The organism is Pseudomonas sp. M20 (assembly GCF_045037865.1).
In the GTDB taxonomy this organism is placed as follows: Bacteria; Pseudomonadota; Gammaproteobacteria; order Pseudomonadales; family Pseudomonadaceae; genus Aquipseudomonas.
In genome coordinates this window covers 6,173,378-6,230,006 of record NZ_CP173611.1, presented here as the reverse complement: position 1 = coordinate 6,230,006, position 56,629 = coordinate 6,173,378, and the positions used below count along the sequence as shown (strand labels likewise).

Annotated in this window: 54 protein-coding genes and 1 riboswitch (2 of these 55 cut by a window edge); of the genes, 23 read left to right on the top strand and 31 right to left on the bottom strand. The window is 59.6% G+C overall.

Annotated elements, in window-relative coordinates; all coding sequences use genetic code 11:
• The 5 genes from ACI514_RS27725 to yccS all read left to right on the top strand — a co-directional run.
• Positions 1-332 carry the final stretch of a TldD/PmbA family protein gene (locus ACI514_RS27725; RefSeq protein ID WP_405122736.1) on the top strand. Its footprint begins 1,006 nt before the window's first position, so only the last 332 of its 1,338 coding nucleotides appear in the window; its start codon lies off the left edge, out of view; the stop codon is at positions 330-332.
• 153 nt (positions 333-485) lie between these two features.
• On the top strand, positions 486-1,913 hold the full coding sequence (gene mdtD / locus ACI514_RS27720) for a multidrug transporter subunit MdtD (protein ID WP_405122735.1): 1,428 nt from the start codon (positions 486-488) through the stop codon (positions 1,911-1,913).
• Between the two features lie 80 nt (positions 1,914-1,993).
• Positions 1,994-3,379 carry an ATP-dependent RNA helicase DbpA gene (dbpA, locus tag ACI514_RS27715; protein WP_008085781.1) on the top strand — a complete coding sequence of 462 codons (1,386 nt, stop codon included), beginning with the start codon at positions 1,994-1,996 and terminating at the stop codon, positions 3,377-3,379.
• A gap of 131 nt (positions 3,380-3,510) precedes the next feature.
• Positions 3,511-4,689: an NAD(P)/FAD-dependent oxidoreductase gene (locus ACI514_RS27710; RefSeq protein ID WP_160059722.1), complete on the top strand. Its 1,179-nt coding sequence runs from the start codon at positions 3,511-3,513 to the stop codon at positions 4,687-4,689.
• Between the two features lie 230 nt (positions 4,690-4,919).
• On the top strand, positions 4,920-7,112 hold the full coding sequence (gene yccS / locus ACI514_RS27705) for a YccS family putative transporter (protein ID WP_405122734.1): 2,193 nt from the start codon (positions 4,920-4,922) through the stop codon (positions 7,110-7,112).
• A gap of 90 nt (positions 7,113-7,202) precedes the next feature.
• Here the strand turns inward: yccS and ACI514_RS27700 are convergent, their stop codons facing one another.
• Entirely contained in the window at positions 7,203-7,940 is a 738-nt protein-coding gene (locus tag ACI514_RS27700) for an ABC transporter substrate-binding protein (RefSeq protein ID WP_160059724.1), read from the bottom strand.
• A gap of 255 nt (positions 7,941-8,195) precedes the next feature.
• Between ACI514_RS27700 and ACI514_RS27695 the strand changes: the two genes are divergently transcribed.
• Positions 8,196-8,648 carry a GNAT family N-acetyltransferase gene (locus ACI514_RS27695; protein ID WP_034153611.1) on the top strand — a complete coding sequence of 151 codons (453 nt, stop codon included), beginning with the start codon at positions 8,196-8,198 and terminating at the stop codon, positions 8,646-8,648.
• A gap of 184 nt (positions 8,649-8,832) precedes the next feature.
• On the opposite strand, the gene ACI514_RS27690 is transcribed toward ACI514_RS27695, so the two are convergent.
• Genes ACI514_RS27690 through ACI514_RS27680 form a run of 3 tightly spaced genes read right to left on the bottom strand, consistent with a single transcriptional unit; the run spans position 8,833 to position 11,816 of the window.
• Complete coding sequence (locus tag ACI514_RS27690) at positions 8,833-9,129, bottom strand: helix-turn-helix domain-containing protein (RefSeq protein ID WP_007913779.1); 297 nt, start codon at positions 9,127-9,129, stop codon at positions 8,833-8,835.
• Positions 9,130-9,153: 24 nt separating this feature from the next.
• The gene (locus ACI514_RS27685) at positions 9,154-9,648 is read right to left on the bottom strand and encodes a M48 family metallopeptidase (RefSeq protein WP_405122733.1); all 495 of its coding nucleotides are present in this window, start codon (positions 9,646-9,648) and stop codon (positions 9,154-9,156) included.
• 44 nt (positions 9,649-9,692) lie between these two features.
• Positions 9,693-11,816: a putative bifunctional diguanylate cyclase/phosphodiesterase gene (locus tag ACI514_RS27680; protein WP_405122732.1), complete on the bottom strand. Its 2,124-nt coding sequence runs from the start codon at positions 11,814-11,816 to the stop codon at positions 9,693-9,695.
• Between the two features lie 321 nt (positions 11,817-12,137).
• Here ACI514_RS27680 and ACI514_RS27675 point away from each other — a divergent pair, with 321 nt between their 5' ends.
• The gene (locus tag ACI514_RS27675) at positions 12,138-12,806 is read left to right on the top strand and encodes a polysaccharide lyase family 7 protein (RefSeq protein WP_034153613.1); all 669 of its coding nucleotides are present in this window, start codon (positions 12,138-12,140) and stop codon (positions 12,804-12,806) included.
• A 454-nt stretch (positions 12,807-13,260) separates the two neighbouring features.
• Positions 13,261-13,623, top strand: coding sequence for a DUF6124 family protein (locus tag ACI514_RS27670; RefSeq protein ID WP_034153614.1), 363 nt, complete (start codon positions 13,261-13,263; stop codon positions 13,621-13,623).
• 61 nt (positions 13,624-13,684) lie between these two features.
• Here ACI514_RS27670 and ACI514_RS27665 read toward each other — a convergent pair whose 3' ends face one another.
• The 8 genes from ACI514_RS27665 to tkt all read right to left on the bottom strand — a co-directional run bounded on the left by ACI514_RS27665 (position 13,685) and on the right by tkt (position 21,705).
• A complete protein-coding gene (locus ACI514_RS27665; RefSeq protein ID WP_405122731.1) occupies positions 13,685-14,959 on the bottom strand; it encodes a type II toxin-antitoxin system HipA family toxin in 1,275 nt (424 codons plus the stop codon).
• Positions 14,952-15,242 carry a helix-turn-helix transcriptional regulator gene (locus ACI514_RS27660; RefSeq protein WP_238785176.1) on the bottom strand — a complete coding sequence of 97 codons (291 nt, stop codon included), beginning with the start codon at positions 15,240-15,242 and terminating at the stop codon, positions 14,952-14,954. The genes ACI514_RS27665 and ACI514_RS27660 overlap by 8 nt, the downstream gene beginning before the upstream one ends.
• A gap of 121 nt (positions 15,243-15,363) precedes the next feature.
• On the bottom strand, positions 15,364-16,428 hold the full coding sequence (gene fba, locus ACI514_RS27655) for a class II fructose-bisphosphate aldolase (RefSeq protein WP_008081027.1): 1,065 nt from the start codon (positions 16,426-16,428) through the stop codon (positions 15,364-15,366).
• Between the two features lie 252 nt (positions 16,429-16,680).
• Complete coding sequence (locus tag ACI514_RS27650) at positions 16,681-17,013, bottom strand: MliC family protein (RefSeq protein ID WP_405122730.1); 333 nt, start codon at positions 17,011-17,013, stop codon at positions 16,681-16,683.
• A 57-nt stretch (positions 17,014-17,070) separates the two neighbouring features.
• On the bottom strand, positions 17,071-17,292 hold the full coding sequence (locus tag ACI514_RS27645) for a hypothetical protein (RefSeq protein WP_150749724.1): 222 nt from the start codon (positions 17,290-17,292) through the stop codon (positions 17,071-17,073).
• A gap of 34 nt (positions 17,293-17,326) precedes the next feature.
• On the bottom strand, positions 17,327-18,490 hold the full coding sequence (locus tag ACI514_RS27640) for a phosphoglycerate kinase (protein WP_405122729.1): 1,164 nt from the start codon (positions 18,488-18,490) through the stop codon (positions 17,327-17,329).
• 12 nt (positions 18,491-18,502) lie between these two features.
• Complete coding sequence (gene epd / locus ACI514_RS27635) at positions 18,503-19,555, bottom strand: erythrose-4-phosphate dehydrogenase (protein ID WP_095121452.1); 1,053 nt, start codon at positions 19,553-19,555, stop codon at positions 18,503-18,505.
• 152 nt (positions 19,556-19,707) lie between these two features.
• Complete coding sequence (gene tkt, locus ACI514_RS27630) at positions 19,708-21,705, bottom strand: transketolase (protein WP_160059731.1); 1,998 nt, start codon at positions 21,703-21,705, stop codon at positions 19,708-19,710.
• Positions 21,706-21,963: 258 nt separating this feature from the next.
• Here tkt and ACI514_RS27625 point away from each other — a divergent pair, with 258 nt between their 5' ends.
• From ACI514_RS27625 to ACI514_RS27610, 4 genes are all read left to right on the top strand, one after another.
• A complete protein-coding gene (locus tag ACI514_RS27625; RefSeq protein WP_150648866.1) occupies positions 21,964-22,959 on the top strand; it encodes a metalloregulator ArsR/SmtB family transcription factor in 996 nt (331 codons plus the stop codon).
• An 18-nt stretch (positions 22,960-22,977) separates the two neighbouring features.
• Positions 22,978-24,168, top strand: coding sequence for a methionine adenosyltransferase (gene metK, locus ACI514_RS27620; protein ID WP_016987231.1), 1,191 nt, complete (start codon positions 22,978-22,980; stop codon positions 24,166-24,168).
• A 245-nt stretch (positions 24,169-24,413) separates the two neighbouring features.
• Positions 24,414-26,090 carry an NAD-dependent DNA ligase LigB gene (gene ligB, locus ACI514_RS27615; RefSeq protein WP_405122728.1) on the top strand — a complete coding sequence of 559 codons (1,677 nt, stop codon included), beginning with the start codon at positions 24,414-24,416 and terminating at the stop codon, positions 26,088-26,090.
• Positions 26,091-26,187: 97 nt separating this feature from the next.
• Positions 26,188-26,583 (top strand): DUF1090 domain-containing protein, encoded by a 396-nt coding sequence (locus ACI514_RS27610; RefSeq protein ID WP_160059733.1) that lies wholly within the window; start codon positions 26,188-26,190, stop codon positions 26,581-26,583.
• A gap of 78 nt (positions 26,584-26,661) precedes the next feature.
• Here the strand turns inward: ACI514_RS27610 and ACI514_RS27605 are convergent, their stop codons facing one another.
• Entirely contained in the window at positions 26,662-27,111 is a 450-nt protein-coding gene (locus ACI514_RS27605) for a cytochrome c (protein WP_016987228.1), read from the bottom strand.
• Between the two features lie 128 nt (positions 27,112-27,239).
• Between ACI514_RS27605 and ACI514_RS27600 the strand changes: the two genes are divergently transcribed.
• Complete coding sequence (locus tag ACI514_RS27600) at positions 27,240-28,412, top strand: murein transglycosylase A (RefSeq protein ID WP_405122727.1); 1,173 nt, start codon at positions 27,240-27,242, stop codon at positions 28,410-28,412.
• Between the two features lie 94 nt (positions 28,413-28,506).
• On the opposite strand, the gene ACI514_RS27595 is transcribed toward ACI514_RS27600, so the two are convergent.
• Positions 28,507-28,890, bottom strand: coding sequence for an MAPEG family protein (locus tag ACI514_RS27595; RefSeq protein WP_077574861.1), 384 nt, complete (start codon positions 28,888-28,890; stop codon positions 28,507-28,509).
• Positions 28,891-28,929: 39 nt separating this feature from the next.
• Entirely contained in the window at positions 28,930-29,763 is an 834-nt protein-coding gene (locus tag ACI514_RS27590; RefSeq protein ID WP_160059736.1) for an EamA family transporter, read from the bottom strand.
• Between the two features lie 212 nt (positions 29,764-29,975).
• Here ACI514_RS27590 and ACI514_RS27585 point away from each other — a divergent pair, with 212 nt between their 5' ends.
• A complete protein-coding gene (locus ACI514_RS27585; RefSeq protein ID WP_160059737.1) occupies positions 29,976-31,145 on the top strand; it encodes an MFS transporter in 1,170 nt (389 codons plus the stop codon).
• Between the two features lie 289 nt (positions 31,146-31,434).
• Positions 31,435-32,700 (top strand): cation:proton antiporter, encoded by a 1,266-nt coding sequence (locus tag ACI514_RS27580; RefSeq protein ID WP_405122726.1) that lies wholly within the window; start codon positions 31,435-31,437, stop codon positions 32,698-32,700.
• Here ACI514_RS27580 and ACI514_RS27575 read toward each other — a convergent pair whose 3' ends face one another.
• Both ACI514_RS27575 and ACI514_RS27570 read right to left on the bottom strand, forming a co-directional pair.
• Positions 32,701-33,588 carry a formate/nitrite transporter family protein gene (locus ACI514_RS27575; RefSeq protein ID WP_405122725.1) on the bottom strand — a complete coding sequence of 296 codons (888 nt, stop codon included), beginning with the start codon at positions 33,586-33,588 and terminating at the stop codon, positions 32,701-32,703.
• 174 nt (positions 33,589-33,762) lie between these two features.
• Positions 33,763-34,170 carry an acyl-CoA thioesterase gene (locus ACI514_RS27570; protein WP_016984776.1) on the bottom strand — a complete coding sequence of 136 codons (408 nt, stop codon included), beginning with the start codon at positions 34,168-34,170 and terminating at the stop codon, positions 33,763-33,765.
• Positions 34,171-34,368: 198 nt separating this feature from the next.
• A riboswitch (S-adenosyl-L-homocysteine riboswitch) is annotated at positions 34,369-34,468 on the top strand.
• 23 nt (positions 34,469-34,491) lie between these two features.
• Here ACI514_RS27570 and ahcY point away from each other — a divergent pair.
• From ahcY to ACI514_RS27550, 4 genes are all read left to right on the top strand, one after another.
• On the top strand, positions 34,492-35,901 hold the full coding sequence (gene ahcY / locus ACI514_RS27565) for an adenosylhomocysteinase (RefSeq protein WP_064388105.1): 1,410 nt from the start codon (positions 34,492-34,494) through the stop codon (positions 35,899-35,901).
• 192 nt (positions 35,902-36,093) lie between these two features.
• Positions 36,094-36,939, top strand: coding sequence for a methylenetetrahydrofolate reductase [NAD(P)H] (gene metF / locus ACI514_RS27560; protein WP_160059740.1), 846 nt, complete (start codon positions 36,094-36,096; stop codon positions 36,937-36,939).
• A gap of 170 nt (positions 36,940-37,109) precedes the next feature.
• The gene (locus ACI514_RS27555) at positions 37,110-37,922 is read left to right on the top strand and encodes an ABC transporter substrate-binding protein (RefSeq protein WP_160059741.1); all 813 of its coding nucleotides are present in this window, start codon (positions 37,110-37,112) and stop codon (positions 37,920-37,922) included.
• A gap of 222 nt (positions 37,923-38,144) precedes the next feature.
• Positions 38,145-40,031 carry a DEAD/DEAH box helicase gene (locus ACI514_RS27550; protein ID WP_034153634.1) on the top strand — a complete coding sequence of 629 codons (1,887 nt, stop codon included), beginning with the start codon at positions 38,145-38,147 and terminating at the stop codon, positions 40,029-40,031.
• Positions 40,032-40,288: 257 nt separating this feature from the next.
• Here ACI514_RS27550 and ACI514_RS27545 read toward each other — a convergent pair whose 3' ends face one another.
• Positions 40,289-40,864, bottom strand: coding sequence for a YceI family protein (locus ACI514_RS27545; RefSeq protein ID WP_007913714.1), 576 nt, complete (start codon positions 40,862-40,864; stop codon positions 40,289-40,291).
• Positions 40,865-40,895: 31 nt separating this feature from the next.
• Positions 40,896-41,447 carry a cytochrome b gene (locus ACI514_RS27540; RefSeq protein ID WP_160059742.1) on the bottom strand — a complete coding sequence of 184 codons (552 nt, stop codon included), beginning with the start codon at positions 41,445-41,447 and terminating at the stop codon, positions 40,896-40,898.
• A 321-nt stretch (positions 41,448-41,768) separates the two neighbouring features.
• Between ACI514_RS27540 and ACI514_RS27535 the strand changes: the two genes are divergently transcribed.
• A complete protein-coding gene (locus tag ACI514_RS27535; RefSeq protein WP_160059743.1) occupies positions 41,769-42,266 on the top strand; it encodes a hypothetical protein in 498 nt (165 codons plus the stop codon).
• 369 nt (positions 42,267-42,635) lie between these two features.
• On the opposite strand, the gene ACI514_RS27530 is transcribed toward ACI514_RS27535, so the two are convergent.
• The gene (locus ACI514_RS27530) at positions 42,636-44,405 is read right to left on the bottom strand and encodes a flavin monoamine oxidase family protein (protein WP_405122724.1); all 1,770 of its coding nucleotides are present in this window, start codon (positions 44,403-44,405) and stop codon (positions 42,636-42,638) included.
• Between the two features lie 223 nt (positions 44,406-44,628).
• Here ACI514_RS27530 and ACI514_RS27525 point away from each other — a divergent pair, with 223 nt between their 5' ends.
• Both ACI514_RS27525 and ACI514_RS27520 read left to right on the top strand, forming a co-directional pair.
• Positions 44,629-46,035: an adenosylmethionine--8-amino-7-oxononanoate transaminase gene (locus ACI514_RS27525; RefSeq protein WP_160059745.1), complete on the top strand. Its 1,407-nt coding sequence runs from the start codon at positions 44,629-44,631 to the stop codon at positions 46,033-46,035.
• A gap of 143 nt (positions 46,036-46,178) precedes the next feature.
• Positions 46,179-46,898 carry a 16S rRNA (uracil(1498)-N(3))-methyltransferase gene (locus tag ACI514_RS27520; RefSeq protein WP_007913710.1) on the top strand — a complete coding sequence of 240 codons (720 nt, stop codon included), beginning with the start codon at positions 46,179-46,181 and terminating at the stop codon, positions 46,896-46,898.
• 131 nt (positions 46,899-47,029) lie between these two features.
• On the opposite strand, the gene ACI514_RS27515 is transcribed toward ACI514_RS27520, so the two are convergent.
• Entirely contained in the window at positions 47,030-47,647 is a 618-nt protein-coding gene (locus tag ACI514_RS27515) for a hemolysin III family protein (RefSeq protein WP_047596560.1), read from the bottom strand.
• Positions 47,648-47,809: 162 nt separating this feature from the next.
• On the opposite strand from ACI514_RS27515, the gene ACI514_RS27510 reads away from it, so the two are divergent.
• Positions 47,810-48,730: a LysR substrate-binding domain-containing protein gene (locus ACI514_RS27510; protein ID WP_405122723.1), complete on the top strand. Its 921-nt coding sequence runs from the start codon at positions 47,810-47,812 to the stop codon at positions 48,728-48,730.
• 190 nt (positions 48,731-48,920) lie between these two features.
• Here ACI514_RS27510 and madM read toward each other — a convergent pair whose 3' ends face one another.
• The 10 genes from madM to ACI514_RS27460 form a co-directional block, all read right to left on the bottom strand.
• Entirely contained in the window at positions 48,921-49,685 is a 765-nt protein-coding gene (gene madM, locus ACI514_RS27505) for a malonate transporter subunit MadM (RefSeq protein ID WP_064388097.1), read from the bottom strand.
• 1 nt (position 49,686) lies between these two features.
• Entirely contained in the window at positions 49,687-50,103 is a 417-nt protein-coding gene (gene madL, locus ACI514_RS27500) for a malonate transporter subunit MadL (RefSeq protein WP_038358777.1), read from the bottom strand.
• Positions 50,104-50,168: 65 nt separating this feature from the next.
• Entirely contained in the window at positions 50,169-51,089 is a 921-nt protein-coding gene (gene mdcH / locus ACI514_RS27495; protein WP_160059746.1) for a malonate decarboxylase subunit epsilon, read from the bottom strand.
• Positions 51,086-51,706, bottom strand: coding sequence for a malonate decarboxylase holo-ACP synthase (locus ACI514_RS27490; protein ID WP_405122722.1), 621 nt, complete (start codon positions 51,704-51,706; stop codon positions 51,086-51,088). The genes mdcH and ACI514_RS27490 overlap by 4 nt, the downstream gene beginning before the upstream one ends.
• Positions 51,700-52,485, bottom strand: coding sequence for a biotin-independent malonate decarboxylase subunit gamma (gene mdcE / locus ACI514_RS27485; RefSeq protein ID WP_160059748.1), 786 nt, complete (start codon positions 52,483-52,485; stop codon positions 51,700-51,702). Before mdcE ends, ACI514_RS27490 begins: the two co-directional genes overlap by 7 nt.
• Positions 52,482-53,333 (bottom strand): biotin-independent malonate decarboxylase subunit beta, encoded by an 852-nt coding sequence (locus ACI514_RS27480; RefSeq protein ID WP_405122721.1) that lies wholly within the window; start codon positions 53,331-53,333, stop codon positions 52,482-52,484. Before ACI514_RS27480 ends, mdcE begins: the two co-directional genes overlap by 4 nt.
• Positions 53,326-53,625, bottom strand: coding sequence for a malonate decarboxylase subunit delta (locus tag ACI514_RS27475; protein ID WP_007913697.1), 300 nt, complete (start codon positions 53,623-53,625; stop codon positions 53,326-53,328). The genes ACI514_RS27480 and ACI514_RS27475 overlap by 8 nt, the downstream gene beginning before the upstream one ends.
• Positions 53,625-54,497 (bottom strand): triphosphoribosyl-dephospho-CoA synthase, encoded by an 873-nt coding sequence (locus tag ACI514_RS27470; protein ID WP_160059750.1) that lies wholly within the window; start codon positions 54,495-54,497, stop codon positions 53,625-53,627. Before ACI514_RS27470 ends, ACI514_RS27475 begins: the two co-directional genes overlap by 1 nt.
• Positions 54,497-56,167 carry a malonate decarboxylase subunit alpha gene (mdcA, locus tag ACI514_RS27465; RefSeq protein ID WP_093429846.1) on the bottom strand — a complete coding sequence of 557 codons (1,671 nt, stop codon included), beginning with the start codon at positions 56,165-56,167 and terminating at the stop codon, positions 54,497-54,499. Before mdcA ends, ACI514_RS27470 begins: the two co-directional genes overlap by 1 nt.
• 322 nt (positions 56,168-56,489) lie before the next feature.
• A protein-coding gene (locus ACI514_RS27460) for a DUF6124 family protein (RefSeq protein WP_077574893.1) crosses the window boundary here: on the bottom strand, positions 56,490-56,629 show its 3' end. 226 nt of this gene lie beyond the right edge of the window; the window shows 140 of its 366 coding nt (coding positions 227-366); its start codon lies off the right edge, out of view; its stop codon occupies positions 56,490-56,492.

Here is a 56,629-nt window from a genome sequence, read left to right as displayed (position 1 = left end):
CGGGGGAGCTGTCGCAAGCAGAGATCCTCAAGCAGTTGGGTACCGGGCTGTACATCAGCAACCTGTGGTACCTGAACTACTCGGATCAACCGGCGGCGCGCATGACTGGCATGACCCGCTTCGCGACTTTCTGGGTCGAAAACGGCGAGATCCAGGCACCGGTCAGCACCATGCGTTTCGATGACAGCGCCTACAGCCTGCTCGGTTCGCAGCTCGAAGCGCTGACCGCCGAGCGCGAGTTGCTGCTGTCGGCGAGTACGTACAGCCAGCGCAATACCTCGTCGGCATTGCTGCCGGGGGCGCTGGTCAGCCGTTTGACCCTGACCCTATAAACGCAAGACCTGTGGGAGCGAGCCTGCTCGCGAAAGCGGTAGCTCAGTCGACATCAATGTGTTGAATGAAATGGCCTCTTCGCGAGCAGGCTCGCTCCCACACTGACCGTGCTCGACCTTGGATTTGTATTAACTCCAACGACAAGAGGTTCCATGCCCAACCGCCCGCCTCTCGACGCCATCACCGCCCGCTGGTTGCCGTGGGTCGTCGCTATCGCTTTCTTCATGCAGTCCCTCGACGGGACCATCCTTAACACCGCGCTGCCGGCCATGGCTCGCGATCTGGCCGAAGATCCGTTGCGCATGCAAGGTGTAGTGATCTCCTACATGCTCACCGTGGCGTTGCTGATCCCGGCCTCTGGCTGGATCGCCGATCGCTTCGGCACCAAGAAAATCTTCTTCGGCGCGATCCTGCTGTTCAGCTTCGGCTCACTGCTCTGCGCCTTGTCGAGCAGCCTGAGCATGCTGATAGGCGCCCGTGTCATTCAGGGCCTGGGCGGCGCACTGATGCTGCCGGTCGGGCGTTTGGTCGTCCTGCGCGCCTATCCGCGATCCGAACTGGTGCGGATCATGGGCTTCATCACCATCCCCGGCCTGCTCGGCCCGCTGATCGGCCCGACCATGGGCGGCTGGATGGTCGAATACCTGACGTGGCACTGGATCTTCCTGATCAACCTGCCGGTCGGCGTGATCGGTTGCTACGCGGTGTGGAAGTTCATTCCCGACCTGCGCGGCACCGAGCGCACCCGCTTCGATAGTCTCGGCTTCCTGCTGTTCGGCGCGGCGATGATTCTGATCACCATCGCCATGGAAGGCCTCGGCGAGTTGCACCTGCCGCACCTGCGGGTGATGTTGCTGCTGTTCGGCGGCATGGCCTGTCTGGCCGCGTACTGGTTGCGCGCCGGGCACATCGAAAACCCGCTGTTCGCACCGTCGCTGTTCAAGACCCGGACGTTTGCCGTCGGCATTCTCGGCAACCTCTTCGCGCGTTTGGGCAGCGGTGCTCTGCCGTTTCTGGTGCCGTTGCTGTTGCAAGTGGCGCTCGGTTATTCACCGTCGCAGGCGGGGATGAGCATGCTGCCGCTGGCCGCGGCGGCGATGATCGCCAAGTGGGTCGCACGGCCGCTGATCGAACGGCTCGGTTATCGCATCGTCCTCACCGGCAACACCTTGGCACTGGGGATCATGCTGGCGAGCATGGGCCTGGTCAGCGAGCAGACGCCGTACTGGCTGCTGTTGTGTCTGCTGGCGATTCTCGGCGCGATCAACTCGCTGCAATTCACCGCGATGAACACCGTGACCCTGATCGACCTCGACGATGCGAGCGCCAGTAGCGGCAACAGCTTGCTCTCGGTGGTGGCGCAATTATCGTTGAGCCTGGGGGTGGCGTGCGCCGGTGCGTTGCTCGGCGGGTTTACCGCAGAGATCGGTAACGATGGCGTGGAGACCGTGCTCGGTGCGTTCCAGCTGACCTTCGTCACCGTCGGCATCATGGCGATGCTCGCTGCGACGATCTTCTCGCAACTGTCGAAACAAGACGGTCGGCGTGCCAAACGCCCGGAAGAACACATCGAACATTAACCACTGTTCGTCCAGAACTTTCGAAGAAAGTGGCACGGGGCTGCTACACTGCGCGACATTTTGTTTTGCAGGCCAGTCCCGTGACCACCATCGCCACCGCTTTTAATACTCTGCCGCTGTCCGCCGCCATGCTGGCTAACCTCGAATCCCTCGGTTATGCCCAGATGACGCCGATCCAGGCGCAGAGCTTGCCGGTGATCCTCAAGGGGATGGACCTGATCGCCCAGGCCAAGACCGGCAGCGGCAAGACCGCCGCGTTCGGTATCGGCCTGCTGAACCCGATCAACCCGCGCTACTTCGGTTGCCAGGCACTGGTGATCTGCCCGACCCGTGAGCTGGCCGACCAGGTCGCCAAGGAAATCCGTCGTCTGGCCCGTGCCGAAGACAACATCAAGGTCCTGACCCTGTGCGGCGGCGTGTCGTTCGGCCCGCAGATCGCTTCGCTGGAACACGGCGCGCACATCATCGTCGGCACCCCGGGCCGTATCCAGCAGCACCTGCGCAAGGGTTCACTGGTCCTCGATGGCCTGAACACGCTGATCCTCGACGAAGCCGATCGCATGCTCGACATGGGTTTCTACGACGCCATCGAAGACATCATCGTCAAGACCCCGGAGCGTCGTCAGACCCTGCTGTTCTCCGCGACTTACCCGGTGGGCATCAAGCAACTGGCGTCGAAATTCATGCGTGATCCGCAAACGGTGAAAGCCGAAGCGTTCCACGATGACACGCAGATCGAGCAGCGGTTCTACGAGATCTCCCCGGAAGACCGCATGAGCGTGGTGACCAAAGTCCTGCACCACTTCCGCCCGGCTTCATGCGTGGCGTTCTGCTTCACCAAGCAGCAGGTTCAGGAAACCGTAGATCACCTGACTGCCAAAGGCATTTCCGCTGTCGGCCTGCACGGCGATCTGGAACAGCGTGATCGCGATCAGGTGCTGGCGATGTTCGCCAACCGCAGTACTTCGGTACTGGTTGCCACCGACGTTGCCGCCCGTGGTCTGGACATCGATGCGCTGGACATGGTGATCAACGTAGAACTGGCGCGTGATTCGGAAATCCACATTCACCGTGTTGGCCGTACCGGTCGTGCTGGCGAGAAAGGCATCGCGATCAGCCTGGTTGCTCCGGGCGAAGCGCACCGCGCGCAAGCCATCGAACAACTGCAGAAATCGCCGCTGAACTGGGATCAGGTCGATAACCTCAAGTCCCAGGGTCTCGCCCCGCTGCAACCGCCGATGACTACGCTGTGCATCGGTGCTGGCCGTAAAGACAAGGTTCGTCCGGGTGACATTCTGGGTGCATTGACTGGCGATGCCGGTATTCCAGGTGCACAGGTTGGCAAGATCGCGATTTTCGACTTCCAGGCTTATGTAGCCGTTGACCGCACCGTGGCCATGCAGGCCTTGCAGCGTTTGAACGACGGCAAGATCAAGGGCCGTTCGCTGCGCGTCCGCATCCTCTGACCTGATCGTTCCCACGCTCTGCGTGGGAATGCATCCCGTGACGCTCCGCGTCACATAACAACGGACGCAGAGCGTCCATGGCGGCATTCCCACGCAGAGCGTGGGAACGATCATTGTGTGAGGACACCGTTTTGCGCTCTACCGAAGTCGTGATCATTGGCGCTGGCGCCGCTGGGTTGATGTGTGCACTGACCGCCGCCGGGCGTGGGCGTCAGGTGTTGCTGCTCGACCACGCGAACAAGGCCGGCAAGAAAATCCTGATGTCGGGCGGTGGCCGCTGCAATTTCACCAATATGTACACCGAGCCGAGCAATTTCCTCTCGCAGAACCCACATTTCTGCAAATCCGCTCTGGCGCGCTACACACAGTGGGATTTCATCGGCATGGTCGGCAAACACGCGGTGCCGTACCACGAAAAAAAACTCGGCCAGCTGTTCTGCGATAACAAATCCAGCGACATTCTCGAAATGCTCCTCAACGAGTGCGATCAGGCCGGCGTCGAGCTGCATCTGGACACGTCGATTCAGACCATCGAGAAGGTCGAGAGCGGTTACCTGCTCGACACCACCCTCGGCCAGATTCAGTGCCAGTCGCTGGTAATCGCCACCGGCGGTCTGTCGATCCCGACGCTGGGCGCCACCGGTTTCGGTTATCAGGTCGCCAAGCAGTTCGGCCACGAATTGCTGCCGACCCGCGCCGGGCTGGTACCGTTTACCATCACCGATCAGCTCAAGGAACTCTGCACCGAGCTGTCCGGAACGTCGGTGGATTGTCTGGTCAGCTGCAACGAACAGAGCTTTCGCGAGAACATCCTGTTCACTCACCGTGGCCTCAGTGGCCCGGCGATTTTGCAGATTTCCTCGTTCTGGGAATCCGGCGACACGGTGGAGATCAACCTGCTGCCGGATCATGACGCGGCGAGCTGGCTGCAACAGCAAGTGGCCGAGCGTCCGAACAGTGAATTGAAAACTCTGCTGGGTGAGATTTTCACCAAGAAGATGGCCAATCTGCTGGCGGACAACTGGTTTGTGTCTAAGCCGATGAAGCAGTACACCCACGCCGAACTGGCGGAGATCGCCGAGAAGCTGGGCAGCTGGAAAGTCGTGCCGGCGGGGACTGAAGGTTATCGCACGGCCGAAGTGACCCTCGGCGGCGTCGACACCCGCGAAGTGTCGTCGAAAACCATGGAATCGCTGAAAAGCCCGGGCCTGTACTTTATCGGTGAAGTGCTCGATGTCACCGGCCACCTGGGCGGCTTCAACTTCCAGTGGGCCTGGGCCTCCGGTTACGCTGCCGCGCAGTACGCTTAACTGAAGGCCAAATACAAAACCCTGTAGGAGTGAGCCTGCTCGCGATAGCGGTGAATCAGTCGATGAATGCATTGGCTGACACACCGCTATCGCGAGCAGGCTCACTCCTACAGTTGTTATGTGTGATGCAGTAAGGAACACTTTTTGCTGTCAGATGTGATCGGCGCCATTGCGTCGGCGTCATTACTGGCTCAATTTAGCGGCATCGCCTCGGAAGGCCTTCGCACTTCATGTCCTCGACCTCGTTTCGTCAGTCTTTGCGGCGCCTGTGGGCGCTGGATAAATTCAGCTACAGCGTGCGGGTGTTCATCGCCCTGACCGGCAGCATGGCGCTGTGTTGGTATCAGGATGAAATGGGCCTGCTGATCCCGTTGTTCCTGGGGATTATCGCCAGCGCCCTGGCCGAAACCGACGACAGTTGGCAGGGCCGCCTCAACGCCCTTGCCGTAACGCTGGTGTGTTTCAGCATCGCCGCGCTGTCGGTGGAATTGCTCTTCCCCTACCCCATCGTGTTTGCCATTGCTTTGGCGCTGGCGAGTTTCGGCCTGACCATGCTCGGTGCGCTCGGCGAGCGTTATGGGGCGATTGCCTCGGCGACGTTGATTCTGTCGGTGTACACGATGATCGGCGTTGATCAGCGCGGCGGTGCGGTCACCGATTTCTGGCACGAACCGATGCTGCTGGTCGCCGGTGCGGCGTGGTACGGCTTGCTCTCGGTGGTGTGGCAGGCGCTGTTTTCCAACCAGCCGGTGCAGCAGAGTCTGGCGCGCTTGTTCCGTGAACTGGGCTTTTACCTGAAGCTGAAATCCTCGCTGTTCGAGCCGATCCGGCAGATGGACGTCGAAGCGCGGCGCCTGGAGCTGGCCCAACAAAACGGTCGCGTGGTGGCAGCGCTGAACAGTGCCAAGGAAATCATCCTGCACCGCGTCGGCAACGGCCGTCCCGGTTCGAAAGTCAGCCGCTATCTGAAGCTGTACTTCCTCGCTCAAGACATCCACGAACGCGCCAGCTCCTCGCACTATCCGTACAACGCGCTGGCCGAAGCGTTCTTCCACAGCGACGTGCTGTTCCGCTGCCAACGCCTGTTGCGCCAGCAAGGCAAGGCCTGCCGCGCTCTGGCCGAATCGATCCAGATGCGCCAGCCATTTATTTATGATGCGAGTTTCGCCGAAGCCCTGAGCGACCTCGACGCCTCCCTCGAACATCTGCGCATCCAGAGCAACCCGGCATGGCGCGGATTGCTGCGCTCACTGCGCGCACTGGCGGCCAACCTCGGCACCCTCGACCGTTTGCTCAGCGACGCGAGTAATCCCGACGCCTTGGCCGATGCGACCGACAGCAGCCTGCTCGACCGCTCGCCGCGCAACCTCAAGGACGTCTGGATTCGTTTGCGCACGCAGCTGACGCCGACCTCTTTGCTCTTCCGTCATGCCCTGCGCCTGCCCTTGGCGCTGAGTATCGGCTACGGCATGGTGCATTTGATTCACCCGTCGCAGGGTTACTGGATCATCCTCACCACCCTGTTCGTCTGCCAGCCGAACTACGGCGCGACCCGGCGCAAGCTCGGTCAGCGGATCTTCGGCACCGCCATTGGCCTGACCGTGGCGTGGGCGCTGTTCGATCTGTTCCCGAGCCCGTTGGTGCAGTCGTGCTTTGCCATCGCCGCCGGCGTGGTGTTCTTTACCAACCGCACCACCCGCTACACCTTGGCGACGGCAGCGATAACCATCATGGTGCTGTTCTGCTTCAACCAGGTCGGCGACGGCTACGGGCTGTTCCTGCCACGGTTGTTCGATACGCTGCTGGGCAGCCTGATTGCCGGCCTGACGGTGTTCCTGTTCCTGCCGGACTGGCAGGGCCGACGCCTGAACAAAGTGCTGGCCAACACCCTGACCTGCAACAGCATCTACCTGCGCCAGATCATGCAGCAGTACGCCGCCGGCAAAAGTGACGACCTCGCCTATCGGCTGGCCCGACGCAACGCGCACAACGCCGATGCGGCGCTGTCGACGACGTTGGCGAACATGCTCATGGAGCCAGGGCATTTCCGGAAGGAAGCGGATGTCGGATTCCGCTTTCTGGTGTTGTCGCACACGTTGTTGAGTTATCTGTCGGGGTTGGGCGCGCATCGGGAAACTCAGTTACCCGCTGATGTGCGCGAGCATTTGATCGATGGCGCCGGAGTGAAACTGGCGACGAGCATCGACGAAATTGCCCAGGGGCTAGCCAACAAGCAGCCGGTGGCGATTCAGAGTGATGAAGAAGAAGCGCTGGCCAATGAGCTGGAGCAGATGCCTGATGAGATTGATGAGGGCCAGCGGTTGGTGCAGACGCAACTGGCGTTGATCTGCCGGCAGTTGGGGCCGTTGCGGACGTTGGCGGCGCATCTGATCAAGGACACCAGTGAGGTCAGCGCTGGCTGACAGGACGTCTTCGCGAGCAGGCTCGCTCCCACACTGGATTTATGAACGCGAAGAGGCCATCAGCAACAACACAACTCTGGGATCAGAAACTCACATCCCATGCTGCCTCAACAACTTGTCATAACTCCCATCCGCCTTCATCGCCGCAATCGCCTTATCAAACCCCGCGACAATCTGCTCATGCTGCGGATTCTTCAGGCTCACCAGAATGTGCAGGCTGTTCTCACTCAACGGCTTGGGCAAAAACTCCACTGAATTGCGCACCTTGGCGGATTCCCGTGCCAGGTAATACTTCGCCACATACTCATCTTCCAGCGTCAGCTTGACCCGATCCGCCGCGAGCATGCGCACGGCCATGGCGAAGTTATGCACAGGGACTTTCTGCAACGCCGTGTCGGCATCGAACGGCGCCGAATAGGCGTAGCCGCGCACCACCGCAATCGGATAAGTGTGCAGTTGCTGCAGATTGGAATAATCAAGTGGCGTGTCTTTGCGCTTGAGAAAGCGGATGCGGTTGAGCAGGTATTCACCGGAAAACTGGCCGAGCTTGGTCCGTTCGTCGTTGTACCAAGCGTTGACCAATACATCGTAGCGGCCCTCGCCAACGCCAAGCAGTGCCCGTGCCCAAGGTACCTGCTCGTAACCGCTGGCATAACCGGACCGGGCCAGCGCAGTTGTGACGATGTCGGTGGCCAGTCCGCCGTTGACCAGCGTGTCGTCGGTAAAGGGTGGCCAGATATCAAACACCAGCCGCAGCTTGTCCGCTGCAGCGGTCTGAGCCAGCAAGAGCAGTCCGGTCAAAGCAAAGGCTCGATGCAAACGCGGCATGCTTGAAAATCCTTAGCGGGCGAGTTGCCCAGCATGTTTTCAGTCAAAACCCCAAGGCCCCTTACCGGCAAAACCCAGGCCCTAACATTAGCTCATTGCAGCCAGTGCACAGGGCTCTCCAGCAGATTACACAAAGTCGCCGAGGCTGCGAGAAAGGAATGATGGCATTTTGACCTTTGTCACAGACTCTTACGCCATAAAGACATCTTTGCCGCAGGCGCTTAGTATCGGGCGACACGTTCAAGGAATCGGCAAATGACAATCGAATGGGTCTGCAAACATCACAGTGATCTGGGCAAGGAACAGCTGTACGCGCTGTTGAAGCTGCGCTCGGACGTGTTCGTGGTTGAACAGAAATGCGCTTATCCGGACCTCGACGGTCAGGATCTGGAAGGCGATACCTATCACCTGATGGGTTGGGAAGATGACCAGTTGATGGCGTACCTGCGCCTGCTGGATCCGGAATCCCAGGGCGGAGACGTGGTGATCGGCCGCGTGATTACCGCACCACAGGGACGCGGCAAAGGGCTGGGTCACGAGATGATGGAGCAGGCGCTGAAGCAGGCCGAGAAGCATTGGCCGCAAGTGCCGATCTATCTGTCGGCGCAGGCGCATTTGCAGGGGTATTACGGTCGGTACGGGTTTGTTGTGGCGGGTGAGGAGTATCTGGAGGATGACATTCCGCATATCGGGATGCGTCGTGCCTGAAAAGCCCCTCACCCTAGCCCTCTCCCGGAGGGAGAGGGGACTGACCTTATCGTCTTGCGGCAGACATCGACCTGAAAAACCGAGTCGATTATGGATTCACAGCAACACTTTCAGTTCGGCGTACCTCTCCAATATCCCCCAATCGGCCCCCTCTCCCTCCGGGAGAGGGCTGGGGTGAGGGCATTTAGGGATACTCAAGCACTGCCTTGATCTGCCGCAAATTACGCTCGATCCACCCGCGGTCAATCGCCCCCCACTCGCGAATCCGATAGCGCCCGGCGTGATTGCGCGCGCCCTCTTCCTGCTCGAACTCACAAACGATATCCAGATCCGCCAACGCCGCAATCGTGTCCTGCGCCGTGCGCCGGGGCATGCCGGTCACTTCGGTCAGCGTCGGCACACTCGGCGCCAGACCGCTGTCGATCAGGTACGCCACATACAAGCGGCGGTAGAAACTGCTTTTGGTCTTGCTGACGTCCATCCCCACCTTCCTGGTTGCGTACGGTTAAGCCTGCAGATCCCGCCACGTCAGGTACACGCGCAGATCAAACTCGATCTGGTGATACCCCGGCAGCATGTGCTCACACAATTTATAGAACGCCTTGTTGTGATCCGATTCCTTGAAGTGCGCCAGTTCATGCACGACGATCATTTTCAGAAAGTCCGGCGCGGCCTCCTTGAACAACGAGGCGATACGAATCTCTTTCTTGGCCTTGAGCTTGCCGCCCTGCACCCGTGAAACCGTGGTGTGCAGACCGAGGGCGCGGTGGGTCAGGTCGAGGCGGTTATCAAACAGCACCTTGTCGATGGCCGGCGCGTTGCGCAGGTATTCCTGCTTCAAGTCCAGCGCGTAGCTGTACAAGGCTTTGTCGCTCTGCACATCGTGCCGCCCTGAATAGCGTTGATTCAGGTATTCACCCAGACGCTCTTCGGCGATCAGTTGGCGCACCTGGTCCTGCAATTGCGCGGGATAGGCCTGGAGGTACTTCAACACAGTCATGGACGAGCGACACGGTTCGAAAAAGGTGCGCCAGTGTAGCGAATTCAACCGGGCAGCGCGCTCCAGTCAAACGGTTCGGCGAAGCTGGCCGCATCCTCGGCGATCAATGGCCGCGCGACGAGGAAGCCCTGCACATATTCACAGCCGTGGGCTTGCAGCCATTGGTATTGCTCAATGGTTTCGACACCTTCGGCGATCACCAGCAAGCCGTATTGTTTGCACAGACTGATCACCGTGCTGACCAGTGAGGCGTCGCGTTTCGAGTCAGGCAATCGCGCAATGAGATGGCGATCAAGCTTGAGCGTATCGAGCTCCAGATCGCGCAAATGTGCCAGCGAACACGGCCCGGAGCCAAAATCGTCCAATGCAACGCGCACGCCGAGATGACGCAGCAAACGCAGCTGTTTGCGGGTTTCGTCAGGGTTTTGCATCAGTGCTTCTTCGGTGACCTCGACCTCCAGTTGCCGGGGTTGCAAGGCATGTCGCTCCATGACCTGGCGCAATTCGGTGACCAGATTCGGCAGGCTGAACTGGGTGTTGCTCAAACTCACGCCGAGCACCAGATCCTCGGCAAACAGAGTTTCCCAGGCTTTGCGCTGACCGGCGCCGCGATGATAAATCCAGCTGCCGAGGCGGCTGATCAGCCGCGCCTCTTCCAGCAGCGGCAGGAACAAACCCGGCGGCACATCGCCGACACTCGGATGCTGCCAACGCAACAACGCTTCGAAACCGCGAATCTGGCCAGTGTCGATGGCCACTTGCGGCTGATACACCAGATTGAAATCGCGGTTCTCGATGGCGGCCCGCACGCTTTCCTCGAGCATCAGCCGCGAACGGGCCCGGCCGTTCATTTCATGATCATAGAAACGATATTGCTGACGCCCGGCGCGCTTGGCTTCGTACATGGCGATGTCCGATGCGCGCAGCAGTCCGTCGAGGTTGGAGCCGCAATCCGGATAAGTGGCGATGCCGATGCTGGCGCCGAGGGCGATGTCCAGCCCTTCGATCTGCTGACAGATCGACACCCGCTCAATGAGTTTCTCGGCAATCTTCGCCGCTTGCTCGGGGAATTCCAGATCGAGCAACGCGGTGAATTCGTCGCCGCCCATGCGCGCGAGAATGTCGAACGGCCGCAGACAGGCTTTCAATTGCTCGGAGACCCAACGCAACACCCGATCGCCGGCATCATGACCGAGTGAATCGTTGACCCGTTTGAAGCCATCAAGATCCAGATACAGCAACACCCAACTGCTATCACTGCGATCACCACGCAACAGCAAGTTTTCAACGGTCTGGTAAAAGCCGCGACGGTTGAGCAAACCGGTCAGTGGATCGGTGACCGCTTGAAATTCGAGCTGCTGGTGCAAGTGACGCACCACCGACATGTCCAGCACAGTCACCACCATTGCGTGCTGCTCGGCGGGCAACGCCGCGCAGGACAGGGCCACCGGCACCTGCTGGCCGGGCGCGGTGCGCAGCAAGGCGTCGTGCAGTCTTAATGTTTCGCCACGCTTGTAGCCGGCATAAAACTCGGAATCAGCCCACAGCGGAATGTGCGGCTTCTGCAGATAATCGAGAAATTCTTTACCTTCCAACTCCTTCACCGGCGCATTCAGCAACCGCGAAATCGCCGGGTTGGCAAAGCGGATCAAACCGTCCTCGCCCACCACCAATATCCCCTCGGCGGCGTTATCCAGCACCGAGGCATTGAAGGCGCGCGCCACTTCCAGGTCATGACTCAGGCGCTGCAAGGCGCGGCGATTGCGCTGGTGTTCCAGCAACGCCTGCACCTTGGGTTTGAGGATCTGCGGGTCGAACGGCTTGAACAGGTAATCCACCGCGCCACTGGCGTAGCCCTTGATCACGGCGTCCTGGGACTGTTCATTGGCGGTCAGAAAGATGATCGGCGTCAGGCGCGTGCGCTGGCTGCCGCGCATCAGCCGCGCCACCTCAAAGCCGTCCATGCCCGGCATCTGCACATCCAGCAGCACCAGGTCGACGTCATGCGAGAGCAAAATATTGAGCGCTTCGAAGCCGGAAGCCGCAGTGAGGACGTGCCAATCCTGACGCTGCAGCAACGCGCGCATGCTGATCAGATTTTCAGGGTAATCATCAACGATCAAAAGGACAGAGCTGCCTTCACTTGGCGGGGGTTGCGCGCATTCCATGCTGCTTCTCTTGTCGGGACTTTCGGTCGGTTTCCGGTAAAAACCGCACACATACTGAGCCTTCACTCTAGTACTGGATCCAAGAAAGCAGAAGCTGTCATCAGGCCATCATTTAACCAAAGCGTGAATTTGCCGACTAACGGTCACCGCTGAAGCCCCCGGAAACCGGCAGAGATGGCATTTCGACAGGATGTTGACGTCAATCATCTGCCAAACGGGCGTTAACAAATTTCCCCTCTACGCTTATAAAGGCCGCCCAAAAACGTGCGGGCTAGAGCTTCTGGCACGTACGTGCAGTGAACTTTGAGTGGAAGAACCGACATGATCGATCTCGCAACCTGGAACCTCAGCGTTCCCGTTGGCAGCCCGCCATACACCGTCGAAACCTCAAAACTGGTGAACGGCTTCAAAGATCAGTACTTCCATTCCGACACCGGCACCTTGTTCTTCTGGTCACCGGTTACCGGGTCAAAAACCGAAAACGCCATCTACCCCCGCACCGAACTGCGCGAAACCTACAGCAACGGCACCTTGCGCAACTGGTATTACCCGGACGCCGACAACCTGCTGCGCGCGACCCTCACGGTGAACAAAGTGCCCAGCTCCGGCAAGATCGTCATCGGCCAGATTCATGCTTATGAAAGCCAGAAGCCGATGGTCAAACTCGAATACCAGTACAAGACCAAAACCGAGACCGGCAATCTGGTGATCAAGGTGCGCATGCACCCGGATGATGATGAAAGCCGCGTCATCACCTTGGCTACCGGGATCAAGCTGGATCGCGAATTCAACTACCTCATCCACCTGAGTCCTGGCGGTGCGTTGGGTGTGAGTGCGGCGGGATATCAGTGGGATTCACAGATCAGCGCGACGTGGCGGAACAAGCCGTTGTATTTCAAGGCTGGGGTTTATGTGCAGGACAACACGGGGTACACCAGTGAAGGTGGCCAAGTGACCTTCTCCAAGCTCGATATCGATCACGACAAATAACCCAATCCCCACTGTAGGAGCTGCCGAAGGCTGCGATCTTTTGATCCTGTTTTTGATTCTAAAAAGACAAAATCAAAAGATCGCAGCCTTCGGCAGCTCCTACCTTTAAACGGTGTTGTTTAGATCTGTCGGCGGTTACTTCCGGATGCCTACAACAGCTTGCGTCGTTGCCTACCACTACGCCAGAATCCGCCGGCTTGTGCGCCTGGCGGGCCATCGGTAACTTGATTCGTGTCACTGATTTCCAGTGATCGGGTTTAGTAGCCCGTGGTTACGCGAAGCGTATGTGCATCCGTTCAGTCAGGTATTTCTAAGCCTGCACTTGATGGTAGCTGTACGCAGGGCGCCTTCGGGTGCGCCGGTCGCGTCTCCCCGGTCTACTAACCTGCGTTCAGCTGCCACCCTCTTCGTTTAGTAGCGATCCGGTGTCGGCTCCATTTACCGGAGACGAAACATGATCAAATCAACGCCACACCCGCCAGAAACAGATCCCGCATCCCCCTACGAATCCCTCGACTCGAAAAAACTCAACGACGCCGCCGAACGCGCCCTCGACCATTACCTCAAACCGTCCGCCTTCATCATGGCCAGCACGCATAAACCCGAGCCCATGTACCTCGCCAACCCGAAGTACAACACCGAATCCCTGCTGGCCAACGCCAGCGAAACCCTGGGTTCAGCCAGCGAAATGCTCAACAACTTCGCCGCCATGCTCGACACCTCACACCGCAAGACAGCGTTGGGCATCGCGCAAGTGGTCATGCTCGGTGAACTGGCGGTGAATCAGGCATTGGATCATGTTGAGCTGAAGGAATAACCGCCCACAAAAAAACCCGCCTCGCGGCGGGTTCCTGAATAGCAATAAGCGCTAAAGGTAGCTAAACGTTGCTATCTCCCAATACAGGCTTACGCTTCAATCCCGACCCAACCGAGTCATTCAAGGCAACTGTACGCCCGGAATCCCATTCGCGTTGCATCCCCACAAACAATTCAGTATCCACTCGCGACCGATGAGCAGTCAGTGCCTGACTCATTGCCTCAGCTATCCGGTCGATGATCAATGCCGGCCTATCCACTGCACAGTGTTTTCGGCCGAACTCGATCAGTTGCTGGCGATCGGGATAGTCTTTGGTTTTATTCATTTTGATTGCCAGGGTCCGGTCAACCAGTGACCGCCCGGACTTCGGGTTGTAGTTTTCATAGACCGTGGTGGTCGTGACGTCGTATATCGGGGCCAACTGCACGGTTTCTGGAGCCGCGGGCTGCGTGTATATCACGCCGAAGTTCTTCAAATGTGCATCGCCATTGCGCACCATCACCGAAAGGCAGACTGACGAAAAGTATCGCTCCAGCTCTCGTATCGGTTCGGCATGGCGACATACCTGGCGGATGACAGCCGCGAGGGTTTCATAGCTCTGCGAATACTTGTAATTGTCGTGAGGATCTTTGTTAAGACCCAACAGTACCGCCATGTCTTCGAAGCCGAGCCGGCCAGACGCCGTCAGGTCAAACCGCTCCATGACAAACAGCTCGCCGCTCTCGGAAAGCCAGAACGGTGGCGTTTCCAATCCTGCCAGCCGCGCCGCCTCCAGACACAGAAACTCGTTCTGGGCCAAGTGCTCATACTCCTCGGCTCCTGATTTAACGATGAGATCGGAACTGAGCATGGTTTTTCGGCCGCCAGTGAGCTTGTCCAGGTCAGGCACCAGTACCTTGGGCTGCACTCCGGAAATACCCGACTCAAAGTAGGTTTCAACCAGAAAGTTGAAAACACCCTGAGAGGCGTCGGCAGACAGAATGTCTTGTAAACCGACTTGGGCATGCACGGCGCTAGGTGGCTCAGTCGGATTCTCATAGGTGAGGCGACCAATCTGATTGCCGCCAATGACCGAAAGCAGCCGCATTTCATCGACCTGCATATGCTTGGCCATCCGGCGCTTGATCTGATCGGCCAGAAAACCTTCCGGCACATTCATATCAAATATTGGGTGCAGTACATTGCTCACCGCGGGCGTCGGGTCATAGGGCATGACCAACGAGACTTCCCGAGACGCTTCTGCCGTCTGGTAGGCAAACGAGAACTGCGAACCTTTGGATAGCTCGCCCGCGCAGCCTTGCGGCGTCATGACGTTGAGCCGCTTGACCTTATTCATCATGCTCTACCAGATCGGCAAGCGACTTGAGATCGATTCGGTTGTCGACAATTTCGAGCGCCATGCCCAACGCGGCAATCACCCGGAACACAGTATAAAAAGCGACGTTTTCACCGGCCTCAAGATCGATGATGGTCTTGCGACTGCATTTAGCCTTGTGCGCTAGTATTAGCTGACTGTAGCCCTTGGCTTTTCGCAGCTGACGAATGCGTTCGGCGAAAATCGCAGGATTATTCAGGATCAAAATGTCACCTATATGGGACTTTAAGCTGATAAAAATCATTAAAGTTCACTATAGGTGACATTTCAAGTGCGGATTTCCAAGTATCGCTACCAAAAATTTCACCCACAAAAAAACCCGCCTCACCGGCGGGTTTCTTATCGAAGCAGTTTAACGCTCAGGCTTAGTTAACCTTAGCGTTCAACTCCCCCTTCAGATAACGCTGGTACATCGCTTCCAGCGAGATCGGTTTGATCTTCGAAGCATTACCGGCAGTACCAAACGCTTCATAACGAGCGATACACACATCACGCATCGCCGTCACAGTCGCGCCGAAGAATTTACGCGGGTCGAATTCGCTCGGGTTGGTGGCCATCAGGCGACGCATCGCACCGGTGGATGCCAGGCGCAGGTCGGTGTCGATGTTGACCTTGCGCACGCCGTGCTTGATGCCTTCGACGATTTCTTCAACCGGTACGCCGTAGGTTTCTTTGATGTCGCCGCCGTACTGGTTGATGATCGCCAGCCACTCTTGTGGCACCGAGGACGAACCGTGCATCACCAGGTGGGTGTTCGGGATGCGCTTGTGGATTTCCTTGATGCGGTCGATCGCCAGCACGTCGCCGGTAGGTGGCTTGGTGAACTTGTAGGCGCCGTGGCTGGTGCCGATGGCGATGGCCAGGGCATCGACCTGAGTGCGTTTGACGAAGTCAGCGGCTTCTTCCGGGTCGGTCAGCATTTGGCTGTGATCCAGAACGCCTTCGGCGCCGATGCCGTCTTCTTCACCGGCCATGCCGGTTTCCAGCGAACCCAGGCAGCCCAGCTCGCCTTCTACCGAAACGCCGCAGGCGTGCGCCATGGCCACGGTTTGTTGGGTAACACGGACGTTGTAGTCGTAGTCGGTCGGGGTCTTGCCGTCTTCGCCCAGCGAGCCGTCCATCATCACCGAGCTGAAGCCCAGTTGAATCGAACGCTGGCAGACGTCAGGGCTGGTGCCGTGGTCCTGGTGCATGCACACCGGGATGTGCGGGAATTCCTCGATCGCGGCCAGGATCAGGTGACGCAGGAATGGCGCGCCGGCGTATTTGCGAGCGCCGGCCGAAGCCTGAACGATCACCGGGGAGTCAGTCTTGTCAGCGGCTTCCATGATGGCGCGCATCTGCTCAAGGTTGTTGACGTTGAAAGCTGGAACGCCGTAGCCGAATTCGGCTGCGTGGTCCAACATCTGGCGCATGCTGATAAGTGCCATTGTGTGTGTCTCTCCCGGTTGAGGGTCGTTAATCGTGCCAGCCTGCCGGAGCGGCGGCGGCTATTCAAGTGATTGCAGATCGGGGGTTGAGGCCCGGCCTGGTGATTCGATAAAGCAAAATCCTGAGAACTACACAGAACCCCTGTAGGAGTGAGCCTGCTCGCGATAGCGGCCTGACAGTCGCTGCAGTGTTGACTGCAGAATTGCTATCGCGAGCAGGCTCACTCCTACAATGGGCCTGCGGTGTTGCAATTATTCAGCCTTGCAGCCGCGGCCGATCAGGTCATTGGTGGCGACCCAGTACACCAGGCCTTCCTCTCCCTTGACGTGAAACGCCAGCATGCCGTCGCTGTACAGCGTGCCCGAGGCGCCTGGCTCTTCTTTCAGGCGATAGACCTGATCACCGCCACCCAGTCGAACGTCGACTTCCTTCTGGCCGGCATCGACGTAGCGCCACAGCACTTTGGCCTGGCTGTCGCAGGTCCAGGTGGTCCAGTTGTCCGCCGGAGTAGACGACTGAAACAGGTTCAACTGCGCGCAACCGCCCAACAATGCCAACGCCGCAATGGCGATCAAGCCTTTCATCCGTGTTCCTCGACTGACGGCACACGCCGCCAGCCCTGAGTTAAAGAGTCAGACCCGTCAAGGACAACCATGTTCCTTGGCCGGGGTTTGCGTCTCGTATTTGTCCAGACCGTCCGGCCCCGAGCGCTTGTTCAGCACCGGGTTGGTTTCGGCCTGCCAGTCGGCCTGATAACAGCCCTTCTGCGACTCGCTCGGCGCCGGCGTGGCTTCGGCCTTCGGGTTACTCCCGCAGGCCACCAGCGTACCGGTCAGCAACAACAGCGCTAACGACTTGACCATGTAAACACTCCTTTGCCTGGCCAAACGGGCGGCCTCAGGCCTTGGCCCGGCTTTCCAGGACTTCAACGGCTGGCAGCACTTTGCCTTCGACGAATTCGAGGAACGCGCCGCCACCGGTGGAAATGTAGGAGATTTGCTCAGCCACGCCATATTTATCGATCGCAGCCAGAGTGTCGCCACCGCCGGCAATCGAGAACGCAGCGCTGTCGGCAATGGCCTGAGCCAGCACTTTGGTGCCGTTGCCGAACTGGTCGAACTCGAACACGCCGACCGGGCCGTTCCACAGAATGGTTTTCGACGATTTCAGCAGTTCGGCGAAGTTGGCCGCGGTTTGCGGGCCGATGTCCAGAATCATGTCGTCAGCCGCGACGTCAGCGATCAGCTTGACGGTGGCTTCTGCGCTTTCGGCGAATTCTTTGGCAACCACTACGTCAACCGGCAGCGGCACGCTGACTTTCGCAGCGATGGCGCGTGCGGTGTCGAGCAGGTCCGGCTCGTACAGCGACTTGCCGACCGGGTGACCAGCAGCAGCGAGGAAGGTGTTGGCGATGCCGCCGCCGACGATCAATTGGTTGCAGATCTGGCTCAGGCTGTTCAGCACGTCGAGTTTGGTCGAGACCTTGGAGCCGGCAACAATGGCCGCCATTGGCTGAGCCGGTGCGCCAAGGGCTTTGCCCAGTGCGTCCAGTTCAGCGGCCAGCAGTGGGCCAGCGGCGGCGACTTTGGCGAACTTGGCCACGCCGTGGGTCGAACCTTCGGCGCGGTGAGCGGTGCCGAAAGCGTCCATCACGAACACGTCGCACAGGGCCGCGTATTGCTGGGCCAGTTCGTCAGCGTTCTTTTTCTCGCCCTTGTTGAAGCGCACGTTTTCGAACAGCACGATGTCGCCAGCCTTGACGTCCACGCCGCCCAGGTAATCAGCCACCAGTGGCACTTCACGGCCCAGCGCCTTGCTCAGGTAGTCAGCAACAGGCTTGAGGCTGTTCTCGGCGGAGAACTCGCCTTCGGTCGGCCGGCCAAGGTGCGAGCAGACCATCACGGCCGCGCCTTTTTCCAGGGCCAGCTTGATGGTCGGCAGCGAAGCCAGGATACGCGCATCGCTGGTGACAACACCGTCCTTGACTGGGACGTTGAGGTCTTCGCGGATCAATACGCGCTTACCTTGCAGATCGAGGTCGGACATCTTCAACACGGTCATGGGTCGCACTTCCTACGGTTTTTTTGAAGTTGCTGTTTGCAGATAGTGTTCTGCAACGTCCAGCATTCGGTTGGCAAAACCCCATTCGTTGTCGAACCAGGCCAGGATGTTCACCAGCTTGGGGCCGGAAACACGGGTCTGACTGGCATCGACGATGGCCGAATGTGGGTCATGGTTGAAATCACAGCTGGCGTGCGGCAACTCGGTGTAAGCCAGCAGACCTTTGAGCGGGCCATTGGTGGCGGCTTCGCGCAGGATCCGGTTGACCTCATTGGCGTCAGTCGCGGTGGCGGTCTGCATCGTGATGTCGAGGCAGGACACGTTGACCGTCGGCACGCGTACGGCTTTGGCCTGAATTCGCCCGGCAAGTTCCGGCAGCAGACGCTCGATACCGCGCGCCAGACCAGTGGACACCGGGATCACCGACTGGAACGCCGAACGGGTGCGGCGCAGGTCTTCGTGGTGATAAGCGTCGATCACCGGCTGATCGTTCATCGCCGAGTGAATGGTGGTGATCGACACGTAATCGAGGCCGATCGCCTTGTCGAGCAAGCGCAACAGCGGCACGCCGCAATTGGTCGTACAGGAGGCGTTGGACACCAACAGTTCGTCGCCGGTCAGGCAATCCTGATTGACGCCATAAACGATGGTGGCGTCGACATCCGCCTCGCTGGCCATCGGCTGCGAGAACAACACGCGTGGCGCGCCGGCGTCGAGAAAGCGCTGGCCGTCTTCACGGGTGTTGTAGGCACCGGAGCATTCCAGCACCAGATCGACGCCCAGCGACGCCCAATCGATGCCTTCGGGAGTAGCACTGCGCAGGACCTTCACGCAGTCGCCATTAATATGCAGACAATCGCCTTCTACTCGCACTTCGCCCGGAAAACGGCCGTGGGTGGAGTCAAAGCGTGTCAGGTATTCGATGCTGGCCATGTCCGCCAGATCGTTGATCGCGACAATTTCAAACCCGGCTTTCTCGCCTCGCTCAAACAACGCACGCAAGACGCAACGACCAATCCGGCCGTAGCCGTTGAGTGCAACTTTGTAGGGACGCGGTTGAGGCATGGGGTTCTCGATTACCGTGGTGAATCAGAAAGCTCTTTATTGTCTGAACCGACGCTATCGCGAGCAGGCTCACTCCTACACGGGCAACGTAAAACCCTGTAGGAGTGAGCCTGCTCGCGATGGCGTCAGCCCGGACAACACAACTGTCTGACTTAGTCTTCCAGCAGCTCTTCAGCCTGACCCAGGATGTTTTCCAGGGTGAAGCCGAACTCTTCGAACAGTGCCGAAGCCGGAGCCGATTCGCCGTAAGTGGTCATGCCGATCACGCGACCTTCCAGACCCACGTACTTGAACCAGAAGTCGGCGTGAGCCGCTTCGATCGCGATACGCGCGCTGACCTGCAACGGTAGTACCGCCTGCTTGTAGCCCGCGTCCTGAGCATCGAACACGCTGGTGCAAGGCATGGAAACCACACGCACCTTGCGGCCCTGCTCGGTCAGTTTGTCGTAAGCCTGAACCGCCAGACCCACTTCCGAACCGGTCGAAATCAGGATCAGCTCAGGCTCGCCTGCGCAGTCCTTCAGCACGTAACCGCCACGGCTGATATCGGCAATCTGGCCGGCATCACGTTCCTGGTGCTGCAGGTTCTGACGCGAGAAGATCAGCGCCGATGGGCCGTCCTTGCGCTCTAGAGCGTTCTTCCAGGCCACGGCCGATTCAACGGCATCGGCTGGACGCCAGGTGTCGAGGTTCGGTGTGGTACGCAGGCTGGTCAGCTGTTCGATCGGCTGGTGAGTCGGGCCGTCTTCGCCCAGACCGATGGAGTCGTGGGTGTAGACGTGGATCACTTGCTTCTTCATCAGCGCCGACATGCGTACGGCGTTGCGCGCATATTCCATGAACATCAGGAAGGTCGCGCCGTAAGGCACCAGGCCGCCGTGCAGGGTCACGCCGTTCATGATCGCGGTCATGCCGAATTCGCGCACGCCGTAGTACATGTAGTTGCCGCTGGCATCTTCAGCGCTGACGCCTTTGCAACCTTTCCACAGGGTCAGGTTGGAACCGGCCAGGTCAGCCGAACCGCCAAGCAGTTCCGGCAGCAGCGGGCCGAATGCGTTCAGGGTGTTCTGGCTGGCTTTACGGCTGGCAATGGTTTCGCCTTTGGCCGCAACTTCAGCGATGTAAGCCGAAGCTTTTTCCGAGAAGTCAGCCGGCAGCTCACCGCTCAGACGACGCACCAGTTCGTTGGCTTCGGTCGGGAATGCAGCGGAGTAGGCAGCGAAACGCTGATCCCACTCGGCTTCGGCCGCGCGACCTTTTTCCTTGGCATCCCACTCGGCATAGATATCGGCCGGGATTTCGAACGGGCCGTGGTTCCAGTTCAGCGCCTGACGGGTCAGCGCGATTTCCGCGTCGCCCAGTGGAGCGCCGTGGCAGTCTTCTTTGCCCTGCTTGTTCGGCGAGCCGAAACCGATGGTGGTCTTGCAGCAGATCAGGGTCGGCAGCGGGCTCTTGCGCGCGGTTTCGATGGCAGTCTTGATCTCTTCCGGATCGTGACCGTCAACGTTGCGGATCACCTGCCAGTTGTAGGCTTCGAAACGCTTCGGGGTGTCATCGGTGAACCAGCCTTCGACTTCGCCGTCGATGGAGATGCCATTGTCATCGTAGAACGCGATCAGCTTGCCCAGGCCCAAAGTGCCGGCCAGCGAAGCGACTTCGTGGGAAATGCCTTCCATCATGCAGCCATCACCCAGGAACACGTAGGTGTGGTGGTCGACGATGTCGTGGCCTGGACGGTTGAACTGCGCGCCCAGTACTTTTTCAGCCAAGGCGAAACCGACGGCGTTGGCCAGACCCTGACCCAGCGGGCCGGTGGTGGTTTCAACACCCGGGGTGTAACCGAATTCCGGGTGGCCCGGGGTGCGGCTGTGCAGTTGACGGAATTGCTTGAGGTCGTCGATCGACAGGTCATAACCGGTCAGGTGCAACAGCGAGTAGATCAACATCGAGCCGTGGCCGTTGGACAGCACGAAGCGGTCACGGTCGGCGAACGATGGATTGCTCGGGTTGTGCTTGAGGTAGTCGCGCCAAAGCACTTCGGCGATATCTGCCATACCCATAGGGGCACCGGGATGGCCGCTGTTGGCTTTTTGCACGGCATCCATGCTGAGGGCACGAATGGCGTTGGCACGCTCACGACGGCTAGGCATCGCTGATCTCCTGGGTTCTGGTAAGTCGAAACGGAAAAAAGGAGGGCATTTTCCCTCACCGGGGCGCCTCGGGGCAATGACAGATAGTCATCGGGGGGCGTTTTTCCAATGGATAGCGGCGCTTTCTGTTGGTGAAACCTTTCCGCTACTCGTTTGTAGAGTTAACCGCTTGGAGAGAAGTGCCATTTATCGAGCAATATCAAAACTTTTTGATATTGGCCTTGCGATGAATTCCCCCCGTCTCTAGACTGCGGCCCTATGAATTTACGCGTGCCTTCCATTCGCCATGACGATTGCGACGAGCTGGCGGCCCTGTGCAAGGCCGGCGGCGATCCGTTGCGGCTGAATGTCTTGCGCGCGCTGGCCAACGATTCGTTCGGTGTTCTGGAGTTGGCGCAGATTTTCGGCATTGGCCAGTCCGGCATGAGTCATCACCTCAAGGTACTGGCACAAGCCGACCTGGTGGCGACCCGCCGTGAAGGCAACGCTATTTTCTATCGCCGCGCCCTGCCCCACAGCGAACTGCTCGGCGGCAAGTTGCACGCGGCATTGTTAGAAGAAGTCGACAATCTGGATCTGCCCGACGATGTGCAAGCGCGCATCGAGCAGGTTCACGGCCAACGTGCCGCCGCCAGCCAAGACTTTTTCGCCCGGGTGGCGGAGAAATTCCGTGCCCAGCAAGACTTGATCGCAGGCCTGCCGCAGTACCGTGACAGTGTGCTGGCCCTGCTCGACAAACTGAACTTCAATGGTGCAGCCACGGCCATTGAAGTCGGCCCCGGCGATGGTGCTTTTCTGCCGGAGCTGGCCCGTCGCTTCGGCACCGTAACCGCGCTGGACAACAGCCCGGCGATGCTCGAACTGGCGCGTCAGGTATGTGAACGTGAACAGCTGGCTAACGTCAGCCTGCAATTGGCCGATGCATTGAACGGTACAAGCCTTCAGGCCGATTGTGTGGTGTTGAACATGGTGTTGCACCATTTCGCCGCGCCGGCCGATGCGCTCAAGCACATGGCCGACCTGCTGCAACCGGGCGGTAGTCTGCTCGTGACAGAGTTATGTAGCCACAACCAGAGTTGGGCCAGGGAGGCCTGCGGTGATCTGTGGTTGGGGTTTGAACAGGACGATTTGGCCCGTTGGGCCACCGCTGCGGGACTCGTTCCCGGGGAAAGCCTCTATGTAGGCTTACGTAATGGTTTCCAGATCCAGGTCCGCCACTTTCAGCGACCGGCTGGCGACACTCACCATCGGTAAATTCAGGAAAACATCGAGATGAGCGAATACTCCCTCTTCACCTCCGAGTCCGTGTCCGAAGGACATCCGGACAAAATCGCCGACCAGATTTCCGATGCGGTGCTGGACGCCATCATTACCCAGGACAAACACGCACGCGTTGCCGTGGAAACCCTGGTCAAGACTGGCGTGGCAATCGTTGCCGGTGAAGTGACCACCAGCGCCTGGGTCGATCTGGAAGAGATCGTGCGTAACGTGATTCTCGACATCGGCTATAACAGCTCCGACGTCGGCTTCGACGGCGCGACCTGCGGCGTGATGAACATCATCGGCAAGCAGTCCCCAGACATCAACCAGGGTGTTGACCGTGCCAAGCCTGAAGATCAGGGCGCCGGCGACCAGGGCCTGATGTTCGGCTACGCCAGCAACGAAACCGACGTTTTGATGCCAGCCCCGATTACCTTCTCGCACCAGTTGGTACAGCGCCAGGCCGAGGCCCGTAAATCGGGTCTGCTGCCTTGGCTGCGTCCAGACGCCAAGTCGCAAGTGACTTGCCGTTACGAAGGCGGCAAGGTTGTCGGTATCGACGCTGTTGTTCTGTCGACCCAGCACAACCCTGAAGTGTCGTACAAAGACCTGCGCGAAGGCGTGATGGAACTGATCGTCAAGCACGTGCTGCCTGCCGAACTGCTGAGCAAAGACACCCAGTTCCACATCAACCCGACCGGCCAGTTCATCATTGGCGGCCCGGTAGGTGACTGCGGCCTGACCGGTCGCAAGATCATCGTCGACAGCTACGGCGGCATGGCCCGTCACGGCGGCGGCGCGTTCTCCGGTAAAGATCCATCGAAGGTTGACCGTTCGGCTGCCTACGCTGGCCGTTACGTTGCCAAGAACATCGTCGCGGCCGGCCTGGCCGAGCGTTGCGAGATTCAGGTTTCCTACGCGATCGGCGTGGCTCAGCCAACTTCGATCTCGCTGAACACCTTCGGCACCGGCAAGATCAGCGATGACAAGATCGTCAAACTGGTCCGTGAAGTGTTCGACCTGCGTCCATACGCAATCACCACCATGCTCGATCTGCTGCACCCGATGTACCAGGAAACTGCAGCGTACGGCCACTTCGGTCGCACGCCAGAGACCAAGACTGTTGGCGAAGACACTTTCACCACCTTCACCTGGGAAAAAACCGACCGCGCCGACGCCCTGCGTTCTGCTGCTGGCCTGTAAGCCTCCCCGGCGGTACAAAAAGCCCCGCACGGCTCACGCCCTGCGGGGCTTTTTCATGCCTCGAAAAGAGCAAAAGATCGCAGCCTTCGGCAGCTCCTACAAGTGAAACGCACGCCTCCTGTAGGAGCTGCCGAAGGCCGCGATCTTTTGATCTTCATAACTGAAACACGATGCAAAACACCCAGCCGTTGCTGCTCTGAATCCTGACTAATCTTCAAGCATTCCCCTGAGCAAGGACGCTCAACATGCTTGCCACGCTGCGCCTTTTTTCAATTCTTCTGCTGAGCTTCACCCACCTGATCGCTTACGCCGCTTGCCCTGACTGGCCTGTCCGCACCGCGCAAAACGAAATCGCCACCCTGCAAAAACAGATCAACCAATGGGACGACGCCTACCACCGCGAAGGTCGCTCACTGATTGCCGATGAGCTCTACGATCAATCGCGCACACGTCTGAACGAATGGCGAGAGTGCTTCAAACTCCCCTCTCCACCCGCCCCCTTACGCACAGCCTCAGGTTCGATCGCTCACCCCATCGTCCATACCGGCCTGGATAAACTGCATAAAGCCGAGGCCGTGGAAACGTGGCTACGCGATCGCAAGGATGTCTGGGTACAACCCAAAGTCGACGGCGTTGCGGTGACGCTGATTTATCGCACAGGCGTTCTGCATCAGGCCATCAGTCGCGGTGATGGGGTTCGTGGCCAGGACTGGACGCCATCAGCGCAGAAGATCGGCGCCATTCCTCAACGCCTGACACAACCGCTGGATCTGCTGGTGCAGGGCGAACTCTACTGGCGCTTGAACGAGCACGTGCAAACGCGATCCGGCAGCGTTAACGCCCGCGCCACCGTCGCGGGCCTGATGGGACGGAAAACCCTGGATGCCGAGCAAGCCTCCGGCATCGGACTGTTCGTCTGGGACTGGCCACAAGGCCCAGCGCAATTGCCCGAGCGAGTCGCCACGTTGGCGACGCTGGGTTTCGCCACGATGGAGCCGTACAGTCATCCTGTCGCCGACTTTGCTGCCGCACAGAAATGGCGCGATCACTGGTATCGCTCGCCCCTGCCCTTTGCCACTGACGGCGTGGTATTGCGCCAGAGTCAACGACCACCCGCCGAACGCTGGCAGGCGCGCGCTCCGTATTGGGCAGTTGCATGGAAGTATCCCTTTGCTCAAGCGCTGGCCGAAGTGCGCAAGGTCAACTTCAAGATCGGGCGCACCGGGCGTATCACGCCAGTACTCGAACTCAAACCCGTCATGCTTGATGACCGGGAGATCAAACGGGTTAGCGCCAGTTCCTTCAAACGCTGGCAAGACCTGGATATCCGCCCCGGTGATCAAGTGGCAATCAGCCTCGCCGGCCTGACCATTCCACGACTTGACAGTGTTGTGCTGCAAGCCGCCGAACGCACAGACCTCAACATCCCCAACGCCGACGACTTCCACAGCTTGAGCTGCTGGCAACCCACCACCGGCTGCGAAAGCCAGTTTCTCGCCCGCTTGAGCTGGCTCAGCGGTAAGCAAGGGCTGGCGATGCAGCATGTCGGTCGTGGTACCTGGGAGAAACTTCTCGAAACACGCCGTGTGAACAACCTGCTGGATTGGTTGACCCTCGACGCGTCAGAGCTTGCTAACATTGCCGGCTTCGGCGAGCGCAGCAGCGAACGCCTGATGCACAGTTTTCACAGCGCCCGCCAACGGCCTTTCGCCCAGTGGCTCAAAGCCTTGGGCTTACCGCCAAGCGGTCAGGCACACCTGCCTGACTCGTGGCAGGCGCTGGCACAACGCGACACCGAACAATGGCAGGCCGAAGCCGGTATCGGCCCGGGACGCGCAGCGCAATTGAGCGCATTCTTTCGCGACCCGCAGGTACTGGCCTTGAGCGAAACCTTACGTGCCGCCGGAATCGACGGTTTCTGACTACGCAATCCCGGTGCGCCGGGAACCCAAAGGCCGCCTCGGCGCTCCAACAGCGCAGTGCCGCCCTGACCCGATTGCCTTTGCACATGGAGCTTTTATGAAATTTCTCGCACCGCTCGCCATGCTGACCCTTTGCGGCGTAATGGCCGCCCCCGTCATGGCCGAAGAAGACGCCCCGGGCCTGACCGGTTGCGCCGCCAAGAAGCAGGGCATCATGAATCAGATCGAACAAGCCAAGTCGCGCGGCAACACCGATCAACAGGCCGGCCTGCAAACGGCGCTGGATGAGGTTACAAAAAACTGCACCGACGCGGGTCTGAAGAAAGAACGCGAAAACAAGGTGCTCGAAGCCAAGCACGAAGTGAGCAAGCGTCAGGCTGATCTCGACAAGGCCATGAAAAAAGGCGATCCAGAGAAGATCAACAAGCGCAAAGACAAGCTAGCCGAGTCGCGCAAAGAACTGCAGGACGCGCTGGACGAAATCGACAAGTAAAAATCAACAGATCGCAGCCTGCGGCAGCTCCTACCCTGATCAATGCAGGAGCTGCCGCAGGCTGCGATCTTTTAAAGATCAATGATCGCGAAACTGTTTATGGCAAGCGCTGCAGGCATCTTCAACTTTCTGCACCGCAGGCCCGAGATTGCTGGCCTTGTACGGCTGAACCTGACTGGCGATCACCAATTCACCGGTGGCGGCTTCCAGGGTGCGGGCCATTTCCTGAAACTGCGCCTGTTTCTGCCAGACATCATCCTTGGCGCTGGTGTGATCTTCTTCACGAACCTGCGGAAAATGCTTCCACGGTTCATGGGACAACGCATCGAGCTTGACCGCGCCTTCGGCGAACTTCGGTCCGTCGAACGGAATGCGTCCACGCAACATGCCGCCCAGATCTTCGCCGGTCTTAAGCATCTGCTTGAAGATCGCCTTACGTTGGCCCAGCGGGGAATTCGGATCGACGCCGCCACAGGCGGAAAGGGTCAGACAGGCCAGCAATACAACAGAAATGCTTTTAAGAGTCATGGTGGCTTCAGGTCACGGAATTCGGCGGCCAGTATCCTCGCGTCACCGCCAAACACCAATAGCCCTATTAAAAATACGGGTTGCTCGAGCGCATGGAGCACTCGGCCAACCGGCACAGGAATCACTCCATGAACAGCCGCTTCCAGGCCTGGCGTCAACCGCTCATCGCCACCCTTCCACTGCTGGCGATCCTCGCCGGCTGCACCGGTGGCGAAACCGCCAAGCCAAAAACCCACGCGCTGGCCACTTATTCCAGCGCCACCTGGGAAGCCTTGCCGGCGGTATCCGATAGCGATCTGGTCGCCGGTTTCGGTTCGTGGCGCAGCGCCTGCACCCGACTCAAAGCTGATGCGGTCTGGGGCACAACCTGCGCGGCAGCGGCCAATGTTCCGCAGAGCGCCACAGAGATTCGTGCGTTCCTCAAACAGAATCTCGATGTCTACGGCCTGCGCGCTGAAAACGACAACCCCAACGGGTTGATCACCGGCTACTACGAACCGGTCTACCCCGGCAGCCTCACGCCCACCGACACGGCCAATGTGCCGGTGTATGGTGTGCCCGAAGACATGATCATCGTCTCGCTGGAAAGCATTTACCCAGAGCTAAAGGGCAAGCGCCTGCGCGGTCGCCTTGAGGGTCGAGTACTCAAACCTTACGACGACGCAGCCACCATCGAATCCAAAGGTGTGAAAGCCCCGGTGGTTGCCTACCTGACCGACCCGATGAATCTGCAATTTCTACAGATCCAGGGCTCCGGACGCATTCAGACAGAAGACGGCAAACAGCTGCGCATCGCCTACGCCGACCAGAACGGCCATCCGTACCGCCCAATTGGCCGCTGGCTGGTCGAGCAAGGCGAGCTGAAGAAAGAAGACGTGACCATGAGCGCGATCAGCAACTGGGCCAAGGCCAATCCGTCGCGCATCCCCGAACTGTTGGGTAGCAACCCGAGCTATGTGTTTTTCACCCGCAACCCGGACAGCAATGAAGGCCCACGCGGTTCGCTGAACGTGCCGCTGACGGCTGGTTACAGCGCAGCGGTGGATCGCAAAGTGATTCCGTTGGGCAGTCTGTTGTGGCTATCAACCACTAAACCGGATGGCACTGCACTGGTGCGCCCGGTGGCAGCGCAGGATACCGGCGGCGCGATTGCCGGTGAGGTTCGTGCAGATCTGTTCTGGGGCACCGGTGATGCGGCCGGGCAACTGGCCGGGGACATGAAGCAGCAGGGGCAGATCTGGATGCTTTGGCCTAAAGGCGCGGCGTTGCCGCAAGTGCCGCAGGTGGCCGACAAACCTTAAAAAGCAAAAGATCGCAGCCTGCGGCAGCTCCTACAGGAGTACGTATTCCTCTGTAGGAGCTGCCGCAGGCTGCGATCTTTTGATCTTGCTCTTTTTACACCGACACAAAGAAGAACGAAGCAATCAACCCCATCCCCACAAACCACACCAGCGAGCGCAAGATCGCCCAGTCCGCCAGGTAGCAAATGATGTACAGCAAGCGACTGGTAATAAACATCACCGCCAGCACATTGACCGTCACCAACTGCGCGGTTCCCACCAAGTGCGCAACGATCACCGCCGCTGCAAACGCCGGCATCACTTCAAAGCTGTTCAGTTGCGCCGCGTGCGCCCGACGGGCCACACCGTTGAGACTTTCGAGAAAATCACGCGGATCGTGGTTATCACTCAGCCGGTAGCCACCCACGGCTTTCGCCACGCCAGTGCAGACATACGGCAGAAAAATCGCAATCAACACACACCACAGAGCCACCGTCATAACGCCGTCCTTTTTTCGAGTTATAGAATTCGCGGGCCGTTAGAACTTCATCACCAGCATGCCGATCAGCACCAGCCCACAGGCTAAGAGCCGCGGGCGGCCAAAAGGTTCTTTCAAGTAGCGCATGCCGAACAGCACCACCAGAATCACGCTGATCTCACGCAATGCCGCCGCCTCCGCAATCGAGCCCAACTGCATCGCCCACAGCACCAGAGCGTAGCTGGCCAGTACGCAGAAACCCACCGCCAACCCCAGCTTCCATTGCTCACGCCAGAACAGCATGAACGCCGGACGCTTGGCGACCCACGCCAGCAAGGGAAACGGCCAGGCGCTGAGCAGCGTGACCCAGACCAGGTAATCCAGTGGATGCGACCAGCGACGCAGTGCCTGGCCGTCGATGTAGGTGTAGCAACCGATGCACAGGCCGATCAGCGCCACTACCGGCAACATCGACCATGGCAAATGCTTGCCACCGCCGCCCTGCCACAGCAGACAAACCATACCGAACGGGATCAGCATGATGCCGAAGATTTGCTGCGTGGTGAGCACTTCACCGGCGAAGATCAGCGTCAGCGCCAGCACTATCAGCGGCGACAAACCGCGCATCAGTGGATAGACCAACCCGAGATCGCCGACCCGATACGCCTGAATCAGCAGATAGCGATACAGCAATTCAAACGCTGCCGACGCCAGAATCCACGGCCAGATTTCCATGGGCGGCAAGCTCACGAATGGAAACGCGATGGCAACGACCAGCAGCGCCACGGTGTCCATGCACGCCACCACCAGCAGTCGCTCGGCGCTGAACTTGATTAACGTATTCCACGTCGCATGCAACAGCGCCGCCATCAGTACCAACCCTGTCGCCAGCACGTTCCACTCCTTATTGTTGTTAGCGAGCCAATTAGTCAGATTATTGATTCGCGATGTGTCAGCAGCTGTTTATACTGCAAGCGACCACGCCGCACTCAGTTGCGCACAGAAAAATACCAATAATTCCCGCCTGCACCGCCCTCCTTCGAGATCGGTCGTCGGCCTGCGTATGCCTGATCAAAGCGTCAAGACTACCGACAGAGACCTTGCGCATGCCACTCGCCTTGCTTGCCCTCGCTGTTGCCGCGTTCGGCATCGGCACCACTGAATTCGTCATCATGGGCCTGCTGCCCGATGTTGCCCGCGATCTTGCCGTGAGCATTCCCCACGCGGGTCTGCTGATCACCGGTTACGCGCTGGGCGTGGTGTTCGGCGCGCCGATCCTGGCGATCGGCACCGCAAACATGCCGCGCAAAGCGACGCTGCTGGGCATGACGCTGATGTTTATCCTCGGCAACGTGCTCTGCGCCCTGGCGCCGAACTATGCGACGCTGATGGCCGCTCGCGTGGTCACTGCACTGTGCCACGGCGCGTTTTTCGGTATCGGCTCGGTGGTCGCCGCCGGACTGGTCGCGCCGAACAAACGCGCACAGGCGATTGCGATGATGTTCACCGGCCTGACCTTGGCCAACGTCCTAGGCGTGCCGCTGGGCACGGCGCTCGGGCAATACGCCGGTTGGCGTTCTACCTTCTGGGCGGTCTCGGTGATAGGAGTGATTGCGGCCCTCGCGCAGTGGTTCTGGTTGCCGAAACACATCCCGATGGACAAGGCCAACCTCGCCAGCGAATTCAAGGTGCTGGGCAAGGTCAACGTGTTGCTGGCACTGGGCATGAGCGTGTTGGCGTCGACCAGCCTGTTCAGCGTGTTCACCTACATCGCACCAATCCTGCAGGACATCACCGGCGTCAGCCCGCATGGCGTAACGGTGATGCTGCTGTTGTTCGGTGTTGGTCTGACCGGTGGCAGTATGCTCGGCGGGCGTCTGGCTGATAGCCGTTTGCTGCCGTCGCTGGTCGGCGTGGCGCTGGCCGTTGTGGTGATTCTGGCGGCGTTCAGTCAGACCAGCCGTTCGGTGGTGCCGGCGGCGATCACGCTGGTGCTGTGGGGGATTTTTGCTTTTGCGCTGTGTCCGATCTTGCAACTGCTGATCATCGATCAGGCGCATGAAGCGCCGAATCTGGGCTCGACGTTGAACCAGAGTGCATTCAACCTTGGCAACGCGGCGGGTGCGTGGATCGGCGGGCTGGTGGTGGCCAGTGGCGCGGATCTGGCGGACTTGCCGTGGACCGGTGCGCTGGTCGGCGTGTTGACGGTGCTGACGGCGCTTTTGTTTATTTATCTGCAACGTCGTGAGGCGGCTGCGGTCAATGTGTCCGGCTAATCGTGATGTGCCAGACAGAGCCCTCACCCTAGCCCTCTCCCAGAGGGAGAGGGGACTGACCGTGTTGAATGTTCGAGTTGCATCGACCTGAAATTTCGAGCCGAACTCAGGCCCTGAAAGACTTGAAGATCTGCTCCCTTTCCCCCTCTCCCTAAGGGAGAGGGCTGGGGTGAGGGGGCTCTTGATCTCATCACACCATCAACTGTGTCCCGATCCTGACTCAACCCATCCAACCCCTGCACCAAAGATTCGGTGCGCTATCTTTCACCCCTCATCCAAAGGACCCCGGATGCTTGAACTTGTCGCCGCTTTCATCTGCCTCACCACCCTCCTCACCTTCGTCAATTTCCGCTTCATCGGCCTGCCGCCGACCATCGGCGTGATGGTCACCGCTCTGCTGTTCTCCTTGATCCTGCAAGGCCTGAGCGTGCTCGGCTATCCCGGTCTCGAAGAGCGCGTGCAGCAACTGATCGGTCAGATCGACTTCGCCGATCTGCTGATGAACTGGATGCTGTCGTTCCTGCTGTTCGCCGGCGCTTTGCACGTCAACCTCAACGACCTGCGTAGCTACCGCTGGCCCATCGGCCTGTTGGCAACCTTCGGCGTGTTGATTGCCACCACGGTAATCGGCAGCCTCGCCTATTACATTTTTGCCCTGTTCGGCTGGCACGTGAGCTTCTTGTATTGCCTGCTGTTCGGCGCGCTGATTTCGCCGACCGACCCGATTGCGGTGCTCGGTGTACTGCGTACCGCCAACGCTTCAAAGCCGCTGAAAACCACCATCGTCGGCGAGTCGCTGTTCAACGACGGCACGGCCGTCGTGGTGTTCACCGTGCTGCTGGGCATCGCCCAACTCGGCGAAACCCCGACCATCAACGCCACCGCGATGCTGTTTGTTCACGAAGCGATTGGCGGTGTGCTGTTCGGCGGGCTGATCGGTTATCTGGTCTATCGAATGATCAAGAGCGTCGAGCAGCATCAGATCACTGTGATGCTGACCTTGGCGCTGGTCATCGGCGGTTCGGCGATGAGCACCGAGATTCACGTTTCCGCACCGATCGCGATGGTGGTGGCCGGTCTGATCATCGGCAACCTCGGGCGCAATCTGGCGATGAACGACATGACCCGCCGTTATCTGGACGGTTTTTGGGAGTTACTCGATGACATGCTTAACGCGCTGCTGTTCGCGCTGATCGGCATGGAGCTGTTGCTGCTGCCGTTCAACTGGCTGCACGTGGCGGCGGCGAGTGTGTTGGCGGTGGCCATTCTGCTCTCGCGCCTGCTCACGGTGGCCCCGGCGATTCTGCTGCTGCGCCGCTGGCGGACAGTGCCCGCCGGCACCATCCGCATTTTGACCTGGGGCGGTTTGCGCGGCGGTGTCTCGGTGGCACTGGCGCTGGCCCTGCCGCTGGGCCCGGAGCGCGATCTGCTGCTGAGCATCACTTACATCGTGGTGCTGTCGTCGATCCTGTTGCAGGGGCTGACCATCGGCAAACTGGTCAAGCACGCGACTCGCAACGAACCCGCGACCACCAGCGAACCTGCTCACCACTGATCATTTTTTGATCTCCTGCGGATCCGGTTTCTCGGCCTGATCCGCAGACTCCTTCGGCGCCCCGCTCTCACTGCGAATCTGCGCATGGCTGATCAGCGCAAAGATAAAGCTGCCACCAATGATGTTGCCCGCCAGCGTCGGCCCCGCGAAGACCATCCAGAAATCACTCCACGGCAACTCGCCGGCAAACACCAGATACGACACTTCCGCCGAACCCACCACGATGTGGGTGAAGTCGCCGAGCGCCATGAGGTAGGTGATAAGGATGATGATCCACATCTTCGCGCTCTCCATGGACGGGATCATCCAGACCATGGTGGCGATCATCCAGCCGGAAACGATGCCTTTGGCGAACATCTGGCTGGCGTGGTTTTCCATGACCTTGCGGCCGATTTCGAGGAAGGCTACGTCGGTCTTGCTGTCGAAGATCGGCAGTTCGAGCATCACGTACGCGACCAGAATCGTGCCGCACAGGTTGCCGACCAGCACCACCGTCCACAGTCGAATCAGCCGCCCGAAGTTTTGCAGGGTCGGTTTGGTCATTACCGGCAGCACGGCGGTCAGGGTGTTTTCGGTGAACAGTTGCTGACGGGCGAGGATCACCGCGAGAAAACCTGCGCAATAGCCGAAACTGGCGATCACTTTGAATTCGTCACCGTCGGGCAGGCGCGAGTTGAGCAGGCCCATACCCATCAGCGACAGGCCCATGGTCAGCCCGGCCGCCAGCGCCGACCACCAGAGTGCGGCGATGCTGCGCTCCAGTTCCTGATCGCCCTGAGAGCGAATAATTTCATGCAGAACGGCCGCGCGGGGCGGCTGGTTTTTCTCGACTTCGTGCTGTTCTTTGGCCGAGAGGTCGGGGGTTTTGCCGTCGGTGGGAGTGGTCATGGCGTGGGAACCGTGGGGGTGGTGTTTACCTACGACCCCGGCGGTTCATGGCTGTTCAGTGGCCAGATGATTCTTCGCTGACTTTGAAACCGTCATCGCGAGCAGGCTCACTCCTACATGGACTGCGCTGTACCTGTAGGAGTGAGCCTGCTCGCGATGAAGCCGACGCTGATGTCACTTGGTAACTAATTCATCTTCCTGAAACTGATCTTTCACATATTTGATTTCAGTGCGGCCATGCGGTGCCGGCAAGCCGTCTTCACCGAGGTTCACAAACACCATCTTCTCGACGGTCAGAATGCTCTTGCGGGTGATCTTGTTGCGCACTTCACAGGTCAGGGTGATCGAGGTGCGGCCGAACTCGGTGGCGGTGATGCCCAGTTCGATGATGTCGCCCTGACGCGAGGCGCTGACGAAGTTGATTTCGGAAATGTACTTGGTCACCACGCGCTGATTGCCCAACTGGACGATCGCGTAAATCGCCGCTTCCTCGTCGATCCAGCGCAGCAGGCTGCCGCCGAACAGGGTGCCGTTGGGGTTGAGGTCTTCGGGTTTTACCCATTTGCGGGTGTGGAAATTCATCTTCACTCCTGAGTGTCTTGCCGAACGATGGACGGTATCTTGGCAGACTGAGCGGTCAGGCTCCATGCGGCTTCGACTATGGTCGTCATTAACGATCTTCATCTGGCCGACAGAAACCCTTTGGAAGATCAGTCTAGACGGCTATAATCGCCACCGTTTCAAAACGGTCATCTTCAATTGATACCGTTTTCCCGCCACCTGTCCGAGGGGCGCTGCAGCAGGTTCAACCTGTCAGGCTCGGATGGGGCGTTGACCGGCCTGAGGCTGGACACTAAACGCACAACGGCGCCCATTCGCATACATTACGAATGGAGGCTCTTCATGAGCGCTGTTATCACGCCTGCAGATTTTAACGACTACAAAGTTGCCGACATGTCCCTCGCTGCCTGGGGCCGTCGCGAAACCATCATCGCCGAATCGGAAATGCCGGCTCTGATGGGTCTGCGTCGCAAGTACTCCGGCGAACAGCCGTTGAAAGGCGCCAAGATCCTCGGCTGCATCCACATGACCATTCAGACTGCCGTGCTGATCGAAACCCTGGTTGCCCTGGGTGCCGAAGTACGCTGGTCGTCGTGCAACATTTTCTCCACTCAGGATCAGGCTGCTGCCGCTATCGCTGCTGCCGGTATCCCGGTTTTCGCCTGGAAAGGCGAAACTGAAGAAGAGTACGAGTGGTGCCTGGAACAAACCATCCTGAAGGATGGCCAACCATGGGACGCCAACATGATCCTCGACGACGGCGGCGACCTGACTCAGCTGCTGCACGACAAGTACCCACAAGTACTGGATCGCGTTCACGGCGTGACCGAAGAAACCACCACCGGCGTACACCGTCTGCTGGACATGCTGGCCAAGGGCGAGCTGAAAATCCCGGCCATCAACGTCAACGACTCGGTGACCAAGTCCAAGAACGACAACAAGTACGGCTGCCGTCACAGCCTGAACGATGCGATCAAGCGCGGTACCGACCACCTGCTGTCCGGCAAGCAAGCGCTGGTCATCGGTTACGGTGACGTGGGCAAGGGCTCGGCTCAGTCCCTGCGTCAGGAAGGCATGATCGTTAAAGTCTCCGAAGTTGACCCGATCTGCGCCATGCAAGCGTGCATGGACGGTTTCGAACTGGTTTCGCCGTTCATCGACGGTATCAACGACGGTTCCGAAGCGAGCATCGACAAAGCGCTGCTGGGCAAGATCGACCTGATCGTGACCACCACCGGTAACGTCAATGTTTGCGACGCGAACATGCTCAAAGCCCTGAAGAAGCGCGCTGTGGTCTGCAACATCGGTCACTTCGACAACGAAATCGACACCGCTTTCATGCGCAAGAACTGGGCATGGGAAGAAGTGAAGCCACAGGTACACAAGATCCACCGTACCGGCCCGGGCGCTTTCGACGCGCAGAACGACGACTACCTGATCCTGCTGGCCGAAGGCCGTCTGGTCAACCTGGGTAACGCCACTGGTCACCCAAGCCGCATCATGGACGGTTCGTTCGCCAACCAGGTGCTGGCGCAGATCTTCCTGTTCGGTCAGAAGTACGCCGACCTGTCGCCAGCCCAGAAAGCCGAGCGCCTGACTGTTGAAGTACTGCCGAAGAAACTCGACGAAGAAGTGGCCCTGGAAATGGTTCGCGGCTTCGGCGGCGTGGTCACGCAACTGACCAAGCAACAGGCTGACTACATCGGCGTGACCGTCGAAGGCCCGTTCAAGCCGCACGCTTACCGCTACTAAGACAAGAGCAGCTGCGAGCTTCTAGCTTCAAGCGGCAAGTAAGGTCAAAAGCCGGACTCGTCGTGCGAAGCCTGAGGCTCTGCCATCATTTCAAAACAGCGTCAGGCTACAGGCTACTTGCACAAGAGATCAGCGCACCTCCGCTCCTCTTGCAGCTCGTAGCTTGCAGCTTGTGGCTGGAGGTCCCCTCCGATGTCTCAAGACCGTCGCTACAGCTTCGAGTTCTTCCCGACCAAGACCGATGCTGGGCATGAAAAACTGCTCGCCACTGCCCGTCAGCTGGCCACTTACAACCCTGATTTCTTTTCCTGCACCTATGGCGCTGGTGGTTCGACCCGTGATCGCACCCTCAACACCGTTCTGCAACTGGAAAGCGAAGTCAAAATCCCGGCCGCACCGCACCTGTCGTGCGTCGGCGACAGCAAGGACGACCTGCGCGGCCTGCTGAACGAGTACAAGGCTGCCGGCATCAAGCGCATCGTCGCCCTGCGTGGCGACCTGCCGTCCGGCATGGGCATGACCAGCGGTGAGCTGCGTCACGCCAATGAACTGGTGGAATTCATTCGTGAAGAAACCGGTGACCATTTTCACATCGAAGTGGCTGCTTACCCGGAGATGCATCCGCAAGCACGCAACTACGAAGACGATCTGGCCAACTTCGTGCGCAAGGCTCGCGCTGGCGCCGACAGCGCGATCACCCAGTACTTCTTCAACGCCGACAGCTACTTCTACTTTGTCGAGCGTTTGCAGGCGCAGGGTGTGGATTTGCCGATCGTGCCGGGGATCATGCCGATCACCAACTACAGCAAACTCGCGCGTTTCTCCGATGCCTGCGGTGCGGAAATCCCGCGCTGGATCCGCAAGCAACTGGAAGCCTACGGCGATGACACTCAGAGCATTCAGCGCTTTGGTGAACAAGTCGTCAGCGAGATGTGCGAACGCCTGTTGCAGGGCGGCGCACCGGGGCTGCATTTCTATTCCATGAACCAGGCTGAGCCTAGTCTGGCGATCTGGAATAATCTGAAGTTGCCGCGTTGAAGCAGCGGCAAGCTTCAAGCTGAAAGTGACAAGCAAGATCAAGAGATCGCAGCCTTCGGCAGCTCCTACAAGAGTTGTTGAGGTCGCGATTTTTTGCGTTTAAAGGCCCGAAACAGAGCTTGTGCAGGCACTTTCTGGCTCTTTCGCGTTTCTCGTCGTAATCTCAAGCCATGCCTTTGATCACGCAGTTATTCGCCGTGCTGGTTTTTGCTTGCCTGAGCTTCGCCGCTCGAGGCGAGAAGCTGCGTATTGTCACCGAGCCATGGGCGCCTTACGTCTACGAAGAGGGCGGCAAGAACCTCGGGCTGGACTACGAAACCACGGCTATCGTCTTCAAACGTCTGGGCATTGAAGTCGAATGGCAATTCCTGCCGTGGAAGCGTTGCCTGTCGATGCTTGAGACCGGTCAGGCCGACGGCGCGCTGGATATCTTTCACAGCGAAGAGCGCGACGCCACCCTGCTCTACCCAAGTGAACCGCTGTCGGACGTCGAGTTCGTGATGTTCTACGCCAACGACCGGCCGCACCCGTTCAGCAAACTCGAAGAACTCAAAGGCCTGACCATCGGCACTTCGCCCGGCTATCTTTATAGCCCCGACTTTCGCGAATCGACTTTATTTACACGCGAACCCGCACCGACCCACGAAGCCAACTTCGGTAAATTGGTGCGCGGTCGAATCGACTTGCTGATCACAGATCGCCGCGTTGGCCAGCATTTGCTCGATGAGCTGAACATTCGCGATCAGATCACTGAGAACCCCACAGTTATTAGCCGTCAGAGCCAGTTTCTCGCAGTTCGGCGCAATGCCGGCATGGATTTATTGGTGCAGCGGTTTGGCGCCGAGCTCAAGCGCTTCAAGCGCGAACCGGCCTATGCGGAGCTGAGCGCACGCTACGGCGCCGCCCCCACCAGCAGCCCTTCAATGAATTCAGCCACCGCCAACAGCAAAACCGTTGAGCAGCAGGAAAGCGGCGCGCAGTGATTGCTCTGTTATACTCCGGCGTTCCCGCCAGGCTCACGCCCGGACGCCCGGAACCGTAACAGGCCTCTCGACCCGCTACAGCGCAGCTTTGCAGCCCGCGCGAGCGCTCCAGACGTGCCTTCGGAACCGCAGCAGGACCGGACGGGATTGCGTCCTCTTAAACGTGATTCGCGCCAGGCAAGACTCCCATTGGGCCAAGCCCTAACTAAAACAGGATTACTCATGTCCTTTGCTTCCCTCGGTCTCTCCGAGGCTTTAGTCCGCGCCATCGAAGATGCGGGCTATACCGAGCCTACTCCGGTGCAACAGCGGGCCATTCCCGCCGTGTTGCAAGGTCGCGACCTGATGGTTGCGGCACAGACAGGTACCGGTAAAACCGGCGGTTTCGCCCTTCCGATCCTGGAGCGGTTGTTCCCCAACGGTCACCCGGACAAATCCCAGCGTCATGGCCCGCGCCAACCGCGCGTACTGGTCCTGACCCCGACCCGCGAACTCGCGGCCCAGGTACACGAGAGCTTCAAGATCTACGCCCGTGACCTGAAATTCGTCAGCGCCTGCATCTTCGGCGGCGTCGGCATGAACCCGCAGGTTCAGGCCATGTCCCGTGGCGTCGATGTACTAGTTGCCTGCCCGGGTCGCTTGCTCGACCTCTGTGGCCAGGGCAGCGTTGATCTGTCCCACGTGGAAATCCTCGTCCTCGACGAAGCCGACCGCATGCTCGACATGGGTTTCGTGCACGACGTGAAGAAAGTCCTCGCGCGCCTGCCGTCCAAGCGTCAGAACCTGCTGTTCTCGGCGACCTTCTCCAAAGACATCACCGACCTCGCCGGCAAGCTGCTGCACAACCCGGAACGCATCGAAGTGACGCCGCCGAACACCACGGTCGAGCGCATCGAACAACGCGTGTTCCGTCTGCCGGCCAGCCACAAGCGTGCGCTGCTGGCGCACCTGATCACCGCCGGCGCGTGGGAACAGGTGCTGGTGTTCACCCGCACCAAGCACGGCGCCAACCGTCTGGCCGAGTACCTGGACAAGCACGGCCTGCCGGCTGTGGCGATCCACGGTAACAAGAGCCAGAACGCGCGCACCAAAGCGCTGGCCGACTTCAAGGCCAACCAGGTGCGCATCCTGGTTGCCACCGACATCGCCGCACGCGGTCTCGACATCGATCAGTTGCCACACGTGGTCAACTTCGAACTGCCGAACGTCGATGAAGACTACGTGCACCGTATCGGCCGTACTGGCCGTGCCGGTCGTTCGGGCGAGGCGATCTCGCTGGTCGCGCCGGACGAAGAAAAACTGCTGAAAAGCATCGAACGCATGACCAAACAGAAAATCGCCGACGGCGACCTGATGGGCTTCGATTCGAGCACCATTGAAGCCGAGAAGCCGGAAGTGCGCGAGCGTCCGGACGTGCGCAACCCGCGCAATCCACGTGGCCCACGCGGCGACGGGCCGAATGGCGGCGGCGGTGGTGGCGGTCGTAAAGACAAAGGCAAGGACAAGGGCAAAGAGAAGCCGGCCGGTGAACGTGGCGAGCGCCCTGCCCGTCAGCAGAAACCACGCGAAGGCACCCCAGCCCGCGAACAGCGCCCGAGCCAACCGCCACGTGCGGCGGCTGATCGTGCACCGGACGAGTTCCTCGACGACGATGTGGATAACTTCGGTAACCGCGTTGACTACGTGCCCAAGCCTGCCCCGGCTGGCGGTCGCGGCCGTCGTCCAGGCGCACCGGCTCAAGGTGCTGGCGCAGGTTCGGGCGCACCACGCGGCGGTCAGTCGCAGGGGCGTCAGAACGGTCCGCGCAACAGCAACGGCTCGAGCACCGGCACCCCGCCAGCCAAACGCAGCGGCGGCCCGCGCAACGGCGCACCGCGTGATGGTCAGTCGGGTCGTCGCGACGACTCCGCCTCGTCCTCGCGCAACCGTCGTCCGGCCCGTGACGATCAGCCACGCAGCGAGCCAGCCGTGCAGAACCCGCGCAGCAACGGCCCGAAGATCATGCACAAGGAGTCGAAGGCAGACCGCTTCCCGACGCCTGAGCAGCTCGATCAACTGCCAAGCCGCCCGCGTGGCGAAAAACCAGCCTTGCTGACCCGCAATCGCTGAGTTAACACCGCCATAAAAGATGCCCCGCCTCGCAAGAGCCGGGGCATTTTTTATGCCGCAACAAATACCCCTGAATCACCGCATATCCCCTGTGGGAGCGAGCCTGCTCGCGAAAGCGGTCATTCAGCCAACATCATTGCTGACTGACCCGCCGCCTTCGCGAGCAGGCTCGCTCCCACAGGGGATGTGTGTGTGGCGGACAATAAAAAACGCCCCCGGCCTTTCGACCGGGGGCGTTTTTCTGTGGCGGGGGAAAGTTATTTAACTTTCACGCCTTCCAGCGAGATGTCCAGATCCGCAGTTTGCGAGGTAGGACCTGGGCCCTTGATCCCGAAATCGTTCAGGTTGAGGGTGGTCTTGGCGTTGAAGCCAGCACGCTCGCCGCCCCATGGATCCTTGCCTTCGCCGTTGAACGTAGCCTTGAAGGTCACCGGCTTGGTCACGCCGTGCAGGGTCAGGTCGCCGGTCACGTCAGCCGTCTTTTCACCGGTCGATTTAACGGCGGTGGAGACGAACTTGGCATCAGCAAACTTGCCCACGTCCAGGAAGTCTTTGCTGGCGATGTGCTTGTCACGTTCAGCGTGGTTCGACCACAGGCTGGCGGTTTTAACATCAACCGAGATCTTGCTGGCTTCAGGCTTGGCCGAATCCCACGAGAAAGTACCGTCGAAATCTTTGAAAGTACCGTGGATGAAGCTGTAACCCAGGTGGCTGATTTTCCAGTCAACGAAGGCGTGCTGACCTTCCTTGTCGATTTTGTAGTCCGCTGCCATGGCCTGGGCCGAGAGCAGTGCAGAACCGATTGCCAGAGCGGCCAGAGTCTTTTTCAACATGCTTTCTTTTCCTTTGAGTCGAGGTTGAATTTCAGGCTTTGCGACCGAGCATTCGCGTCAGGGTCGCATCACGATCAATAAAGTGGTGCTTCAATGCTGCCAACGCATGGAGACCGGAAAAAATTACCAGCGCCCACGCCAGCCAGAGATGAATCACCCCAGCGGTATCTGCCTGATCCGGTAGCCCGGAAACCAGTGCAGGAACTTCAAACAGGCCAAACACCGGGATCCCGACACCGTCTGCGGTGGAAATCAGGTAACCGGCAAGCATTACAGCGAACAGCGCCAGATACAGGAACCCGTGGCCGAACTTGGCGCCGATACGGGTCATGCGGCTGTAGCTTTGCAGCGTCGGCGGCGGTGGGCTGATAAAACGCCACAACACCCGCAACACCATCACACCCAACAGCACCAGGCCGATGCTCTTGTGCAGATCCGGCGCGTCTTTGCGCCAGCTGCTGTAGTAATCCAGCCCGACCATCCACAGGCCCAGCGCAAACAGCCCGAAGACCACCAGCGCCACGCCCCAGTGCATGAAGATGCTGACCCAACCATAGCGCGAAGAAGAGTTACGTAGCTGCATTGCCCAAATCCTGTGAGAACTGCGAACCAAGACTAGCGAGATATCTATCGAATTAAAGCGGAAAATTTCGCTTTGAAATATCGAGAAATACGATCAAGAGTCTGGAAGTGACGTGTTAAGGAAAGATTAAAGGCGATTTTGTCGCGCAATACGCAGCTCAGGGCGGCCGATTCTCGCTGCTCGCTCACCGCTCCCCGGAGAAGACGCCGCTCAGGAAAATGCCGCAGACCGATAGTTTCCACTCAATAACTATGTATCGCTAATTGCTCCCCTGCACCTGATCAAATGAAAACTCAATCATTCATTGAATAGGTGAACAACATGGCGCTTCGTTACACCGCCTTTCAAGCAAGTGGCACTTCCGAGCTACCACCAAACCAGACAATGTCTCCGGGCCAATACTTGCAGTCCGAAAACGGTCGATACCGTTTGTTATTGCAGAGCGATGGCAACCTGGTGATGAAAGAAGGTGAAGCCGTAGTCTGGATCGCCGATAACAAGCAGCCTTACAGTGCAACTTTGCATCCAAAGAAGATGCGTGAGCCACTGCAATTTGTTGTCAGTAATAACGGTTTCCTCTTCGACCCTTCCCGACGGCGGCTATGGATTGCGGAAAGCACTCATAGCCTCGAAAAGTCCCTGTGGTACAACACGTACATGTCCATCCAGGACGACGGTAATCTGGTCATCTACGACCAGCGTAACGGCAACCTGCGTTGGGCTCGCTTCGGTTTTGTCCCCGGGCGGATTCGAAAACCCAAGCAACGCTGGCTCAGAAAGTTACCGAGCGGCACCGAGTTTTTCAAATGGGAGTTTTAACAGGCCCGAGTTTTTTGATTGATCAGTTCGTGAAAACCGGCGGCGGCTGCAAGCAGTCCGCGCTATATGGATCTATCTTGCATTGATGGGCAAGTTCAGCGCTATATCCACCAGGAAAGAAATGCCCATTAGCACAGCCGGAAAGTGTCATTAACAGAAGTATTGCCGTAAGTCTTTTCATCGAGCGCCTCCAATTTTTTCAAGCATAAATTTGGAGATCAGGCAGCCGCTATCATTTCGTTCTGATTATTTTGTGGGAACTGTCCTGCGCAGCGGTAAGCCCTGAGACTGCTTAGAGAAGGACTTAAGTGCATGCTTCATGGCAAAAAAAACGCGGCCCTCATGGCCGCGTTTTATTGGAACAAAGGCTTATTGCGCCTTGGTCTCGGTCGTTGCAGCAGGCTTGGCAGCTGGCTTCTTCGTCGGCTCAGCCTTCTTCGCTGCCGGTTTCGCTGCAGACTTTTTCGCCTCGGTTTTAGCCGCAGGCTTCTTCACCGCTGGCTTGGCCGCTGCTTTCTTCGCCGGTTCAGCTTTAACCGGCGCAGCAGGCTTCGGTGCTTCCACCGGAGCTGGCGCAGGTGCCGGGGTCGGCGCAGGTGCTGGAGCAACCGGCGCTGGAGTCGGCTCTGGAGCCTTCACTGGCTCAGGCTTCTTCTCTTCATCCGAACCGCCGAACAGGTTGCTGAAGAAGTTGCCCTTCTTCGCCGCCACGGCACCCGCCGCGCCTGCCGCTGCTGCAGCCGGAACCACTTTCGCCGGTTCAAACGATTTGCCCGCCGCCAAATCTTCAACCTGACTGGCTGCACGCTGACCGGTGCGCAGTGCGCCCTCCAGCGTGCCCGGGTACAAGGTGTCGGTGTGTTCGCCGGCGAACGTCACGCGTTGCAGCGGACGTTCCCACAGGCGCCAGAACTTGCTGATCTGGCCCGGGCCGTAAGCCAGGTAAGCGCCGCCCATCGACGGGTCGGTGCTGTAGCGACGGATTTCATAACCGGTGAACGAGCCACGGGCCTGTGGATAAAACGCGTGCAGACGAATCAGCACCTGATCGACCATCTGCTTGTCGCCGAACGCCTGCATCACGCGGGCATTGTCGCCGGACAGGTTGATCACCACGTTGGCGCCGCCCTTCAGCGCAGGTTCAATCCAGAGCATGCCAAGACCGGTGTTGCTATAAATCTCGCCGGACATGCGCGCCTTGCTTTCCCACACCGGCGTCTTGAACTTCAGCATGATCTGGTCGCGCCAGCCGTAGTTGGTGCCCTTGATCGCCGCCAGATGCTGAGCATCCAGCGCTGGGGTCAGGGCAATCTTGTTCAGCGCACGCAATGGCACAGCCAGCACAACGTAGTCAGCCTGATAGCCAACGCTGCCGACCTTGACGGTCACGCCATCCTTGTCCTGAACGATCGCGGAAACTGGCGAGTTGGTCTTGATGGTTTTGATCTGTTTGACGAACGCCTGCGCCAGCACCTGGCTGCCGCCGACCAGACGCGAAGCGCGCAGGTCACGGTCGGAGATACCGCGATAGACGCGGTTCTGCTGGGCGAAATACAGCAGCGACAGACGCGAAGGTTCGTCGTAGTGAGTGCGGATGTCCTGGTTGATCAACTGACGCGCAGTGGCCGGCAGGTTCTGCTTGTCGAGCCAGCTCGATACGGTGATCTGGTCCAGTGCGTGCAGGGTGCTGGTCGCCGCCGGGTTCTGCGGATCGTCGATCGAACGTGCCAGATCGTCGAGGGTTTTCTGGTAGCGCTTCAGGGCATCGGCGGTGGCCGGTTGCTTGGTCGCCAGATCAGCGGCGGAGAAATACTCGCCGTCGATCAGGTAGCCCGGGGTACGCACGAACTCAGGTGCCGGCGTGGTGCCGAGCTTGAACGTCGAGACGTACTTGTTCAGCACCGGCTGGGTCTTGTCGTTGCCGATCCACTCGCTGGTGGCCATGCCCGAACGACCGCCCAGGCTCGGCTTGGCTTCCAGCAGCGTGACCTGCCAGCCCTTGTTTTGCAGTTCATAAGCGGCAGTCAGGCCCGACAGGCCACCGCCGATCACGATTGCAGTTTTATCCTTGGCCAGCGCTGTAACGCTGAATAGCCCCAACATCACTAGCGCACAGGCGCGCAGCCAACCGACAGACATTCAGCGAACTCCGGAAATACACGTAGGAAAAAGCACTTTTGCGGGTCAGACGCCCCAAAGAACCGCGAAGAATACGTTAGCCATCAAAACGCCGCCAGCGACGTCTATCGGCTCATACAAAGTAGCTCAATCGACACAATGGGTTGTCCCCGCGCGACGCATTGCATAGGCTTGCGCGATTGTTTGCCCGCGCCTGACGCGAGCCGCCTCGAGGAGACTGTAAATGGGCCTGAATAACCAGTGGATGCAACGCGACCTCGCGGTGTTGTGGCATCCCTGCACCCAGATGAAAGACCACGAACAGCTGCCGCTGATCCCGATCAAGCGCGGCGAAGGCGTCTGGCTCGAAGACTTCGAAGGAAAGCGCTACCTCGACGCCGTCAGCTCGTGGTGGGTCAACGTGTTCGGCCACGCCAACCCGCGCATCAACCAGCGCATCAAGGATCAGGTCGATCAGTTGGAACACGTGATTCTGGCCGGCTTTAGCCATCAGCCGGTGATCGAGCTGTCCGAGCGTTTGGTGAAGATGACGCCGCAAGGCCTGAACCGGGTGTTCTACGCCGATAACGGTTCGTCCTGCATCGAAGTCGCGCTGAAAATGAGCTTTCACTATTGGCTCAATCGCGGCCAGCCAAACAAGAAACGCTTTGTCACCCTGACCAACAGCTACCACGGCGAAACCATGGCGGCGATGGCGGTCGGTGACGTGCCGCTGTTCACCGAGACCTACAAAGCGCTGCTGATGGACACCATCAAGGTGCCGAGCCCGGATTGCTACGGACGCCCGCAAGGCATGAGCTGGGAAGAGCATTCGCGCAGCATGTTCGCCGCCATGGAACAGACTTTGGCTGAGAATCATGACAGCGTCGCGGCAGTGATCGTCGAGCCGCTGATTCAGGGCGCTGGCGGCATGCGCATGTATCACCCGGTTTATCTGAAGCTGCTGCGCGAGGCATGCGACCGTTATGGCGTGCATTTGATCCTCGACGAAATCGCCGTTGGCTTTGGTCGCACCGGGACGATGTTTGCTTGTGAACAGGCTGGCATTCGCCCGGACTTCCTCTGCCTGTCGAAAGCCCTGACCGGCGGCTATCTGCCGCTGGCCGCGTGCCTGACCACCGACGAGGTCTACAGCGCTTTCTACGACGACTATCCAACCCTGCGCGCCTTTCTGCATTCGCACAGCTACACCGGCAATCCGCTGGCGTGCGCGGCGGCACTGGCGACGCTGGATATCTTCGAGCAGGACAACGTCATCGAGAACAACAAGGCCCTGGCCCAGCGCATGGCCTCGGCGACGGCACACCTGGTCGATCACCCGAACGTCTCCGAAGTGCGCCAGACCGGCATGGTCCTGGCCATCGAAATGGTCAAGGATAAAGCCACGAAAGAGGCCTACCCTTGGCAGGAGCGTCGTGGTTTGAAGGTGTTCCAGCATGCGCTGGAGCGTGGCGCGTTGCTGCGCCCGCTCGGTAGCGTGGTGTATTTCCTGCCGCCGTACGTGATCACCCCGGAGCAAATCGACTTCCTCGCTGAAGTGGCTAGCGAAGGCATCGACATTGCCACCCGTGACAGCGTCAGTGTGGCCGTGCCAAAAGATTTCCACCCGGGGTTCCGCGATCCGGGCTGATTCAAAATTTTTGGCGCCTGAGCTACCGCTTTCGCGAGCAGGCTCGCTCCCACAGGGGAATGCATTTCAAATGTGGGAGCGAGCCTGCTCGCGAATGAAGTCGACACCGATCCAACTGATTCACATCTTTCCAGAGACCCGAAATGAGACTGTCCCGCTTCTTTATCGACGCCCCCCTGAGCACCGGCGAACACGAATTGCCGGAGGCCCAGGCGCATTACATCAGCCGCGTGCTGCGCATGGCCGAGGGCGATGCGGTGCAATTGTTCGACGGTTCTGGCCATGAGTTTCGCGGCGCCCTGCTGGAAGTCGGCAAGAAGCGCGTGACCGTGCAGATCGACGAGCAATTCGCCGGTCAGGTCGAATCGCCGCTGCACATCCACCTCGGCCAGGGCTTGTCCCGAGGCGAGCGCATGGATTGGGCAATTCAGAAAGCCACCGAACTGGGCGTAAATGAAATTACGCCGATCTTCAGTGACCGCTGCGAAGTCCGCCTCAAGGACGAACGCGCCGACAAACGCCTGCTGCACTGGCGCCAAGTGGCGATCAGTGCGTGTGAGCAATGTGGTCGTTCGCGAGTGCCGGTGATTCATCCGCCGGTGTTGCTGGCGGACTGGATCAAGCAGACCGAAGCGGAGTTGAAACTGGTGCTGCACCCGGTGGCCGAGCCGTTGGTGAGTCATGCCAAACCGGCGACGCTAGCGTTCCTGATCGGGCCTGAGGGCGGTTTGACGGATGCCGAAGTCGAGCAGGCCAAAGGCAACGGTTTCCACGCCGCCCGCCTCGGCCCGCGGGTGTTGCGCACCGAGACGGCGCCAGTGGTTGCACTGGCAGTGGCCCAACAACTCTGGGGTGATTTCTAAATCCACAATTGGAATACGTTCCCCTGTAGGAGTGAGCCTGCTCGCGATAGCGGTCTATCAGTCAAAAACACTGTTGACTGGCCGGACGCAATCGCGAGCAGGCTCACTCCTACAGGGGGATGGTGGCGTCTCTAGAGGACATAAAACAGAATCGCGACAAAGTGCAGCAAACTCCCCGCGATCACGAACAAATGCCAGATCCCGTGCGCATGCCGCAACCGGTGATCCAAAGCAAAAAAGATAATCCCCACCGTGTACAAAACCCCGCCCGACGCCAGCCAGGCAAAACCTGTCGTGCCCAGCGCCGCAATCAACGGCTTCACCGCCACCAATACAATCCAGCCCATCACCGCATAAATCACGATCGACAGAATCCGCGCTTCCGAACGCGGTTTGATCTCTTGCAGGATGCCGATCAACGCCAGCCCCCAGACAATCCCGAACAACGTCCAGCCCCACGGCCCGCGCAGGGTCACCAGGCAGAACGGCGTGTAACTGCCGGCAATCAACAGGTAGATCGAAAAGTGATCAACCTTCTTCATGATCGCTTTCTTGCGCCCGCGCACGCTGTGGTACACGGTCGAGGCGCTGTAGAGCACCAGCAAGGTAAACGCGTAAATCGCCACACTGACAATCTTCCACGGGCTGCCATCGAGGCTGGCAATCACCAGCATCCAGACGCCGCCGATAAACGCTGCCACTGCCCCGACCAGATGGGTCCAGGCGTTGAGTTTTTCTCCGTGATACATGTATTGCTCACCTCACATTCGTTACCGCAGCGCGCAAGGCTCGGGCCTTGAGCGTAAAAGCGCAATGTTTCTGTTGAACACGATCCCCTGGAGGAGCTGCCGAAGGCTGCGATCTCTTGATCTTCCGTGCACAATCGGCCGATACCAAAAAGAGTCCGCGCCATGCTGATCGACGAAGAATTGACCCTGAAAAAACTCGAGGTGTTCCTCGCTTTCATGCGCACCGGCAACCTCGCCCGCGCCGCTGCCGAGTTGCAGACCAGCAACGTCAGCGTGCACCGCGCCATTCATTCGCTGGAAAGTGCCCTGCGCTGCCCACTGTTCAAACATGAAGGCCGCAACCTGACGCCGCTGGAAAGTGCTTACGTGCTGGAAGAACGCGCGCAGAAGCTGATCAATGACGTGGTCGAAAGCGTGCGCCTGACCCGCGAAGCCGCCGGGTTCTCGGCTGAACGCTTCAAACTCGGCTCGCTGTACTCACTGACCGTGAAAACCGTGCCGCAACTGATCATGGGCCTGAAGATCCGCCGCAGCGAACTCAACATCGACCTGATCCTCGGCTCGAACATCGATCTGCTGTACAAGCTGAAAAACATGGAAGTCGACGCGATTCTGGTGTCGCTGGATGACAGCATCAACGACCCGGATTGCGAGCAGATTGCGCTGTTTTCCGACGACATCTTCCTCGCCACACCGGCAGATTCAAAGTTCGCCCAGCGCAGTGAAGTGGATCTGGCTGAGGTGCGCGATGAAACGTTCATCACCCTGACCCAGGGCTTTGCTACGCATCAGGACGGTAACCGGGTGTTCAAGCAGGCGGGGTTCGAGCCGAAGGTGGCGATGCAGGTGAATGACATCTTCACGCTGCTGAGCATGGTCAGCTCGGGGGTGGGTTATGCGTTGCTGCCGGGGCGGATTGCGGCGGTGTATGAGAATCGGGTGAAGCTGATTCCGCTGCAGGAGAAGTACCGGTTGCAGCAGCACATTGGTGTGGTGTTTTTGAAGGCCAAGGAAAGGGACCCGAATTTGCTGGCGTTGTTGGCGGAGTGTCGGATGTATGCCAATCGGCAGTTAGTGGATTAACAGCAGATCAAGAGCTTACCCCCTCACCCCAGCCCTCTCCCCCAAGGGGTAGAGGGGGAAAGGGAGCAGATCGGGGAGATTTCAAGACCTGAGTTCGACTCGGAAATTTCAGGTCGGCGTACCTCCAACATCCAACGCGGTCAGTCCCCTCTCCCTCCGGGAGAGGGCTAGGGTGAGGGGCTTTTGATTTTCAGCCCACAATCCCGCGAACAATGAAGAACAACAACGATGGCCCCAGCAAGCAGCCAAGTCCGGTATGAAACGTAGCCGTCAACGCCCCATAAGGCACCAACCGCCGATCCGTCGCCGCCAGCCCCGCCGTCACCCCACTCACCGTCCCGGCCAATCCACCAAACACCATCGCCGAACGCGGGTTATCCAGGCCCATCCAGCGCGCCGCGACCGGCGTGCCGACCATCACCAGAATCGCCTTGATCAACCCGGTGGCAATCGACAGCGCCATCACATCCGAAGTCGCGCCAATTGCCGCACCGGTCACCGGCCCGACGATATAAGTCACCGCGCCCGCGCCAATGGTGGTCATGCTCACCGCATCACGATAACCGAACGCCCAAGCCATGCACGCGCCGACAATGAACGGCAGGATCGTCCCGAGCAACAGAGCGATCACACCAATCATCCCGGCCTTCTTCGCCTCGGTCGCCTGCACTTCAAACGCCGTGGCCACAATCGCAAAGTCACGCAGCATCGCCCCGCCCATCAGGCCGATGCCGGAGAACAACGTCAGATCCGCCAGACCTTTCTGGCCACCGGTCATGGTGCCGCCGACCCACGCCAGTACCAGCCCGATGACGATGGCAATCGCCGAACCGTGAATGCGCCCGAACGTCAGGCGCTTGGAGAGCACCACTGACACCCACATGATGACGCCGACGAAGGCGAATGCGGTAACCAGCCCGTTATGTTCCAGACCTTTCTCGATGAGATCCCACATATCAGCGACCTCCTACTGGCGTGCCGACCGGGGAGATTTCCGCCGGTTCATCAGGCAATGGCTCGCCTTTATGCGTGCGGCTGATCAAGGCAATCGTGCAGCCACAAACCACCACCGAACCAATCGCCGCCAACACCGCCACCGGCCCACCGTGCAGCGCAGTGACAACGTTTTGTTGCGCAGCCATCGCCACCACCACAGGAATGTACATCGCGCCCCAGAAGCCGACGCCCATCTCGCATTCCTTGGTCATCCCACCGCGTTTCTGCATCCACAACCGCGCGCAGATCAACAGGATCATGGCGATGCCGACCCCGCCGACATTGGATTTGACGCCCAACAACACGCCGAGCATGTCACCCATGATCACCCCTGCCAGCGTACAGATCGCGAGCAGCGCCACACCGTAAATAATCATTGTTGTAGTCCTCAAAGTGCATCGTCGAATGTTGTTTTTGTTGTTCGAAGCTTGAGTCGGCGGTTTTAGAGTTGGCGGCCACCCTCCTCTCGTAACAGCGCCTGCAAGGTGTCGAGGCGCGCACTGTCAAAGGCAGTCACGGTGCCCTGCTCGAACACCCGGCGCGCCAGCCCGGTCAGCACCGCACCGGGCGGCATTTCGATCTGTAAACGCACGCCGCGCTCGTAGGCGCTTTGCACGGTGCCGCGCCAATCCACCACGCGGCACATGTTGAAAGCGAGGTCGTCGCGCAGCGCTTCGACGTTGATCACCGGACGCGCGCGGCTGCCGCTCAGGTAAGCGATTTTCGGAGTCCTCAATTCAACTTTGGCGAAGGCCTCGGCGAGGGTTTGTGCAGGTGCCTCCAGCAGCGGACAGTGCGACGGCACGCTCACCGCCAGACGTTTCGCCAGACCAGCGCCACGACTGCGCGCCAGTTCGGCTACGGTTTGCATCGCCTCATCACTGCCGGCAATCACCACTTGGTTGTCGGCGTTGATGTTGGCCAGATACACCGGCGTATCCTCGCTGTGCACCTGCGCCAGCAGCGTTTCGACTGTAGATAACTGCAGGCCGATAATCGCGGTCATGCCGTAGCCTTGTGGATAAGCCTGCTGCATCAACTCACCGCGCAGGCTGACCAGATGCAACGTATCGCTGAAGCTCAAAGCGCCGGCAACCACTGCTGCCGGGTAAGCGCCGATGGACAGGCCGGCGACGTAGTCCGCCGTCAGTCCGTCCTGCAACAACTGCCGCGAAGCAGCGACTCCGGCGATCAGCAGGCAGAGCTGAACCGCCCTTGTCGTGCGCAATGCTTCGCTGGAATCGAGCAGCAAAACATCCTCACCAAGCACATCGCTGGCCTCGACCAAGGTCTCGCGGGGCAAACGCTGAAGCATTCCCGCCTGCTGCGCGCCCTGGCCGGGGAACACCAGCAAACTGCTCACGCTGCCTGCTCCTGCGGATTCCACGGATCGATCACCAGGCAAGCCTGATGGGCATTTTTCAGCAGCACGCGTGCCGAACCGCTGGCCCATTCACGCAAAGCCACAGCACCAAACGGCGTCTGCAATTGCAGGTCGACCCGGCACACAGCTTGATCGAAAAGCTCCACGAGTTTGCATGCCTGATTACGAGTGATCAGTTGCGGTGTACGCAGAATCAAATCGAGGTCACTGGCCGTGTGCATTGCGGTAAAACCACTGGCCAATTCAAACCCGACACTGCCGCTGACACCCCAGACCCAACCGCAATCGTCGAGCCTCGGCCGCAGTTGTTTGAGTGCCTGAATCACTGGCAAATCGCGCTCGCTGTCGACATGACAAAGCGCTTCCGGACTGACGCGACAGGCAATCGAATCGACCGCCATAAACGCCGCCAGCCGCTGTTCGCGCGACACACCGCGAACGCCGACCGCGACAAAACCTTCAGCGCTCAACGCCCGCCGCACCACCACCGGTTGCCCCCTGGCCAATGACGCGACTGCCCACAGCGGCGCATCCGCCGGCAACTGCGCCGGGGTCATACCCCAGAGCAGATCGTGGGCCAGAGGCGTGTTCACCACTGCGCCCTCAGCAGTTCGCGTACACGGCTGGAAGCAGCACGATTCTTCGCGCCGAGACGATTGCTCAAGTCAGTGCTGGAAATATCGCCGATGGCTTGCTTGAGGCATTCCTTCACCCGTGCCAGATCCTCCGCCGTCGGCTGTTCAATCTGCTCAACCGACAGGGTTTCCCAAAGCAATCCGAGGCTCGCGTAACTGTCAATGTCATAAGCCATCGGCGGCACACTGGCGGCCAGCGCTTCCAGCTCTTCAACACTGCGCAACGTCACCCGCGCCGCCGACGCCTTGCCCATCGCATGCACCATCACGCCGGGATCGCGCAGCGCGATCAAACGATTGGCCTGATAACCGTGCGCCAGAAACGCCCCGGACATCGCCTTACCGACCAGCAACGCAATCACCGGATGCCCAGCCAGACGCGCGCGGGCATAACTGTCCGCCGCACCGGCCAGTGCCTGATGAATACCGAGGGCTTCTTCACGCCGACCATAAGCCTGGCTCGGCACATCGACGATGGCGATGATCGGGCGTTTCTGCGCTTTATCACGATCAGCAGTGATCGCGTCATCCACAGCCTTGGCCAGACCCCAGCCTTCAAGCAAGCCGACCTCGCCGTTGCGAGCGCGAGGAAAACGATTGTCCGGGTCAGCCACCACAGCGATGAAACGCCCCAGCTCACCGTCAGCAACCTTCAACGAGGCCGGCAGCCCTTCGACCGCGACAGCGCCCGCGCTCAAGGCGTTGAACCAGTTCAAACCGCGCAATGAATAACCGCTCATGAGCGCTCTCCTTGATACAGATCGCGAACCACCGACGGTTCGATTTGCGGGTCAGTGTTCAGACTGCTCAACTTCTGCAGAAACCATTCGGCACGTTGACTGCGCGGTTGCTTTGGCAAACCTTGCTGGAGCAATTCACCGACCTGCTGACGAATCTTCGCCACGTCATCGGCGACATAACGATCCACCAGACCACTGGCGAACCGCTGCTCGCCACCGGTCAGACTCCAGATGAACGGCCGATCGCGGGAGTCGTATTCTTCGATCCCGGCTTCTTGCTCGATCACCTGCGGGCCGTTCAAACCGAGACGTGCTTCCTGAGTCACCAACAGATAGCTGCACAGCGCAGCGGCAATGGACATACCGCCGAAACAACCGACGCTGCCAGCCACCACACCGACCACCGGTTGGTACTGCTGCAAATCGACAATCGCCGCATGAATATCAGCAATCGCCGCCAACCCAAGATTGGCCTCCTGCAAGCGCACGCCGCCGGTTTCCAGCAGCAACACCGCGCGCGTCGGAATGCCTTTACGGTTGTCTTCAGCCGCCAGCTCCAGCGCTCCGGCAATCTTCGCCCCGCCGACTTCGCCAAGGCTGCCGCCCTGAAATGCACCTTCAATCGCGGCAATGACCACCGGCAAACCATCGAGGCTGCCCTTTGCGATTACCACGCCGTCATCGGCCTGCGGCACCACGCCCTGACGTTCCAGCCACGGCGACATCACCCGTTGAAACGGATCGAGCAATTCGCGAAAGCTGCCGGCATCGAGCAAGGCTTTCGCCCGTTGCCGCGCGCCGAGTTCGACGAAGCTGTGTTTGTTGAGCAACGCTGCGCTGTCAGTCATGGCCGATCTCCTCGAAACCTTGTTCCAGACGCAAGCGCACCACCCCCGGCGTCGCGCCGAAATCGTGGATATCGATGGCCATCGCCGGCGGCGTGGTGCCGTCGAACATCCGTGCAAACAGGTGCTGCCAGCGCAGCTGCGCGCCGTTGACCGAGGTCTGCACATTGATCGTCAGCTTGCCGGCCAGACCCGGTTCGATCAGCACTTCTAGATCACCCGAGCCGACACAACCGACCAGCGCGCGACCGCGTGGCGGCTGCCCGGCGGGGAATTCAAACGATAGGGTTTCCATCAAAACGCTCCCTGAGAGTTGCCGTCGCGCTCGATACGGTCGAGCAGCAGCGTGGCGGCGAGCAAGTCGGCGGCGCCACCGGGCGAGGCATTCAATGCGATGAGTTGTTGATCCAGTTCGTGCAAGCGACGGCGTCCGCTGAGGCTGGCGCTGCCACCGGCGTTGAGCACCGCTTGCGCGCCGGACTGCATGGCGTGCAGACCCTCTTCGCCGGCGCGGTAAAGCACGCAGGTGTCGGCGAGGTTGGTCATGATTGCGAGCAAGGCGTCGAGCCGGGCGTTCTGTTCGCCGTGGCTCTTGGCGCGGCTGCGTTTGAGTTGTGGCAGGCCGCGTTGCAGCACCGAAGGGAAGCCGAGTTGCGCTTCTTCGCGAGCGCCACGGGCGCCGTAACGCAGGGCGACTTGGGCGCCGTGGCTCAACGGTTTGGGTGCGTGGCGGTCATCTAGTAAGGCTAGGCGCGCGGCGCGCAGAGATACCGCGTTGGCGCTGGAAGATTGCGGTTCCAGTGCAGCGGCCGTCACCAACAGACCCAAGGCCCAGATCGCCCCGCGATGGGTGTTCACACCGTTGGTGGTCGCGAGCATCGATTGCTCACCTTCACGACCAATCCGGCCAATCGCTTCGCGCAACGTTGAATCGACTTCGCCGATTGCAACCGCCGCTTCCGCCATTTCCTTGAACGCCGGCCACAACGACAGCGCCGAAGCGTGCATCAGGCCCAGGTGCAAATCGGTGTGCGCGCCATTGCCGCGACGGTCGACCAGCGCCGGTTTCGGCGACAGATCCGCTTCGTCGATCAGCGCGTCCACCGCCAGATCAGCCAATCGATCAGCCAGGGACAGCGGTTTCGCTTGCAGGTTAAGTGCGTGCATTACCAGCTCCTGAATTTCGCGGGCGGGTTGTACAGGCCGCCGGACCACTCGACCAGATCGGCCACGCTCTTCGCTGCGAGCAGTTCGCGAGTGGCGTCGGTGCGGCGGATGCCGAGATCTTCGGGCAAAGCGATCAGGCCTTCGCGGCGCATGCGTTCGGTGTCTTTCGGGTTGTGGCGCAGGCCGATGGCGGTGACGCCGGCAACCGCGGCGATCATCGCCTGACGTTCTTCCAGCGAGCGCGCCTTGTACAGGTAGGCGATGCCTTCTTCGGTGAGCAGGTGGGTGACGTCGTCGCCGTAGATCATGATCGGCGCCAGCGGCATGCCGCTTTTCTTCGCCACTTCGACCGCGTCGAGGGTTTCGACGAAGGTCGGTTTGCCGCCCTCCTGGAAGGTCTCGACCATTTGCACCACGAGTTTCTTGCCGCGTTCGAGCATCGGTTGCTGCGAATCGTCATGACGCATATCGAGCCACGCCGGGGTGCCGTGACGGCGACCGCGCGGGTCATGGCCCATGTTCGGCGCACCACCGAAACCGGCGAGACGGCCACGGGTGACGGTCGAGGAATGGCCATCGCCATCGACCTGCAACGTCGCGCCGATAAACAGATCCACCGCGTACTGCCCGGCGAGTTGGCAGAACATCCGGTTGGAACGCAGCGAGCCGTCGCGGCCGGTGAAGAACACGTCGGGGCGCGCGGCGATGTAGTTTTCCATGCCCAGCTCAGTGCCGAAGCAATGCACGCTTTCGACCCAACCGCTCTCGATTGCCGGGATCAATGTCGGGTGCGGATTCAGCGTCCAGTTGCGGCAGATTTTGCCTTTGAGGCCGAGGGATTCGCCGTAGGTCGGCAGGATCAATTCGATGGCGGCGGTGTTGAAACCGATGCCGTGGTTGAGCGACTGCACGTTGTGTTTTTCGTAGATCCCGCGAATCGCCATCATCGCCATCAACACGTGCACAGGCTTGATGTGCCGTGGGTCGCGGGTGAACAGCGGTTCGATGTAGAACGGCTTGTCGGCGACCACGACGAAATCGACCCACGACGCCGGGATATCCACGCGCGGCAGTTCGCTGACGTCGTCGACCAATTGGTTGACCTGGACGATGACGATGCCGTCGCTGAACGCGGCGGGTTCGATCAGTGCCGGCGTGTCTTCGGTGCTCGGGCCGGTGTAGATGTTGCCGGCGCGGTCGGCCATGAACCCGGCCGAGAGCACGACGTTGGGAATCAGATCCACTACCAACCGGGCGTAGAGTTCGATGTAGGTGTGGATCGCGCCGATTTCCAGCAAGCCGTCTTCGAGCAACTGGCTGATGCGCAGGCTCTGGGTGCCGGCGAAGGAGAAATCGAGCTTGCGGGCGATACCGCGTTCGAACAGGTCGAGGTGCTCGGAGCGGCCGACGCTGGGCATGATCATGTGCAGGTCGTGGAGCTTTTCCGGGTCGGCCTTGGCCAGCGAGCGCGAAAGAAAATCCGCCTGCTTCTGGTTGTTGCCCTCCAGCACCACACGGTCGCCGGGATGAATCAGCGCTTCGAGCGCGGCGACGATCTTGTCGGTGGGCAACACCACACCGTCGGCCAGCCCGCGCACCTTGTCGAGGCGGCGCTGCTTCTCATCACGCCGCCGCGTCCAGCGCGAGTCGGGGGAAATTGTTGTTGTCATGCTCACTCCACGGGGTTCGCTGTCGTGGAGCTAAGGTAGGCGTGTGGGGTGGGGGCATCAATCAAGCGCGGTGGTGAATCGTTACGCTCAGGGTAATGATCAAGAGCCGCCCTCACCCTAGCCCTCTCCCGGAGGGAGAGGGGACCGATTGGGAGATATTCGGGAATCGCGCCGACCTGGGAATGTTGTACTGAATCCAGAATTTACCAGGTTCACCAGATCCATAATCGACTCGGTTTTTCAGGTCGATGTATGACGCCAGACCCCTCGGTCGGCCCCCTCTCCCTCCGGGAGAGGGCTGGGGTGAGGGTCAGCTTTTTCGCTACTCCGTCGGCACCAACCTATCCAACAAACGATTGACGGCCATCTCCGCCACCATCACCACCTGCGCAATACCCTGCACAGTTTTGCGGTGCGTACCTTCAACCATTGCCGCATGGTTGTTGAGCATCACCGTAGCCG

What these genes read in the sequence shown, in the direction of transcription:
- ACI514_RS27520 (WP_007913710.1), top strand. Translation starts at nt 46,179, where the DNA reads ATGAGACTGTCCCGCTTCTTTATCGACGCCCCCCTGAGCACCGGCGAA.
- ACI514_RS27530 (WP_405122724.1), bottom strand. Translation starts at nt 44,405, where the DNA reads ATGTCTGTCGGTTGGCTGCGCGCCTGTGCGCTAGTGATGTTGGGGCTA.
- ACI514_RS27660 (WP_238785176.1), bottom strand. Translation starts at nt 15,242, where the DNA reads ATGATTTTTATCAGCTTAAAGTCCCATATAGGTGACATTTTGATCCTG.
- yccS (WP_405122734.1), top strand. Translation starts at nt 4,920, where the DNA reads ATGTCCTCGACCTCGTTTCGTCAGTCTTTGCGGCGCCTGTGGGCGCTG.
- ACI514_RS27470 (WP_160059750.1), bottom strand. Translation starts at nt 54,497, where the DNA reads ATGCACGCACTTAACCTGCAAGCGAAACCGCTGTCCCTGGCTGATCGA.
- ahcY (WP_064388105.1), top strand. Translation starts at nt 34,492, where the DNA reads ATGAGCGCTGTTATCACGCCTGCAGATTTTAACGACTACAAAGTTGCC.
- metF (WP_160059740.1), top strand. Translation starts at nt 36,094, where the DNA reads ATGTCTCAAGACCGTCGCTACAGCTTCGAGTTCTTCCCGACCAAGACC.
- ACI514_RS27570 (WP_016984776.1), bottom strand. Translation starts at nt 34,170, where the DNA reads ATGAATTTCCACACCCGCAAATGGGTAAAACCCGAAGACCTCAACCCC.
- mdcA (WP_093429846.1), bottom strand. Translation starts at nt 56,167, where the DNA reads ATGACAACAACAATTTCCCCCGACTCGCGCTGGACGCGGCGGCGTGAT.
- ACI514_RS27675 (WP_034153613.1), top strand. Translation starts at nt 12,138, where the DNA reads ATGATCGATCTCGCAACCTGGAACCTCAGCGTTCCCGTTGGCAGCCCG.
- ACI514_RS27555 (WP_160059741.1), top strand. Translation starts at nt 37,110, where the DNA reads ATGCCTTTGATCACGCAGTTATTCGCCGTGCTGGTTTTTGCTTGCCTG.
- ACI514_RS27575 (WP_405122725.1), bottom strand. Translation starts at nt 33,588, where the DNA reads ATGACCACTCCCACCGACGGCAAAACCCCCGACCTCTCGGCCAAAGAA.
- ACI514_RS27580 (WP_405122726.1), top strand. Translation starts at nt 31,435, where the DNA reads ATGCTTGAACTTGTCGCCGCTTTCATCTGCCTCACCACCCTCCTCACC.
- ACI514_RS27640 (WP_405122729.1), bottom strand. Translation starts at nt 18,490, where the DNA reads ATGACCGTGTTGAAGATGTCCGACCTCGATCTGCAAGGTAAGCGCGTA.
- ACI514_RS27650 (WP_405122730.1), bottom strand. Translation starts at nt 17,013, where the DNA reads ATGAAAGGCTTGATCGCCATTGCGGCGTTGGCATTGTTGGGCGGTTGC.
- ACI514_RS27625 (WP_150648866.1), top strand. Translation starts at nt 21,964, where the DNA reads ATGAATTTACGCGTGCCTTCCATTCGCCATGACGATTGCGACGAGCTG.
- ACI514_RS27610 (WP_160059733.1), top strand. Translation starts at nt 26,188, where the DNA reads ATGAAATTTCTCGCACCGCTCGCCATGCTGACCCTTTGCGGCGTAATG.
- mdtD (WP_405122735.1), top strand. Translation starts at nt 486, where the DNA reads ATGCCCAACCGCCCGCCTCTCGACGCCATCACCGCCCGCTGGTTGCCG.
- metK (WP_016987231.1), top strand. Translation starts at nt 22,978, where the DNA reads ATGAGCGAATACTCCCTCTTCACCTCCGAGTCCGTGTCCGAAGGACAT.
- ACI514_RS27475 (WP_007913697.1), bottom strand. Translation starts at nt 53,625, where the DNA reads ATGGAAACCCTATCGTTTGAATTCCCCGCCGGGCAGCCGCCACGCGGT.
- ACI514_RS27535 (WP_160059743.1), top strand. Translation starts at nt 41,769, where the DNA reads ATGGCGCTTCGTTACACCGCCTTTCAAGCAAGTGGCACTTCCGAGCTA.
- ACI514_RS27645 (WP_150749724.1), bottom strand. Translation starts at nt 17,292, where the DNA reads ATGGTCAAGTCGTTAGCGCTGTTGTTGCTGACCGGTACGCTGGTGGCC.
- madM (WP_064388097.1), bottom strand. Translation starts at nt 49,685, where the DNA reads ATGTGGGATCTCATCGAGAAAGGTCTGGAACATAACGGGCTGGTTACC.
- ACI514_RS27670 (WP_034153614.1), top strand. Translation starts at nt 13,261, where the DNA reads ATGATCAAATCAACGCCACACCCGCCAGAAACAGATCCCGCATCCCCC.
- ACI514_RS27540 (WP_160059742.1), bottom strand. Translation starts at nt 41,447, where the DNA reads ATGCAGCTACGTAACTCTTCTTCGCGCTATGGTTGGGTCAGCATCTTC.
- ACI514_RS27550 (WP_034153634.1), top strand. Translation starts at nt 38,145, where the DNA reads ATGTCCTTTGCTTCCCTCGGTCTCTCCGAGGCTTTAGTCCGCGCCATC.
- ligB (WP_405122728.1), top strand. Translation starts at nt 24,414, where the DNA reads ATGCTTGCCACGCTGCGCCTTTTTTCAATTCTTCTGCTGAGCTTCACC.
- ACI514_RS27510 (WP_405122723.1), top strand. Translation starts at nt 47,810, where the DNA reads ATGCTGATCGACGAAGAATTGACCCTGAAAAAACTCGAGGTGTTCCTC.
- ACI514_RS27665 (WP_405122731.1), bottom strand. Translation starts at nt 14,959, where the DNA reads ATGAATAAGGTCAAGCGGCTCAACGTCATGACGCCGCAAGGCTGCGCG.
- ACI514_RS27695 (WP_034153611.1), top strand. Translation starts at nt 8,196, where the DNA reads ATGACAATCGAATGGGTCTGCAAACATCACAGTGATCTGGGCAAGGAA.
- ACI514_RS27585 (WP_160059737.1), top strand. Translation starts at nt 29,976, where the DNA reads ATGCCACTCGCCTTGCTTGCCCTCGCTGTTGCCGCGTTCGGCATCGGC.
- epd (WP_095121452.1), bottom strand. Translation starts at nt 19,555, where the DNA reads ATGCCTCAACCGCGTCCCTACAAAGTTGCACTCAACGGCTACGGCCGG.
- ACI514_RS27680 (WP_405122732.1), bottom strand. Translation starts at nt 11,816, where the DNA reads ATGGAATGCGCGCAACCCCCGCCAAGTGAAGGCAGCTCTGTCCTTTTG.
- ACI514_RS27595 (WP_077574861.1), bottom strand. Translation starts at nt 28,890, where the DNA reads ATGACGGTGGCTCTGTGGTGTGTGTTGATTGCGATTTTTCTGCCGTAT.
- ACI514_RS27685 (WP_405122733.1), bottom strand. Translation starts at nt 9,648, where the DNA reads ATGACTGTGTTGAAGTACCTCCAGGCCTATCCCGCGCAATTGCAGGAC.
- mdcE (WP_160059748.1), bottom strand. Translation starts at nt 52,485, where the DNA reads ATGAGCGGTTATTCATTGCGCGGTTTGAACTGGTTCAACGCCTTGAGC.
- tkt (WP_160059731.1), bottom strand. Translation starts at nt 21,705, where the DNA reads ATGCCTAGCCGTCGTGAGCGTGCCAACGCCATTCGTGCCCTCAGCATG.
- ACI514_RS27480 (WP_405122721.1), bottom strand. Translation starts at nt 53,333, where the DNA reads ATGACTGACAGCGCAGCGTTGCTCAACAAACACAGCTTCGTCGAACTC.
- ACI514_RS27515 (WP_047596560.1), bottom strand. Translation starts at nt 47,647, where the DNA reads ATGTATCACGGAGAAAAACTCAACGCCTGGACCCATCTGGTCGGGGCA.
- fba (WP_008081027.1), bottom strand. Translation starts at nt 16,428, where the DNA reads ATGGCACTTATCAGCATGCGCCAGATGTTGGACCACGCAGCCGAATTC.
- ACI514_RS27545 (WP_007913714.1), bottom strand. Translation starts at nt 40,864, where the DNA reads ATGTTGAAAAAGACTCTGGCCGCTCTGGCAATCGGTTCTGCACTGCTC.
- ACI514_RS27700 (WP_160059724.1), bottom strand. Translation starts at nt 7,940, where the DNA reads ATGCCGCGTTTGCATCGAGCCTTTGCTTTGACCGGACTGCTCTTGCTG.
- madL (WP_038358777.1), bottom strand. Translation starts at nt 50,103, where the DNA reads ATGATTATTTACGGTGTGGCGCTGCTCGCGATCTGTACGCTGGCAGGG.
- ACI514_RS27600 (WP_405122727.1), top strand. Translation starts at nt 27,240, where the DNA reads ATGAACAGCCGCTTCCAGGCCTGGCGTCAACCGCTCATCGCCACCCTT.
- ACI514_RS27525 (WP_160059745.1), top strand. Translation starts at nt 44,629, where the DNA reads ATGGGCCTGAATAACCAGTGGATGCAACGCGACCTCGCGGTGTTGTGG.
- ACI514_RS27605 (WP_016987228.1), bottom strand. Translation starts at nt 27,111, where the DNA reads ATGACTCTTAAAAGCATTTCTGTTGTATTGCTGGCCTGTCTGACCCTT.
- ACI514_RS27690 (WP_007913779.1), bottom strand. Translation starts at nt 9,129, where the DNA reads ATGGACGTCAGCAAGACCAAAAGCAGTTTCTACCGCCGCTTGTATGTG.